Below are 57297 nucleotides of genomic sequence, written 5' to 3'. Positions count from 1 at the left end.
GAGCTGGAGCGCCTGCTCGGCCTGACCGGCAGCGGGGAGCCGGTGCTCGGCGTCACCGCGATCGGGCACGCCTCCGCGCCGGAGGACGCCGGACCATGACCCCGGACCGCGCCCCCGCCCCGGCCCCCGGCCGTGCCTCCGCACCGGACCTCCGGCCCGCCGCCCCGGATCCCGGCCCCGCCGGACCGGCCCGCGGACGCGCGCCCGCCTCGCGGGCCGCCCGGTTCCTGGCCCTGGACCTGGGCCGTGACTTCGCGCTGCTGTGCGGCGGGCAGGCGGTCTCGCAGCTCGGCAGCCGGGGGTACGGCGTCGCCGTCATGTTGTGGATCCTGGCCTCCACCGGCTCCCCGGCCGTGGTGGGCCTGGTGGCCTCCTTCACCCTGGGCGTCGTGGCGGCGGCCAGCGTTCCCGCCGGGTGGGTCGCCGACCGGTTCGACCGGCGGCGCGTCATGGTGGTCTGCGACGGGTTGTCGGCCGTGGCCGTCGGTTCGCTGGCCGTGGCGCCCTTCCGGCTCGCGCACGTGCTGCCGGCCGTCGCGGTGCTCGCCGTCGGGTGGGTCGTGCGGGGCACCGCGGAGAGCGCGGCGATCCCCAACGTCGTGGAGGACGGGCAGCTGCCGCGCGCGATCGCGCTGGCGCACGGCCGGGGGTACGCGGCGGGGGTGGCGGGGCCCGCGCTGGCCGGAGTGCTGTTCGCCGTCGACCCCGTCCTGCCGTTCGTGGTGGACGCCTGCTCCTACCTCGTGGCGGGCGTGTGCGCGGCCCTGGTGCGGCGCCCGCTGCGGTCGGCCGGGCCGCCCCGGGGCGTGCCGGCCCCGGCAGAAGGGCTGCGCACGGTCTGGCGGCATCCGTTCCTGCGCGGGTCCACCCTGGTGGCGGCGCTGGCGGACTTCGTGGTCAACAGCGGCGGGCTGGTGCTGGTCGTCGTGCTGGAACGGCACGGCCTGCCGCCGCAGGCCACCGGTTCGGCCCTGGCCCTGGCCTACGCCGCCGGGTTGCTGGGCACCGTCGCCGCCCAGCGGGCGGGACGGCGGCTGCCGTCGCGGCGGCTGGTCGTGACCGGGCTGGCCGCCGGGACCGCCGCCACGGCGGTGCTGGCCGCGAGCCTGCCGGTGGCGGCCTGCGCCGGGTACGCGTGCCTGATGCTGGCCCGTCCCGTCTGGCAGATCCCCCTGCAGACGGACTGGACGCGGATGGTCGGCGACGAGATGCGCGGCCGGGTGAACGGCACGATCAGCCTGGTCATGACCGTGCCCGCGGCCACCGCCCCGGCCACCGTCGGCCTGCTCACGGCGGCCCTGGGCACCGGCCCGACCGGCCTGCTCCTGGCGGCGGTCATCGGCGCCGCCGGGCTGGCGTTCGCCGCCCGCGACCGGCGGACGCCCGTCCGGGCGAGCACGTGACCGCCCTCCGCCAGGCGGAATGACCGGCCCGCCGGATCGGGTCAGAACGCGGCGGCGACCTCGCGGGCGCGGGCCAGGGCCTTCTTGCGCTCCAGCTCGGCGTCGCCGGTCACCGTCGGGTGGTAGCGGATGTCGGTGATGTCGGTGATCCCGGCCCAGCGCAGCCAGCCGTCGAAGAACGGCGCCTGGAAGTCGGCGCCGAAGCCGGGCGGCAGGCCGGGCGCCCAGACCGCGCTGGTGTAGACGACGGCGGCCTTCTTACCCTTCAGCAGCGGGATGTAGCCGGTCTCCGCGTCGAAGCCGAAGACCATGCCGGGCTGGCTGACGACGTCGATGAACTGCTTCAGGACGTACGGCACGCCCGAGTTCCACATCGGGACGCCGAACAGGTAGGCGTCGTGGGAGTCGAAGCGCTCGAACGTCCTGACCGCCGCCTCCCAGGCGTCCCCCTCGGGGGTCTGCCCGGCGAACAGGGCCATCTTGGCGGCCGCGGCCTCGGGGCCGAAGGCGGGCAGCGTGCCGTCCCACAGGTCGAAGTGGTCGATCTCGGCGCCGGGGTGGGTGCGCCGGTAGGCGGCGAGGAACTCCTCGGCGATCGCCAGCGACTCCGACCGGGGGCCCCGCGGCGAGGCGGAGATGTGCAGCAGTCTCATGGGTCCGTCCTCCTGAACGATAAATCGGACTATAGTCCGCTTCTTCTCGAGAAGATACGGACCGCAGTCCGTTTCGTCAAGAGGGGGCCGGGAAACGTCGGTGCGATCTTCTAGGCTGAGCCCATGGCGAGAGCGAATGACGATGTGGCCGCGGCCCTGGAGGAATACGCCGAGCTGTTCGCGATGACGGGCGGCGACGCGTTCCGGGTGCGCAGCTACCAGAAGGCGGCCAAGGCCATCGCGGGCTTCCCCGAGGACATCGCGGCCGTGCCCGTGCGCAGCGTGCCGGGGGTCGGCGAGGCGATCGCCAAGAAGGTCGAGGAATACCTCCAACGGGGCAGCTTCCGGCAGCTCGACGACCTGCGCGGCAAGGTCCCCGAGGGGGTGCGGAGGCTGACCCGGGTGCCCTCCCTGGGCCCGAAGAAGGCGGTCTTCCTCCACCAGGAGCTCGGCATCGACTCCCCCGAGGCCCTCACCGAGGCGATCAAGCAGGGCCGGCTCAAGGGGGTCAAGGGCTTCGGCGCCAAGACGGAGGAGAACCTGCTGCGCGGCGTCGAGCAGCTCGAACAGGCCAACACCCGGGTGCACACCGGCGTGGCGATGGACCTGGCCGAGCGGATCATTGCCTCGCTGGAGGGCGGGGCCGAGCGCATCGCCTACGCCGGGTCCCTGCGCCGGATGAAGGACACCGTCGGCGACATCGACATCCTCGCGGTCGGCCCCGAGAGCCTGATGGACGACTTCAAGGCGCAGCCGTACGTCGCGGAGGTCATCGCCTCGGGCGAGAAGAAGACCTCGATCCGCACCCCGCAGGGCCTGCAGGTGGACCTGCGGCTGGTCCCGGCCGAGTCGTGGGGCGCCGGCCTGCAGTACTTCACCGGGTCCCAGGCGCACAACGTGCACCTGCGCGAGATCGTCGTCAAGAAGGGCTGGAAGCTCTCCGAGTACGGCCTGTTCGACGGCGACCGGCTGATCGCCGCCGAGTCGGAGGAGGACATCTACCAGGCCCTGGGCATGGAGTGGATCCCCCCGACCCTGCGCGAGGACGGCGGGGAGATCCCCGCCGCGCTGAAGGGCGCGCTGCCCGAGCTGGTCACCCTGCAGGACCTCAAGGGCGACCTGCACACCCACACCAACCTGACCGACGGCATCGCCTCGCTGGAGGAGATGGTCGCCGCCGCCCACGCGCTGGGCCACTCCTACTACGCGGTGACCGACCACGCCCCCGATCTGGCCATGCACCGCATGACGCTGGAGAAAATGCTGGAGCAGCGCGAGCGGATCCGCGAGCTGCAGGGTAGATATCCGGACATGCGGATCCTGCACGGAGCCGAGCTCAACATCGGGCCCGACGGCTCGGTCGACTGGCCCGCCGAGGTCCTGGCGGGCTTCGACGTCTGCGTGGCCAGCGTGCACTCGCACTTCACCCAGTCCCGCGAGGAGATGACCCGGCGTTTCGTCACCGCGTGCGAGAACCCGCACGTCCACGTCATCGGCCACCCCACGACCCGGCTGATCGGCCGGCGCCCGCCGGTGGACGCCGACTGGGACGAGGTCTTCCGCGCCGCCGCCCGCACCGGCACCGCGATGGAGATCGACTCCTTCCCCGACCGCTCCGACCTGCCCGCCGACCTCGTACGGCTGGCGCGCCATCACGGCGTGAAGTTCTCCATCGACAGCGACGCCCACGCGGTCCCCCATCTGGAGAACCGGCGCTTCGGCGTCGGCGTCGCCCAGCGCGCCTGGCTGACCGCGGACGACGTGATCAACGCCTGGCCGCTCGACCGGCTGCTGGACTTCCTGGGCGGTTAGGAGACGGTTCCCTCCCCCTCCCTCCGGATTACATGGTTTCCTGGTAGGAAATAGATGACAGTGGAAGGGGAGGTGCCACATGGCGTACGACGACCTGATCGGCCGGACCGCCCGGGCAGGCACGACGACCCCGGAGCGGGCGGCCGCCACAAGCGTGCCCGTCGATCCGGCCCGGACACCCCCGTCGGACGGGACGGCTCCCGGCGGGGAGGCGCCCGTCCACGGGATCGTCAAGCCGCTGCCGCCGGAGCTGTTCGTCGTGCACGACACCAACGCCGAGATGCGCTGGGAGGCCATGCGCGGCGCCGGCTACCACGTGCCGGCCGACCGCTTCTTCGTGCGCAACCACACCGTCACGCCGATCATCGACGTGACGGCCTGGCGGCTGCTCCTGCACGGCTCCGGACTTCGGAGGCCGCGCGCCTTCGACTACCGCGAGCTGCTCTCGATGCCGGCGGTGACACGTGATGTGGCCATCGAGTGCGCGGGCAACGGCCGCAGCCTCTTCACCGGCCAGCAGCACCAAGAGGTCCACGGCACCCCGTGGCGGCTGGGCGCCGTCGGGGTGGCCCGCTGGCGCGGGGTGCCGCTGGCCGCGGTGCTGGAGCGGGCCGGGCTCCACCCCGGCGCCGTCGACGTGATGGCCACCGGGCTCGACCCCGCCTACGTCGCCGACGGCGTCGACCACGGCCGGGTACGGCGGGCGATCCCGGTCGCCAAGGCGCTCGACGACGTGATCCTCGCCTACGAGATGAACGGCCACCCGCTCCCGCCCGACCACGGGTACCCGGTCCGGCTGGTCGTCCCGTCGTGGATCGGCCTGGCCTCGATCAAGTGGGTGGGCGACATCGAGGTCTCCACCTCGCCGCTGACCTCCCCGTGGAGCACGGAGTTCTACCGGATGTTCGGCGGCGGGCACCCGCCGCGGGGCAGCGAGCCGCTGACCGTCCGGGACCTGCGCAGCGCCTTCGAGCTCCCCTGGGGAGCCGTGCTGGCCGCCGGTCGCCCGCACGTGCTGCACGGCCGGTCCTGGTCGGGCGGGGGCCGGATCACGGGGGTCGAGGTGAGCCTCGACGGCGGCCTCACCTGGCAGCGGGCCGTGCTGCACGGGGCGGACGTCGCCGCGGCCTGGAGGCGCTGGCACATCACCTGGAAACCGCGGGCGACCGGCCCGCACACCCTGCTGGCCCGGGCCGCCGACGCGACCGGAACGGTCCAGGGCGAAAGCACGCCGTATAACGCACTGGGTTATCTCTTCGGTGCGGTCGCACACCATCCCGTGACGGTGATAAACGCCTGACTGATAGGTCAGTCACACACAAATATTACCTTCCCGTACCGCCGATAATGTTTTCGCTGTACGGCGCGCGTGTCCACTGATCAGGCAAGACGTGTTACCACTATCGGCGTTCCGATCCACTGATTTCATCTGAAATACTCCTGCGGTCGCACCGGTGAAACGTAGGGGAAACGAACCGGCGCGATGATTACCCCCATCCGTCGCCGCCTTATTAACCCCGGAGGTCCGAGACGATGCGCCAGCTGACCTCGCTCGACGCGCAGTTCCTGCACACGGAATCGGCCACCACCTCCGCTCATGTCGCCGGCGTCGCGGTCCTGGATCCGGCCGGCTCCCCGGCGGGCACGGTCACGCGGGAGGCGCTAGTCACGCTGCTGCGCGACCGGCTGCACCTGATCCCGGCGCTGGGCATGCGCCTGGCCGACGTGCCCTTCGGCCTCGACCGCCCGTACTGGACCGAGGACGACTCCTTCGACGTCGCCGACCACGTGCACGAGACCATCCTGCCGATGCCGGGTGACGAGTCCCAGCTCGCCGACGCGGTCGCCAGGCTCCACGAACGGCGCCTGGACCGCGACCGCCCGCTGTGGGAGATGCACCTGATCCACGGCCTCACCGGCGGCAGGATCGCCATGTACGCCAAGGTCCACCACTGCGCCGTCGACGGGGTCTCCGGCGCGGAGACCCTGGCCGCGCTGCTGGACCTCACCCCCGAGATCCGCACGGTCGACCCGCCCGCCGAGCGCGCGCCGGCCTCCGCTCCCGGGACGGTCATGATGCTCGCCGGGGCGCTCGCCCGGACGGTGACCCACCCGGTGCGCGTGCTGCGCTCCCTGGGCCGGGCTGCGGCCGATCTCGACGTGATCCCGATCGTCGCCACCCTGCCCGGCGCCAAACTGGTAGCCGCCGCGACCCGCAGGCTCACGGGGGGCGCCGGGGACCTGCCCGAGCCGCCCTCGCTGTCGGCCCCCCGCACCCCGTTCAACGGCCCGATCACCGCCGAGCGGCGCTTCTCCTACGGCTCGGTCCCGCTGGCCGACGTCAAGCGGGTGGCCAGGACCTTCGAGATCAGCGTCAACGACGTGGTCATGGCCCTGTGCGCCTCGGCCCTGCGCTCCTGGCTGCGCGAGCACGACGCGCTGCCGGACCGGCCGCTGATCGCCGCGGTCCCGGTGGCGGTCCGTACGGCCAGCGCCCGGGAGACGGTGGGCAACCAGCTGTCGGCCATGCTCGCCCCGATGCCCACCGACCTCGACTGCCCGCGCGAGCGCCTGCTGGCCGCGGGCGCGGCGATGCGCGCCGCCAAGCGCCGTTTCGCCCGCTCCCCGACGAACTGGCCGGACGAGCTGTCCTCGATGGTGCCGGCGACGGTGACCGCGCTGGCCACGCCCGCGATCTTCCGGCTGGCCTCGATGGCGGCGCCCCCGGTCAACCTGATCGTCTCCAACGTGCCGGGGCCGCAGTTCCCGCTGTACCTGTGCGGGGCCCGGATGACGGCCTACTACCCGATGTCGGTGCTCACCGACGTGAGCGGCGGGGTCAACATCACCTGCTTCTCCTACGACGGCTCGCTCGACTTCGGTGTCGTCACCTGCCCGGAGCGGGTGGAGGACGCCTGGCGGCTGATGGGGCACATCCAGGAGGCGATGGACGAGCTCGTGGAGCTGGCCGACGCGCGGGGCGTCTCCGGCGGGATCCGCCCCGCGCCTGCCTCCCGTCCGGCCAGTGAGCCGGTCCCGGCCTGAACCGCGGACAGCCCGGTCCCGGCCCGGGGGCGAGGGGCGGGCCGGGGCCGGGCCGAGCGCGCGGGCACCCGTTTCGCGGGGGCGTGCCCGCGCGGCTCACGCCCCCGGCCGTGGCGGCCGGGAGACCGGCGCGACCGGGCGGTCCCCGTCTCAGCCGGCCTTCGCGCCGACGGACTCCAGGAGCATCGGCAGCGTCCGGCGCAGCTCCCTGTTCCAGTAGGTCATGTTGTGGCGGCCGCGGTAGAAGTGCGTCTCCACGGGGATGCCGAGCTCCCGCAGCCGCCCGGCGAAGGCGCTGCCCGCCTTGTGGGCGAGTTCCTCGGTGATGTCGCCGAAGAGCTCGCCCTCCCGCTTGCGCCCGTCGCCCGCGGCCACGTAGAGGCGGACCCCGCGCAGCTCGGCCGCCCGGTGGTAGGGGTTGTGCTCCTCCCAGACCTCGCGGTCGCCGCGCGGGTCGCCCCAGATGCGCTTCCAGTCGGTGCCGAAGCACCCCGCGGTGGTGCCGAGCATCACGGCGATGTCCACCCCGGGCAGCAGGGTGTGCACGGCCCCGCTGAAGGAGGCGGCGGCCTTGAAGTTCCCGCTCGCGGCGTACAGCATCGCGCCCTGGCCGCCCATGGAGTACCCGGCGACCGCCCGCTCCCCGTTCGCCGCGTAGCGGCTCTCCAGCAGTGGCAGCAGCTCCTTGAGGTGGTAGGTCGCCCAGCGGGGCGGGCCGCCGTCGCCGCCGTTGTACCAGTCGGAGTAGCTGCCGCACCTGCCCCCGTCCGGCATCACCACGATGACCTGCGCGTCCTCGGTGAGCCGCTCGACGTCCGACCTCGACCACGCCTGATAGTCGTCCAGGCCGCCGTGGAGCAGCCACAGCGACGGCCAGGTCCGCCCGGCGTCGCGGGACCAGCCCCGGGGCAGCAGCAGCCGTACCCTGGTGACGTCGGCGAGGGCGGTGGAGCGCAGGGTCAGCTCCATGCGGCGCTCGCCCAGCCTCCGCTCTCCCACCACCTCGATGCCCTCGGGGTCCTTGGGAGCCTCGGGGGCCGGGCTCCCGGCCGGCCGGCCGGACGTGGCGGAGGCGGAGGGGGTGCCGGGCTCGGCGATCGGCCGGCGCTGGTTGGTGATCAGTGCGATCGTGGCGGCCACCACCAGGACGAACAGCCCGACCACGACCACGGCGCCGACGAGGAATCCGCGCAGTCGCGAACCGGGTGCCATGCGAGCCTCCGACCGTCTTATTGACGCGGAAAATAATAACGTCCCGCCGATCTCGGAGGCTGCCCCGAAAGTGAGTGACTACTCGGCAATAGAGTGGCGACCATGAGCTTTTCTGAGCTGAACCTCTTCCCGCTCTGCCTCGGCGGCAACGTCTTCGGCTGGACCGCCGACCGGGAGGCCTCCTTCGCCGTCCTGGACGCGTACGTCGAGGCTGGCGGTAACTTCATCGACACCGCCGACGTCTACTCCCGCTGGGTCTCCGGGCACGCGGGCGGCGAGTCGGAGACGATCATCGGTGAGTGGATGACCTCCCGCCGCAACCGCGACCGGATCGTGCTCGCGACCAAGGTCGGCATGCTGGACAGCCGCCCGGGCCTGTCGGAGGCGAACATCCGGGCGGCCGTGGAGGACTCGCTCCGCCGCCTGCAGACCGACTCCATCGACCTGTACTGGGCGCACATCGACGACGAGGAGACTCCGCTGGAGGAGACCCTCGCCACCTTCGACGCGCTGATCCGCGAGGGCAAGATCCGCAACATCGGCGCCTCCAACTACGAGGCCGACCGGCTGGCCGAGGCGCTGGCCGTCTCCGAGCGGGAGGGCCTGGCCCGCTACGGAGTGGTGCAGCAGCAGTACAACCTGGTCGAGCGCGGCTACGAGGGCGCGCTGCGCGAGGTGGTGGCCGGCGCCGGGCTGACCAGCACGCCGTACTACGGGCTGGCCCGCGGCTTCCTGACCGGCAAGTACCGGTCAGGGGTGCAGGTCGACAGCCCGCGCGCCGGCAAGGCCTCGGAGTACCTCGCCACCGAGCGCGGGCCCCGCGTCCTGGAGGCCCTGGACAAGGTGGCCGTCGCCCACGACACCGTCCCGGCGGCCATCGCGCTGGCCTGGCTGGCCGCCCAGCCCACCGTGGCCGCGCCGATCGCCAGCGCCCGCAACGTCGAGCAGCTCCGCCCGCTGCTGGCGGCCACCGAGGTGACCCTGGACGAGGACGAGCTCGCGCTGCTGGACGACGCCTCCCGCTGACCGCGCCCGCGTGAGGGGTCCGGCGGCGAGGACCCGGCGAAGGGCCTCGATGCGAGGCTCCGGCGAAAGGTCCCGGCCACACCGTGGCCGGGACCGGGGACCGGGAACCGGGAGGGAGACACTGGCCCGTCGCGACTCCAGCGGCTGTCTGATGCCGTCAGCCGCTGCCGCGCCCCAGCGGCCCGAACGCGACGTCCTTCTCCTGCTGCAGCACCTTCCCGTCGGCCCCGTACGCCGTCACCGTGACGGGCGGCGAATCCAGGGTCGCGGCCTCCTCATTCGCAGAGTCTCCGGAACTCCCAAGGTCTCCGGAACTCCCAGGGTCTCCGGAACTCCCAGGGTCTCCGGAGTCGCGCACCGGCCTGCCGATGATCCGTACGATGAAGAACCCGTTGGCGATCCGCGCCGCCGTACGCCGCCCGTCCGCCCAGTCGACCTCGACCCGCCGCACGGCGTCGCTGACCCGCCCGGCGACGACCCGGTACACGTCGTCCTTCTGTGACCGCTGCTCGCCGGCGGTGTACGAATGCGTGTGGCCGGTGTACGCGTCCAGCTGCAGATCACCGGAGAGCCCGGCCAGGTTCCCGGGCGGCTCGAACCCCCAGTAGGTGAAGACCGCACGCTCGGCCATGTCCTTCTGATCGGTCGGCGTGCAGAGCACGAAACCGGCCTCACTGCCCACCAGGGCAGTGCTCCCGCCCTTGTCCCGGTACTCCACCAGCACCCGGAAGTCCTCAGCCGCCCCGTGCTCGGCGATCCGCCGGTCGCCGTCCATGTCGTGCACCGGCCCGCCCCGGGGCATGCACTCGCGTACGAGCCGCAGCTGCTCGGAGGTGTTGTCCGGCAGGGCGGCCACACCGGCCGTGGTGTCCGGGCCGGTGGTGCCCGGGGAGGACAGGATCACCGTCGCGACCACCGTGGCGGTGACCGCGGCGGCCACGCTCACCGCCGTGAGACCGGCGACCGACCACGCCCGGCGCCGGTGCCGGTGCCGGGTGAGAGTCCGCCTGGCATAAACCCGCGGGTCTACGGGGGCGGCTTCACCGGCCATCAGGCGCAGCTCTTCGGCGATCCGCCGTTCGTCGATGGTCACTGCAGTCCCTCCAACAGGACGGTCTCGCCGACCAGCTCGCGCAGGCGGCCGACGGCTTGATGGGTTTGGCTGCGTACGGTGCCCACCGAGCAGCCCATGATCTTGGCGACCTCGGACTCCGGGAGATCTTCGTAGTAGCGCAGCACCAGCACCGCTCGTTTGCGCGCGGGCAGGATCCGTAACGCCTCGGCCAGCGTGATGCGGGTCTCCACCTCGCCGGTGCGGTCGGCCACGCCGTGATCGGGAGGTGCTTCGAGCACGCGTTCGCGGCCCCAGCGCGGGCTGCGCCACCGCCCGACCTGTTCGTGGTACATGACGCGGCGCACGTATGCCTCCGGGTTGTCCCGGATACGCCGCCAGTGGGCGACCGTCTTGGCCAGTGCCGTCTGAAGCAGGTCCTCGGCGGCGTGCTGGTCGTTGGTCAGGACGTAGGCGAGCCTGATCAAGCTGTCGGATCGCCTGACGACGAACTCGGTGAAGTCGCGCTGATGGTCAGGGTGCAAGGGCTCTCCTCGTATCTCGCACCATTAGACGCAGGGGAGCCGACGGATCTATGGTGCGCGGCGACACGTCCGGTTCGTACACGGGCGCTTAGGGAAATCCCTAGGTCCCCCACGGAAGCGGTGACGGCACCGCCGTTCCTAGGGTGAGAAGCCACTGCCGACTCTCCTTCTCCGTCGCATCGGTCTTCGACCCATCAGGGAGCGCGTGCCATGGCGAGCAACCAGCAACCGAGTGACGGCGCCGCGGATCCCCTGCGCGTCGCGCCCGACGTCGGAGACACGGTCCACGACGACGTCCTGCGCCGGTACGACGATCCGGCCGGGACGCGGCGGCGGGCCTCCTCGGCCCGCGCCGCCATCGAGGAGTTCATGTCGGGACGGGCCGGCGAGATGAAGACCGCCGGCCTGGACCTTCGCGAGGCCGACTCCGCCGAGGGCGTCAACACGCTGCGCATCAGGTACCAGCAGTTCCACAACGGCCTGCCGGTCTTCGGCTCGGGGGTGCACGCCGTCGCCGACATCCGGCTCGCGAGCGTCACGAACGTGGACAACTCCACCGACGAGCAGCTCGCCTCGGCGCCCGACCCCGGACAGGCCAGACCCTTCGACGAGGTCGGCGCGGCGGCCGTGGCCCCGTTCGCGGGGTACGCGGCCACCGCCGAGGTGACCGGGCGGACCCTGGGCTACACACGGGACGACCACAGGCCGCCGCTGCCCGAGCACGACTATCCGACCGCGCCGCTCTCGCTGCTGCGCACGGGCACCGAGGCCGACGGCCTCGTCCACCTGGTCTACGACTGCCGGGTGCGGACCGGCGAGCCCTACGAGCAGTTCAGCGTGGTCGTGGACGCCCTGTCCGCCGAGGTGCTGTGGGTGGCCCTGCTCGGCAAGTACGTCACCGCCAACCTCCGGGTCTTCATGCCCGATCCGGTGACCGAGTCCGACGACGCCACGCTGAGCTCGGCCTCCCCGGCGGACGCGCTGGACGCCTTCCGGCACACGGCGCAGGCCGAGGTCAACCCGGCCTCCGGCGGCGCGTTCACGCTGGAGGGCGAGTGGTTCCGCTGCGTCGACTGGGACGCGCCCGCCTTCCCCCAGCCCGGGGAGGCCACCCCCGACTTCGCCTACCAGACCCATCCCGCCGACCGGCGCTTCCTCAGCGCCAACGCGTACTACTGGCTCGACACCTTCGCCCGCTACCTCCGCGGGCTCGGTCACCCCGCGCTCAACGCGAACATGCGGCGCGTCGACGTGGATCCGCAGGGGCTCAACGGGCACGACAACAGCCAGTGGGTGCCGGGGGACCCGCCGCGGATCCGCTTCGGCGAGGGCGGCACGCCGGACGCCGCGGACGCGGGGGTGATCCTCCACGAGTACCTCCACGGCGTGTTCGACTTCCTCGACAGCAACCACGGCGGCTCGGGGTCCTACGAGCACAGCTTCTGCGACGCCATCGCGGCGGTCTTCCGGGACAGCGTCAGCATGGCCCGGCACCGGCGCGCCGAGACCTTCCCCTTCGACAACAACGCCATCGACCGCTGGAGCACCGAGCGCACTCTCGACCGCGCCGAGCGCTTCGACGACGCCGCGTTCTTCCGGTACGGCGCCAACCTGCGCAACTCGATGCTCGGCACGGCCGTCTGGCAGGCGTATCTCGGGCTCGGCGGCGACTCGGACGACCGGGACCGGCGGCAGCGCGCCGCCGACACCGTCATCAGGACGTTCGTGGAGATGCTGACCCTGGTCCCCGACAACACCTCCACCGGCGCCGCCCACGCCGTCCAGCTCGCCCAGGGCATGATCAGCGCCGACCACCGGCTGACCGGCGGCCTGCACGGCAAAGTGCTCGACGCGGTCTTCACGGCGCGCGGGCTGTGGGCGCCCCGGGCGGTGGACGTCTACATCACCGACAGCGAGGAGGACACCGGTGTCGTCCCCGGCCCGGTGTCGCACCGGACCTCGCCGGACATCTGGGTGCGCACCACCGCCCCCGAGGACGGAGACGACCCCGAGCTCGGACACCAGCCCCCGGTCGGCGGTCAGCCGAACCACCTGTATGTGCGCCTGCGCAACCGCGGCAGCCAGGAGGCCGCGGCGGGCTCCTTCACCGTCGAGGCCTTCCGGTGCGATACGGGCACGGAGATGATCTGGCCGACGCACTTCCAGCCGCTCGGCACCCTCACCGTCACCGGTCCCATCCCGCCGGGCGGCGCCGCCCGGGTCGGCCCGTTCATCTGGACACCGCAGGCCGCCGGGCCCGAACTCCTGCTCGCCGTGGCCCACGGCGCCGCGGATCCGGCGATCCCCGCGACCCTCACCACGCCGGTCCCGCACGACCGGATCGTCCGCTACGACAACAACGTCGGACGGCGCAGCGTGTAGCCGCGGCCGCCGGTTCCCGAGCGGGGACGCTCCGGTCCGCGGCGGCGACGGCCGCGCGCTCCACCCGCCCGCCATCACCACCGACCGAGGCGGAGACATGACGGCATCCGTACCACCATCCAGGCGATCGGCGGCGGCGCCATGACGCGGCCGGACGACTCACCCGCCTCCGACGGCTATCCCGTCCCCGACAAGCGCCGCCCGCCCTCGCCGAGCGCGCTCATGCCGGCGCCCGCCGCCAAGCGGGCGGACACTCCGGCGGGCGAGCGCATCGCCGCGCTCGTGCGGCTCGTCTCCGCCGACCGGCTGCGCGAGCACGTGACGGCGTTGACGGCCTTCCACACCAGGCACACGTTCTCGCCGAACCTCGCGGCGGCCGCGGAGTGGCTCGTCGGCCGGTTCACGACCGCCGGGTACGGCGACGCGGCCAAGGTGCCGTGGACCCGCTCGGGACACACGGCCGACAACGTCGTCTGCGTCAAGCCGGGCACGGGCGGGAGCGGTCCCGTGGTGGTGCTGTGCGCCCACTACGACTGCCGGATGGCCGATCTGTCCGACAGCTCGTCGAGGGCGCCCGGCGCCGACGACAACGCCAGCGGTGTGGCGGCGGTCCTGGAGATCGCCGGGATCCTGCGTGACGTCCCCCTGCGGCACACCGTCCAGTTCGTCGCCTTCTCCGGCGAGGAGCAGGGATTGTGGGGCTCCTCCGCGTACGCCGCGCAGCTCGGGCTCGCCGGTACGCGCGTACATCGCCTGATAAATCTGGACATGATTGGGTTCCGTCCTCCGGACGGCTCGATCACGGTGGAACGCGATCTGGGCAACGCCGTCCCCGGGAACGACGCCGACTCACAGGCGTTCGGCGAGATCATGGCACGGGCGGCCGCCGACCACACGACCCTGCCCGTACGGCTCGGCCCGATCTTCGCCAGCGACTACATGCCCTTCGAAGCCCGCGGTCACGTCACCATCGGCGCCTACGAGGGCGAGGGCAACCCGCACTATCACGAGACCTCCGACGACGCGCACACGCTCGACTACGGCTACCTGGCCGCGGTGACCCGCCTCACCCTCGCCACGCTTCTCATGCTCAGCCTGGACGAGGACGGGCCCGGCACGCAGAAGGGCCCGGCCGCGTGACGCGACCGGGCCCCGCCGTCGAGCGGCCGGAGGGGGTGGCCCCCGGTCCGTCCCCGCCGCGGCGGGGACGGACCGGATTCAGTGCTCGACGGCCTTCTCTGCGCCGACGCCGGTGAGGGAGCGGACCTCGATCTCGGCGTACTTGGCCGCGTTGTACTCCTTGCTGAGCTTGGTGCCGAGCCATCCGGCCAGGAAGCCGATCGGGATCGAGAGCAGGCCAGGGTTGCTCAGCGGGAACCAGGCGAAGTTCGCATCCGGGAAGAGCGAGGTGGGCTTGCCCGACACGACCGGCGAGAAGATCACCAGGACGAGTGCGGAGACCAGGCCGCCGTAGATGGCCGAGACCGCGCCCGCGGTGTTGAAGTTCTTCCAGAACAGGCTGTAGAGGATCGCCGGCAGGTTGCCCGAGGCGGCCACCGCGAAGGCCAGCGCGACCAGGAAGGCCACGTTCTGGCCCTGGGCGAGGATGCCGAGGCCGATGGAGACCGCGCCGATGACGAAGGCGGAGATCCGGGCGACCAGGACCTCCTCCTTCTCGGTGGCGTTGCCGCGCTTGAACACGTGCGCGTACAGGTCGTGGGAGAAGGAGGAGCTGGAGGCCAGCGTCAGACCGGCGACGACCGCCAGGATCGTGGCGAAGGCCACCGCGGCGATGATGGCCAGCAGGATCGTGCCGCCCACCTCACCGAAGATCGCCTCGCCGACCGCCTGGGCGAGCTGCGGGGCCGCGGTGTTGCCCGCCGCGTCCTGCGCCGCGATCGTCTTGCTCCCCACCAGCGCCGCCGCGCCGAAGCCCAGCACGAGGGTGAGCAGGTAGAAGGTGCCGATGATGCCGATGCCCCACAGCACCGACTTGCGGGCGTCCTTGGCGGTGGGCACGGTGTAGAAGCGGATCAGGATGTGCGGCAGTCCCGCGGTGCCCAGGACCAGGGCCAGGCCCAGGCTGATCAGGTCGAGCTTGCCCGCCAGGCCCTGCGCCTCGGTGGCGTACCTGCCGCCGCCGGCCGTGTAGGTCGTGGGGTTGCTGCTCTGCGCGGCGGCCTCTCCCATCAGGCCCGAGAGGTTGAAGCCGTACTTGCCGAGCACCAGCAGGGTGATCAGGGTGGCGCCGCCCATGAGCAGCACGGCCTTGACGATCTGCACCCAGGTGGTGCCCTTCATGCCGCCGACGACCACGTAGACGATCATCAGGACGCCGACGCCGACGATCGTCCACGCCTTGGCCGCCGGATCGGTCACCCCCAGCAGCAGGCCGACCAGCGCACCCGCGCCGACCATCTGGGCCAGCAGGTAGAAGATCGACACGGTGATGGTGGAGACGCCCGCCGCGGTGCGGACCGGGCGCGGGCTCATCCGGAAGGCCAGCACGTCGGCCATGGTGAACTTGCCGGAGTTTCGCATCAGCTCCGCGACCAGCAGCAGCGCCACCAGCCAGGCGACCAGGAAGCCGATGGAGTACAGGAACCCGTCGTAGCCGTAGAGCGCGATGAGCCCGGCGATGCCCAGGAAGCTCGCCGCCGACATGTAGTCGCCGCCGATCGCCAGGCCGTTCTGCACGCCGCTGAAGGAGCGCCCGCCGGCGTAGTAGTCGGCGGCCGTCTTGGTCTGGCGGCTCGCCCAGAACGTGATGCCCAGCGTCGCGGCGACGAAGAGCAGGAACAGGACGGTGGACAGAGCCTGGGAGCTCATTCGGGCCTTCCCTCGATCTCGTGGCGGATCTCGTCGGCGATGGGGTCGAGCTTCTTCTCCGCATGCCGGGAGTAGGCCCAGGCGATCCAGAACGTGGAGACGAACTGGAGCAGACCGAGGATCAGGCCGACGTTGATGTTGCCCAGCACCTTGATGCCCATGAAGTCACGCGCCCAGCCGGACAACACCACGTAGAGCAGGTACCACGCGAGGAAGGCCGCGGTCATCGGGAACGTCCACGATCGGAAGTGGCGCTTCAGCTCCTGGAAACGTTCACTGGCCTGCACCTGTTCGTAGACAGATGCGTCATGTTGTCTGGTGGTCACGAGGAGACCTCCCGCAAATGTGATGTGGATCACGAACAACGTAGGAGCGGACGGTACCCCGCGAGGAGACCTTGGGGCGCACTCTTCGCCCAGCCGCCGCCGACCGGCGGTCAGTTGGGGCCGGCGTGCGGTGAAAGGTCCTTCTGGCGCGACGAACGGTCCTCCGCCGGCTATCCCGGCTCCCCGGGCGGCGGGAGCGGGCAGGCCGGGCGGGGCGGCCCCGTCACGCGGAAGAACTCCAGGCGGAGGCTCTTGTCGTCCGGGAGCCCGATCACCCGTGACCGGCCGTCGCCCCGCCAGCAGACGGGCAGCAGGAAGTACTGCTGGCCGGCGTGGATGAGCAGCCGCAGGCCGTCGTAGCGGTAGCGGTGCCGCGGCCTGTCGCCCGGCGGCACCGGCAGCGCGCTCTCCCCCACCCCCGGCCCTTCGATGGGCAGGCGCTCGGGCGCGTACACCACGACGCCCGGCAGCCGCCTGGCGTCCGCCACCAGATCGCGGGCCACGTCGACGCCGCGGTTCTGCGCGTAGACGGCCGCGGACCACAGCGCGGTCAGGATGAGAAGCCCCATGAAGGCCACCCGTCGCGCCGTCCGCAGCGGCGGGGACTCGCCGCCGGGCCAGAGCCTGCGGTCGGAGGTCAGGGAGTGCAGGTGGGCGGCGTAGCCGATCAGCATCACGCCCAGCCCCAGACTCATCGGGACGATCGGCCACTCGGAGCGGTATCTCCCCAGCCCGGTGATCCCCGCGAGCCCGGTCAGGCACACCGCGAGCCCGGCCGCGGCCACCGCCGGAACGGCCCACCGCGCCACCTTCCGGAAGCGCGACAGCAGCCGGGTGAGCAGCAGGTGGGCCGGGATCGCGATCATGACCGCCAGCAGCAGGCCCGCGAGCGGCTCGATGGTCGCGTCGATGCTGCGGAACAGGTAGTCCTGCAGCGACAGGCCCAGGACGCTCTGGTCGAGGCCGAAGACGCGGTAGGTGACGCTCGCCCGTGCCCAGCCGAAATAGACCATGAGCGCGGTGACCAGCGTCGTCGGGGCCACGACCCTGGCCAGGACCTGCCAGAGGTGCGCGAAGTCCGACACGGAGTCATCCGCCGTACCCGCCGTGTTCTCGGCGTCCGCCATGCCTGCCGTATCCGCTGCGCCCGCAGCGGGGCGCGTCCTCCTCCCCCGCCGCGCCACCGTCAGTCGCCGCCCTCGCCGGAGCCCGGCCCGGTCCCGGCTCCGTCCGGGCTCGCCGGGCTCGGGCCCGGCTCGGTGGGACCGGTCGCGCTCCCGTCCGGGCTCGGCTCCGGCTCGGTGGAGCCGGTCGGGGACTCCGCCGGGTCCGGCGTCCCGGAGGTGGCCGAGGGATCCGGCGTCCCGGGGGTGCCGGCCGGCTCCGGCGTCCCGGACAGCTCGCACCGCACCTGCGAGCCGGGCCGCTTCGCCGCCTCGCACTCCCCCGCGTACTGCTCGGCCCGCTCCGGTTCGAGCCGGACCAGGTCGCCGAGGGCCGCGCTCACCTCGGCCTCCTGGCCTGTCGCGGCGTATCCGACGACCTGGGCGCGGTACAGCAGCGCCAGCAGCTGCCCGCGGACGGCTTCGGGCAGGTCCGCGCTCATCGCCTCGGCCTCGCGCAGGTCCGCCAGCCCCTCCTCGACCTGCCCGCCGTTGATCCTGGCGGTCCCCCCGCACACCCGGCGCACGGCCGCGGCCTGCGGACCCTGCCCGGTGCTCCGGTCCGCCGAGGCGGCCAGTTCCGCGTACTCGCCGGCGCGCAGCCGCCGGTCGCACTCCTCCACCGCCGCCAGCGCGGCCGCGGGAATGTCCTCCCCGCCTCTGACCGGCACGAGGCCGTCGTCGGGCGTCACGACGACCTCGGGACCCAGCCCGGCCCCGTCGTCTCCGGCCCCGCACGCCGTCGCCATCGTCAGCGCGGCCACGGCGGCGCACACCCCCGAGCCCTTCATGGAGTACCCCCGAACCCCGTTCCCGGACGCTCTGACGAATACCCGTTACGCGGGATCGGAAGCCTCAGCTGTGGCGGGGCCGCCAGTCGCCCCGGTCCACGTTCAGCGTCTCGGGCGTGTGCAGGCGCACCATCGTGCGGGCGACGCCCGCCGGGATGCGCTCCGGGGTCAGCAGGGAGACGATCACCATGACCGCGAAGGCGACGGGCACCGTCAGGGCGGCGGGCTGGGCCAGCAGGGCGCCCGCCAGGCCCGTGTACGGGCCTCCGGCGATCGTGACCAGGACCGCGCCGCAGGCCAGCCCGCCGCCGGCGAGCAGCCCGGCCAGCGCCCCGGCGGAGGTCAGCCGCCGCCACCAGATGCCCAGGACCAGCAGCGGGCAGAACGACGAGGCGGCCACCGCGAAGGCCAGGCCCACCACGTCGGCGACCGGCAGTGCGCGGGCCGAGGTGGCCAGGGCCAGCGGCACGGTCACCGCCAGCACCGCGGCGGTCCGGAACGAGCGCACCCCGCCCTTGAGGATGTCCTGCCCGATCACGCCCGCCACCGAGACGGTCAGCCCCGAGGAGGTGGACAGGAAGGCCGCGAAGGCCCCGGCCGTCACCAGCGCGGTCAGCAGGTCCCCCGCCATCCCCCCGATCAGGTGCCCGGGCAGGGTCAGCACCACCGTGTCGCGTCCCTCCAGGTCGGGCACGTAGATCCGGCCCAGCGCGCCGTACACCGCCGGCAGCAGGTAGAAGGCGCCCAGCAGCGACAGCACGACCAGTGTCGTACGGCGGGCGGCCCGGCCGTCGGGGTTGGTGTAGAAGCGGACGAGCACGTGCGGCAGGCCCATGGTGCCCAGGAACGTCGCCAGGATCAGCGAGTACGTCGAGTAGAGGCCGTACTCCCGGTCGCCCGACAGGGGCAGCGCCCAGCCGGCCGCGTCCTGCGCGCTCAGCCCCGGGGATCCGTCGGCCCGCCATGCCATCAGCAGGAACACCAGCGGCAGGGCGAGGGCGGTGAGCTTGAGCCAGTACTGGAAGGCCTGCACGAAAGTGATCGAGCGCATGCCCCCGGACATCACGTTGACCGCGACCACCGCCGCCACCAGCACCCCGCCGACCCACACCGGCGCACCGGTGACGGTCCGGAGCACCAGGCCGGCGCTCTGGAACTGCGGCATCAGGTACAGCCAGCCGATCAGCACGACCAGCACGCTGGCCACCCGCCGTACCGCCATCGACTCCAGCCGCGCCTCGGCGAAGTCCGGCAGCGTGTAGGCGCCCGAGCGGCGCAGCGGCGCCGAGACCAGGACCAGCAGCACCAGATAACCGCCGGTCCAGCCGACCGGCAGCCACAGCATGTCGGCGCCGTAGGCCAGGATCAGCCCGGCGATGCCCAGGAAGCTCGCGGCCGACAGGTACTCCCCGCCGATGGCCGAGGCGTTCCACAGCGGGGAGACCGTCCGGGAGGCGACGTAGAAGTCGGAGGTGGTCCGCGACAGCCGGAGGCCGAAGGCCCCGATCAGCACCGCGGCCACCACCACCAGCACGACCGCCGTCACACCGTAGGCGGTGCTCATCCGGTCTTCCCTCCCCGCGAACCCCGCATCCGCCGTTCCCGCGCCGCCCGCGCCCGCCGTACCCGCGGCGTGGCGGTCACTGGCCGTCCACCAGTTCGGCGAAGTGGCGTTCGTTGCGCTCGGCCTGCCGTACGTAGAGCCAGGCGCCCAGCACGAAGGCCGGATAGATCAGGCCCGCCAGCACCACCCACGGCAGCGGGATGCCCAGCAGCTGGACCTCGCGCAGCTGCGGCACCAGCAGGAACAGCAGCGGCAGCCCGCCCACCACGCAGCCGAGCACCGTGCAGACGAACATGGCCAGCCGGAACTGGGTGCGGACCAGCGAGCGCATGTAGACCTCGCCCAGCCGGGTCTGCTCGTCGATCTCCCTGCTGGCGGTGTAGCGGAGGTGACGGGCGGCCATCGTGCGGGGGCTGGTCACGACCTCCCTGCGCGGCTTGTCGTTCTCCTTGCGCGCGCGGTCGCCGTCGCGGCGGAACCGGTCGATCTCCTTGCGCACCCGCTCGCGTTCCCTGCTCACTTCACCGCTCCTCGCCGGCCCGCTCGCGTTCCCTGCTCACTCCGCACGCCCCTTGCGCGCCCGCCGGACCAGCAGGTCCCGCAGTTCCCTGGTGTGGCGGCGGCTGACGGGGATCTCGGTCTCGCCGATGCGGACCACGCAGCGGCCGGAGTCGATGTGCAGCTCGTCGATGTGCTTGACCGCCACCAGGTGGCTGCGGTGCACCCGGACGAAGCCGGCCGAGGCCCAGCGCTCCTCCAGCGTCGCCAGCGAGATGCGGACCAGGTGGCTGCCCCCCGCGGTGTGCAGGCGGGCGTAGTCGCCCTGCGCCTCGACGTAGCGGACCTCGGTGCTGGCCACGAAGCGGGTCACCCCGCCCAGCTCGACCGGGATGGTGCCGGGGTCGGTCCGGCCCGGGGCGTCGCCGTCCGGCAGCTCGGCCGAGACGAACACCCGGCGGATGGCCTCGGCCAGCCGTTCCGGCCGGACCGGCTTGAGCAGGTAGTCCTCGGCCTTCAGCTCGAAGGCGTCCACCGCGTGCTCCTCGTAGGCGGTCACGAAGACCACCCGCGGGGGGTTGGCGAACTGCGACAGCAGCCTGCCCAGCACCACCCCGTCCAGCCCGCGCATGCGGATGTCCAGGAAGACCGCGTCGATCGGCCTGCCGTCGGCGATGGCCCGGTCCAGAGCGCGCAGCGCCGCCGCGCCGTCTCTGGCCAGGGACACCTCGGCGATGCGCGGGTCGGCCCGCAGCAGGTACGCCAGGTCCTCAAGGGCGGGAAGCTCGTCGTCCACCGCCAGGACACGCAGGCCGGCCACGCTCGCTCCTCCGGGTCGTTCACTACGGAATTCCCTAGAGGGTGATGAATCAGACATCAGGTGTCAACTGCATCCGCGCTGTTCAGCGTGTCCAGCTCCCTGCGGTGCCGGTGGAGCGTCAGCGCGAGCGGGACCAGGAGCGCCAGCATCAGGCTCCCTCCGATCACCGCCAGGGTCCGCAGCCCGAACAGGTCGGCCAGCAGGCCGCCCGCCAGCGCGCCGAGCGGGATCAGGCTCCACAGGAGCGTGCGGATCACCCCGAGCACCCGGCCGAACAGGTGCGGCGGGATCAGTGCCTGGCGGATCGACATGACCACGACGTTCGACACCACGGTGCCCATGCTGCCTATTACACATGAGGCCACCAGCGTCACCGTCGAAGGCGCGGCGCCGATGAGCACGAAGAAGACCGCCGGGGCTCCCATCCCCGCGGCCATGACCGCTCCCCTGGGCAGCCTGGCGGCCAGCGGCGCCGCGACCAGCCCGCCGACCAGCCCGCCCGCCGCCGAGGCCAGCAGGAACCAGCCGAACGCGGCGGGGGGCAGTTCGAGCACGTCCACCACGAACAGCACCAGCACCGCCATGACGGAGCTGAACGCCCCGGCCGACAGCGCGCCGACCAGGGTGAGGTTGCGCAGGAACGTGTGGTTCCAGAGCCAGCGCACGCCCTCGGCCATCTCCGCGCGCATGCTCGCGGGCCGCTCTCCGGCGGCGCGCTCGGCCCGGTAGTGGCCCGGCAGCAGGAACAGCAGCGCCCCGGCGAGCAGGAAGCCCAGCGAGTTCGCCAGGAACGGGAGTGCGGCGGCGACCATGAACAGCGCGCTGCCCAGCGGGGCGCCGAGGAAGCTGTCGGTGACGGCGGTGGCCGCCTCGGTGCGGCCGTTGGCCTTCTCCAGCTGGTCGCGCCGTACCACCGCCGGCATGATCGCGCGGATCGCGTTGTCGTAGAGCGTCTCGACGGCGCCGAGGGCGAGGGCCGCCGCGTAGAGCATCCACAGGGCCGCCTGCCCCGTCGCCACCGCCAGCGTCAGCAGGCCCACGACCACGACCCTGACCAGCTGGGAGATGATCATCGCCCAGCGCCGGTCGATCCGGTCCACCAGGACCCCGCTGGGGATCGCGAACAGCAGCCACGGCAGGAAGGTCAGCGACGACAGGGCCGCGACGGGCACCGGGTCGCGGGTGAGGGTCACCGCCAGCAGGGGCAGGGCGACCCGGCCGACGCCGTCGGCGAGGTTGGAGACGGAACCGGAGGAGAACAGCACCCAGAAGCGCCGCCCCAGCCCCCGCGCGGGCGCGTCACCGGAGACGGCCGCTTCCCCTGCCGGGTCGGGCGCGTCCGTGCGACTGCTGCTCATGAGTCCTCCGGATGGGGGGCGGCTCCGTCAGAATGCTCAAGAAGATAGGTGATCTTGACATATGGTTGTGCGATAACTCAACAGTTGTTGTGATATCTCCATCACCATGTGACATACCAAACAGAGCGGCGGACGGCCCGCGGCATCCCTCAGTGGGCCGGTCCTCAGTGCGCGGAGACGCCCGGGTGATACTTGGGCAGACGCACGTTGACCTTGGTCCCCGCACCCTTCCCGGTCTCCACCACCAGGCCGTACTCGTCGCCGTAGACCTGGCGCAGCCGCTCGTCCACGTTGGCCAGGCCCACTCCCCCGGCCCCCGACCTCTCGTCGGCGTCCCCGGCCAGGATGCGGCGCAGCCGGTCGGGCTCCATGCCGACCCCGTCGTCCTCCACGCTGATCCGGCACTCCGCCCCGGCGTCCTCGGCGGCGATCGAGATGCGGCCGACCCCGGGTTTGCTCTCCAGGCCGTGCCGTACCGCGTTCTCGACCAGGGGCTGCAGGCACAGGAACGGCACCGCCACCGGGAGCACCTCGGGGGCGATGCGCAGCGTCACCTGGAGCTGGTCGCCGAAGCGGGCGCGCTCCAGGGTCAGGTAACGGTCGATGGAGCGCAACTCCTCGGCGAGCGTGGTGAACTCGCCGTGCCGCCGGAAGGAGTAGCGGGTGAAGTCGGCGAAGTCCAGCAGCAACTCGCGTGACCGGTCGGGGTCGGACCTGACGAAGCTCGCGATCGTGGTCAGCGAGTTGTAGATGAAGTGCGGGGAGATCTGCGCCCGCAGCGCCCGGACCTCCGCCTCCATCAGGCGGGTCCGGGAGCGGTCGAGCTCGGCCAGCTCCAGCTGGGAGTCCACCCAGTTGGCCACCTCGTGGGCGGCCCGCACCAGACCGGCCGAGGCGCTTCCGCCGTAGGCGGCCAGCGAGCCGACCACCCGGCCGTCGGTGGTGAGCGGCACCACGACCGCGAACCGGATCGGGCACTCGGGCAGGTCGCAGGAGACGACCTCCGGCCCGAGGACCTGGGTACGGCCGTCGGCCAGGGTCTTGGCCGCGTTGTCGAAGACCTCCTGGGCGTGGTGGTCGCCCTCGCCGTCGTAGACCAGCAGCCGGTGCTCGTCGGTGATCGCCAGCGCCGGGGAGCCGAGCAGTTCCCGCAGGTGGCGGGAGGCCTTCTGGGCGCCCGCCTCGGTCAGCCCGGCCCGCAGCGGCGGGGCGGCCAGCGAGGCGGTGTGCAGGGTCTCGAAGGTGGCCCGCTCCGCCGGGCTGCTGCCCAGGTCCCGCCGTCCGCGCAGCACCTGCCACAGCACCAGGGCGGGTACGCCCACGAGGGCGACGACCAGCAGGACGGCGACGACGGGTTCCACGCTCCGGACCTTATCCGTCCCCGCCCGGCGCCGGGGACGTCATCGGGTTCCGGAGCGCGGCGGTCAGCGGGTCACCAGCCGACCTTGGCCTCGCCCGCGATGAGGGACCTGGCGATGACCATCCGCTGGACGTCGTTGGTGCCCTCCCCGATGGCCATGAGCGGCGCGTCCCGGTAGAGGCGCTCGACCACGAACTCCTGGGAGTAGCCGTAGCCGCCGTGGATGCGCATGGCCTCCATGGTGGTGCGCAGCGCGACCTCGGAGGCGAAGTACTTGGCCATGGCGGCCTCGGCGTTCACCGCGCCCGCCTCCGAGCCGACGGCCGCCCAGTAGGTGAGCAGCCGGGCGGCCTGGATCTCGGTGGCCATGTCGGCGAGCTTGAGCTGGATCGCCTGGAATCCGGAGATGGGCTTGCCGAAGGCGTGCCGCTCGCGGGAGTAGTTCAGCGCGGCGTCGTAGGCGCACTGGGAGACCCCGACGGCGCGGGCGGCGATGTTGATTCGGCCGAGCTCCAGGGCGGACAGCGCCTGCTGCATGCCCCGGCCCTCGACCCCGCCCAGCAGCCGCGAGGCCGGGACGCGCACGTCCTCCAGCACGATCTCGCAGGTCTCGGTGCCCTTGTAGCCGAGCTTGGGCAGGTCGCGGCTCACGGTGTAGCCGGGGGTGCCGGCGTCCACGAGGATCAGCGACATGCCCCGGTGGGCCGGCTCGGTGATCGAGGTCTTGACCAGGACGGGCATCGGGTCGGCGTGCCGGGCGTTGGTGATCCACGTCTTGGTGCCGTTGATCACGTAGTGGTCGCCGTCGCGGACCGCCCGGGTCTGGATGCCCTGCAGGTCCGTGCCCGCGCCCGGCTCGGTCAGCGCGATCCCGGTACGGCGGGCGCCGGTGGCCAGGTCGGGCAGGAAGGTCTTCTTCTGCTCCTCGGTGCCGTACCGGGCGATCATCCACGCGGCCAGCGAGTGCGAGCCGAGCACCCCGGCCACGCCCATCCAGCCGCGCGCGATCTCCTCGAAGACCAGGGCGAAGGAGACCCGGTCCAGGTCCAGCCCGCCGTACTCCTCGGGGATCGTGATCCCGAACAGGCCCATGCGCTTGAACTCTTCGACGATCTCGGTCGGGTAGCGGCCGGTGCGCTCCCACTCCGGGGCCACGGGCACGATCTCCCGGTCGACGAACTCCCGCAGGGTCCTGCGGAACATCCGCTGCTCGTCGTTCAGCTCGAAATCCACACTGGGTCCTTTCCGGAGCGGGCGTCGGCGGCCGTCAAGACCGGGGGACCGGGCGTCCCGGCTGGTCGCCGCGTTCCTTCAGGTAGGTCTCCGTCGGAACCATGACCTTGCGGCGGAAGACGCAGACCAGGGTGCCGTCCTGCTTGTATCCCCTGGTCTCCACCTCGACGATGCCCCGGTCCTCCTTCGACGCCGACCGCCGCTTGTCCAGCACGGTCGTCTCGCCGTAGATCGTGTCCCCGTGGAAGGTCGGGGCGACGTGCCTGAGCGACTCGACCTCGAGGTTCGCGATCGCCCGCCCGGAGACGTCCGGAACGGACATGCCGATCAGCAGGGAGTAGACGTAGTTGCCGACGACGAGGTTGCGGCCGTGGTCCGTGGTCGCCGAGTAGTTGTCGTCCATGTGCACCGGATGGTGGTTCATGGTCAGCAGACAGAACAGGTGGTTGTCGTACTCCGTCACCGTCTTGCCGGGCCAGTGCTTGTAGACGGCGCCGACCTCGAACTCCTCATAGGTGCGCCCGAACTGCATGCCTTCCCCTCTGCCACGGGTCCACGCGCCGTCCGGCGGGCACTTCGGCCGCGCCGGACCGGAACATTGTTCCAACGGGAAGGACGTTACCCTGTGCTATCCCACGTGGTCTACAACGGAGCCGCCCCGCGCTCAGCTCTTCCCCAGCGCACCGGTCCCGGCCAGCGCCAGCGTCGCCTCGGGGGTGAGCGGGTGGAACGGACCTCCCCGGACGTCGCGGTAGGCCCGCTCCAGCGGAGAGCTCCGGAAGAAGGCCGGCCCGCCCACGGTGTCGAGGGCGAGATCGACGATCGCCTTCGCCTCGCACACGGCGTGCCGCTTGGCCACCATCAACGTGATCAGGGTCTGCTCGTCCGCCGGCGGGTCCTCGCCCACCTCCTCCACCGCGGCCAGCAGCGCCCAGCGGGCCACCCGCAGCCGGGCGGCCATCTCCCCGATCTGCCGTACCGCCGTGGGACCCGGGTCCTGCGGGCGCGCGCCCAGGACCCGCAGCGCCTCGTCGCAGGCGCCCTGGGCGATGCCCAGGTAGACCGCGCTCACCACGGGCGCGAAGTGGATCACCGCGACCAGCAGCGGCCCGCTGAGACTGCCGTACGGCCGCCGCCCCACGACCTTCTCCGCCGGGACGAACACGTCCTCGAACACCAGGTCGTGGCTGGCGGTGCCGCGCATGCCCAGCGTGTCCCAGGTCTCGACCAGTGACACGCCCGGGCTGGACAGCGGCACCGTCGCGTGCAGCACCTCGGCGTCCGGGCCGGGCTCGCCGAGCACGGCGGAGGTCGACAGGACCGTGGCGACCGGCGCCTGCGAGCAGAACTTCTTGCGTCCGGTGAACCGGAAGCCCCCGTCGACCTGGACGGCCGTCGTGGTCGGGGACACCCAGTCCGATCCGCCGCTGGTGGCCATGATCAGCTCGTCCGCGGCGACGCGGCGCAGCGCTCCCTCGGCGTCGGGCGCACCCCTGCGGTGCCGCCAGCACTGCACGAGGGTGAGATAGAGGTGCATGGCCGCGGCGAGCGCGGCGGAGCCCGCGCGGCGGGCCAGCTCGCCCTCGGCCAGTACGACCTGGCGCAGGCCGGCGCCCAGGCCGCCGAACTCGTTGGGGACCGCCAGCCGAAGGTATCCGCATTCGCGCATCGCCTTGTAGGCCTCGGTCACGAAGGTCGCCTCGCGGTCGTGCTCGGCCTCGCTCGGCGCGCAGCGCAGGCCGAGCTCGGCGGCCAGCGCGACGATGTCGTCATCGGTCGGGATGGAGTTGACTGTGATGGTCATGGGGCAACGGTAGGAACGCCAGGTCACCGGCTCCTAGTACGAGATGTGTATCTGCCCGGAGCGCGGAAGCGAAGCTAGCCTGACGGCATGGGATCGTCCTACGGACAGTTCTGCCCTGTCGCCAAGGCGATGGAGCTGCTCGACGAGCGCTGGACGCTGCTCATCGTCCGCGAGCTGGTCACCGGGAGCCGCCACTTCAACGAGCTGCGCCGCGGGGTGCCGAAGATGTCCCCGTCCCTGCTGTCCAAGCGGTTGAACCGGCTGGTGCGGGCGGGCGTCCTGGAGCGCCGCCCCGACGGCGGCCGGGTGAGCTACACCCTCACCCCCGCCGGACGCGAGCTGCAACCGGTGGTCGAGGCCCTGGGCGCCTGGGGCATCCGCTGGATCCCCGAGATCGGCGACGAGGACCTCGACCCGCAGTTGCTGATGTGGGACATACACCGCAACATCGATCACGACGCCGTCCCGCCGGGCCGCACGGTGGTGCAGTTCAGCTTCCCCGACGTCGCCCCCCAGACCCGCGACTGGTGGCTGGTCATCGCCTCCGGCGACGCCGACGTCTGCGACCAGGACCCCGGCCATCCCCCGTCGGTGAGGATCACCGCCCGCCTGCGCCGGATGACCGAGATATGGCGCGGCGACCTCGCCTGGCCCGAGGCCCTGCGCTCAAGCGCGGTGGAGGTGTACGGCCCCCAGCAACTGCGCCGGGCCGTACCCGCATGGTTCAAGTTGTCGTCCTTCGCCCGGACGCCCCGGCCGTAGCCGCGCGAGGATGCGCGGCGCAGCCCGCCCGTGAAGCACGTCCGCGGCCGGCCGGGTGCCGCCCGGAGCCTCCGGCGCCTGGGGCCGCTTCGGCCCTTACGCCCTCTGACCGCCTACGCCGAACCGGGAATCGACGCCCGTCCCCGCAAAGGCGATGCCGGAACGCCGACGGCCCCGCCGGGAGGAGTCTCCCGGCGGGGCCGTCGACGATGCGTGTGTACCGGTGTGCGTGTCGCCTCTCGGCGAAAGGCACAACGCGGCTCCAGCCGAACGGTAGTCCGCGAAGGCAGTTATAGGTGAGGCCCGGGGACACTGGGCACACCGGCCACGATGTATGTAACCAGCCGACGGCGTCAGATGTTCCCGCGGTCGGTCCGGAATCCTTTCAACCTGCCGGCTCCGGCCTCGACACCCTTTCAATCCGCCGACTCCGATGGGCGGCACCCGGCCGGGGACGTGCTCCGCGGGGGGCTCACCCGCCCGGCACGCACCGCTCCAGAGCTGGTAAAGGCTCCTCGCGGCGGGCCGTCGTGGCGGGTTTGCCACGGAGATGATCCGGATAGCACGGAGAGGATCCGGACAAGGGGGTGCCGGGATGCGTCCGGCGGGGGCGGCCTCTCGAAGGAACACCCGTAGGAGAGATCACACGGAAGGCGGGAGCGGCGAGCGGTGACGACGACACGGGTCCCTGGGACACGGGCCCCCGCCGCGCGCCGGGTGCTCGGCGCGGCGGGGACGCTGCTGCTGGCCGCGATGGTCGCCGCGCAGGTGGCGACCGGGCTGCATCCGCGGCCGATCCTGCTCACCAGCGTGGTGGTGCTCCTGCTGGCGGCGAGCGCGGTCGCCTTCGCCGCGGCGGCCCACACCCTCCCCAGGGCCGTCGCGGCCTTCGCCGCCGCGGTGGCGGCCGGGTACGCGGCGGAGTGGGTGGGCGTCAGGACCGGGTTCCCGTTCGGGGACTACCACTACACCGAACTGCTGCAGCCGCAACTCGGCGACGTCCCGGTCATCGTGGCGCTGGCCTGGGGCGGCATGGGACTGGCGGCCCACGCGGTGGCGGCGGCCGCGGTGCCGGGCTCGCGCGCGGCCCGGATCGTCGTGGGCGCGGTGGCCCTGACGGCCTGGGACCTGTTCCTCGACCCGCAGATGATCCGGCTGGGGCTGTGGGTCTGGCACGAGCCGGGCCCGTACCGGGGCGTCCCCCTGGAGAACTTCGCCGGCTGGCTGGCGGTCTCGCTGGTGATGATGGCGCTGGTGGACCGCGTCGTGGCCCGGCCGCAGGAGCCGGGCACCGGGCTGGTCACGCTCTACACCGTGATGGCGGTCATGGAGACCGTCGGCTTCGCGGCGGTCTTCGACCCGCCGGACCCGCTGGTCGCCGCCGCCGGGGGGATCTGCATGGGCCTGTTCGCACTGCTCGCCTGGAGGCGTCGATGGCGGAAGTGATCGTGGTCGGGGGCGGCGTCGGCGGGATGGTCTCCGCGCTGCTGCTGGCCCGTGAGGGACATCTGGTGCGCCTGCACGAGCGCCTGCCCCGGCTGGGCGGCAAGCTCGCCGAGCACCGGCGTGACGGGTTCACCTTCTCCGTCGGTCCCTCCCTGCTGACGCTGCCCGGCGTCTTCGCCGATCTCGGCCTGGAACTCGACCTGGTGGAGCTGCGGGAGCTGTGCCGCTACCGCTTCGCCGACGGCTCGGCGTTCACCGCCTACCGCGACCCCGGCCGGACTGCCGACGAGGTGGACCGGCTGGCGCCGGGCGAGGGCCGCAACTGGCTGGCCTTCCACGACTGGGCCCGCACCTGTTTCGAGGCCTCGCGCCGCACCTTCTTCGCCGGGCCGCTGACCCGTCCCCCGGCCGAGGCCCGCCCGGCCGACCTGCTGGCGGTCGCGCCCGGCCGGACCCTGCACGGCCTGGCCCGGCGCTTCTTCACCGACCGGCGCCTGCACCAGTACGCCGGGCGGTACGCCACCTACGCGGGCTCCAGCCCGTACCGGGCCCCGGCCGCGCTCGGCTGCATCCCGGCGATCGAGCACGGCGAGGGCGGCTGGTACGTGCCGGGCGGGCTGCCGCGCATCGCCGACGCCCTGGCGGTGCTGCTGGAGAAGGCGGGCGTGGAGGTGGTGACCGGCTCCGAGGTCACCGAGGTGCTCGCCGACGGTGAACGGGTCCTGGGGGTACGGCTGGCCTCTGGCGAGCGCGAGCACGCCGACGTCGTGGTCGCCAACACCGACGCCGCGGCGCTGTACGGACGGTTGCTGCCCGACCGGCGCAGGCTGCGGCGCATCGCCGGCCTCGGCCTGTCCTCCTCGGCGTTCCTGCTGCTGGCCGGGGTGGAGGGGCGGACCGAGGGCCTGCCCCACCACTCGATCGTCTTCTCCGCCGACTACGAGCGGGAGTTCGCCGACATCTTCGACCGGCGCCGCCCGCCCGGGGACCCGACCGTCTACATCGGCTGCTCGGCGGTCGACGACCCCTCTCAGGCCCCCGGGGGCGCCGAGAACTGGACGATGCTGGTCAACGTCCCGTCCCGGGACCCCGAACGCTGGCCGATCTCCCCCGAGGCCTACCGGGACCTCGTCCTGGAGCGCCTGGCCTCCCGCGGCCACGACCTGTCGGGACGGCTCCGCTTCGTCGACCTGTTCACCCCCGCCGACCTGCGCGACCGCTACGGCGCCTGGGGCGGGTCGATCTACGGCGGCGCCTACGACGGCGTGCTGGCCCCCTTCCGCCGGCCCGGCAACCGGGGCCCGCGGCGGGGGCTGTACCTGGTGGGCGGCTCGGTGCACCCGGGCGGCGGGCTCCCCCTGGTGGCGATGGGCGGGCGCATCGTCGCCTCCCTGGTCGCCGAGGACTTCCCCCGCCGGTCCCGGCCCGCCGGAGGACACGCATGAGCCGCCAGCCACGATCCGCCGACGCCAGGGAGCACACATGAGCCGCCGGTTCCGGGGGATGCGCGTCAGGCCGCTCACCGCTTTGCAGGCCGCCGCGGCCGTCGCGGTGGCCGTACGGCTGGCCCGCGGGCGCACCCGGCTGCCGCCGCTGTCCGCGGCCCCCGAGACCCCGCTTTCCGAAACCAGGACCGAAGCAGCCGGGGCCGGGGAGATCTCGGTGGTGATCCCGGCGCGGGACGAGGAGCACCGGATCGGGGCCTGCCTGACGGCTGTCCTGGCCGATCCGGACGTCGCCGAGGTGATCGTCGTCGACGACGGCTCCTCGGACGGCACCGCGCGCCTGGCCGCCGAGCTGGGGGCGAAGGTCGTGACGGGGGCTCCCCTGCCCCCGGGCTGGGTCGGCAAGCAGTGGGCGCTGCGGCAGGGGGTCGAGGCGGCCCGCGGGGACGTGGTGGTCACCCTCGACGCCGACACGCGCCCGGCGCCCGGCCTGGCCGGGGCCGCGGCCCGCGCGCTGGAGCGCTACGACCTGCTCACCGTGGGCCCGCGCTTCGTCTGCGACGGGACCGCCGAGCAGGCGCTGCACGCCTCGTTCCTGGCCACCCTCGTCTACCGGTTCGGGCCGATCGGCCCGGCGGCGCCCCCCGCCCCACACCGGACCGTGGCCAACGGCCAGTGCACGGCCTTCCGCCGTACGGCGATGCTGGAGACCGACGGGTTCGCGCGGATCCGCGGGCACATGACCGACGACGTGGCCCTCGCCCGGTCCCTGGCCGCCGCCGGCTGGCGGGTGGGCTTCCTGGAGGCGGGCGGGCTGCTGGAGGTCGACATGCACGAGTCCGCGGCCGAGGTGTGGCGGGAGTGGGGGCGGTCGCTGCCGCTGCGCGACGTCACCTCCCCCGGCTGGCAGGCCGCCGACCTGGCGGTGGTCTGGCTGACCGCCGCCCTGCCGGTGATCCGGCTCGCGGCCGGGCGGCCCACCCGGCTCGACCTGGCCCTGCTGGCCGTACGGCTGCTGCTGACCGGGGCGCTGCGCGGCAGCTACGCCCGGCCCGGGCCCGGCGTGCTGCTGTCACCCCTGCTGGACCCGCTGACGGCGCTGCGGCTGACGCAGGCGACGCTGCGGCCGGTCCGCACCTGGCGGGGCCGTACCTACCCGGACGCCGCGACGGGCGCGGGAACGGCCTCCGCCACCGGAACGGGGACGGGCACGGACTCCGGCACCGCCACCGGCGCCCGCGAGACCACGACCGCCGGGGAGGTCACGACGGAGTCCGGGCCGCCCGCGCGGCCTGGCCGAAGCGCAGCCCGATGAGGCACATCAGCGCCCCGGTCGCGGCCACGTACCCGACCGGCGTGAACAGCAGCTGCAGGAGAGGGATGCCGAACACCCCGGCCCGCGCCCCGATCGCGAACGACCGGGTGACCAGGGCGGTCACCACCAGGACGGCCACGCCCAGCAGGAACGCGGGCGGGCAGATGACCGCGAAGCCGCCCACGAAGGTGAGGATGGACCGTCCGCCCCGGAAGCCGGCGAAGACCGGCCAGGCGTGCCCGATCATCGCCGCGGCCGTGGCGAGGTACACCGGAACGACGCTGTCACCGGTGACCACGCCGAAGCCTGTGGTGTGCGCGCCGCTGACCGTCAGGGCCGCCAGCGCGGCGAACGTGCCCTTGAGCATGTCACCCGCGAAGACGGGCACGGCGGCACGCCAGCCGAGCTGTTCCTTCATGTTCCAGAAGCCCGGGTTGCGGTCGCCGACCGCCCGGGGGTCGAAGCCGTACGCGCGGGCGACGAGCACCGCCACCGGCACGGATCCGAGAAGGTAGCCACCGATGACGGCCACGAGCACGGGGACCATAGCCTCGTTCCACCTCGTCAGGTATGCGGATCTGGGAGCCATGCGGTACATGGCGTTCGACCGGCCGGTGCTGGCGCGCACGCCGGGACTGCGGTTCTGGCGGCTGCTCGGCTCGGGCCGGGGCGCCTCGATGAGCCTGGACGCGGACCTGCGCCGCTGGGCCCTGTTCGCGGTGTGGGACGGCGAGCCGGCCCTGGACGGCTTCCTGTCCCGCTCCCCGATCGCGGCGCGCTGGAACCGGGAGGCGCAGGAGTCCTGGCACGTACGGCTGGCGCCGCTGGCCTCGCGCGGGCGCTGGGGCGGGGTGGACCCGTTCGCCACCGAGGAGGCCGGGGACATCGCGCAGACCGGGGCCGGAGCGCCCCGGCAGGCGGGGCCGGTGGCGGTGCTGACCAGGGCGTCGATCCGGCCCTCGCGGCTGGTCGCGTTCTACCGGTCGGTGCCGGAGGTGGACGCTTTGCTGCGGGAGCAGGAGGGCTGCCTGGCCTCGGTCGGCGTCGGGGAATGGCCGCTGGCGCGGCAGGCCACGTTCTCGCTCTGGCGCGACGCCGCGGCGGTGCGGGACTTTGCCCACCGCGGAGGGGCGCACCGGCGGGTGATCGGCCGGACCCGTTCCGGCCGCTGGTACTCCGAGGAGCTGTTCGCCAGGTTCGCCCCGTACGGCAGCGCGGGCACCTGGAACGGGACGGACCCCCTCGCCTGAACACCCTCCCCCGCCGGGACCGGCACGGCGGGTCAACCCACCGCCTCCACCTCGAGGTGGTCCCGTACCCGGGAGACGACCCCGCCGCCCGCCAGGTCGTGCGCCACCACGCAGGCCCGGGCGATCGTGCGGGCGCGGGAGGAGCCGTGCGCGACGACCACGGTCCCGCTCAGGCCCAGCAGCGCGGCGCCGCCGTGCGTCTCGGGGTCGTAGCGGCGCGCGACCTCGCGCAGGGCCTCCGGCCCGGCGATCCCGGCCTGCGCGATCATGGTCAGTACGGTGCGGACGGTGCCCTCGACGTTCTTGAGCACGACGTTGCCGGTGAACCCGTCGGTGACGATCACGTCGACCGTGCCCGCCAGCACGTCGTGCCCCTCGATGGGACCGTGGAAGCGGAACGGCGAGGACGCCAGCGGCCGCTCCGCCCGGCGGCTGAGCCGGTTGCCCTTGCCGGGCTCGGAGCCGATCGACAGCAGGCCCACCGCCGGCTCGGGCACGCCCAGGACCAGCTGGGCGTAGGAGGCGCCCAGCAGCGCGAACTGGGCGATCATCTCGGGTGTGGGGTCGGAGGTCGCCCCGGCGTCGATCAGGACGCTGGCCCCGCCGGTGATCTGGGGCAGCGCCACGGCCAGCGCGGGCCGCAGCACCCCATCGGCCCGGCCGACGCTCCGCACCGCGCACGAGACGACCGCGCCCGTGGACCCCGCCGACACGAACGCCCCGCCCGTGCGCTGGGCCAGCAGCTCGCAGCCCACCGCGATGCTGGAGTCGCCGGTGATCGCGCCGGACCCCCGCTCGGTCATCGGGACGACCTCCTCGGCGTGCACCACGTCGATCTCGCCGGCCGCGTCGTGACGCGCCAGTTCCCGGCGGACCTCTCCGGCCCGGCCGACCAGCAGCACCGGCACGCCGTGCTCCCGCAGGGCCGTCACGGCCCCCGCGACGACCTCCTGCGGTCCGTGGTCCCCGCCCATCGCGTCGACGACGACCGGTCCTGACATCGGGTCCTCCTTGAAGGGGTGGTGAAGGGGCGAAGGGGCGGCCTCAGGGGACATCGGCGGTCACCCGGCGTTCGGCGCGGTCGGCCGCGGTCGCCGCCAGCAGGTGCCGGGTGAAGATGGCAAGCCGCCGGGAGCGGGGGACGACGGCCCGGCCGCGCAGGACCTCGTACTCGCAGGCCTCGATCCTGTCGAGGATGCCTCCGTACAGCTCGTAGGCGGCGCGGATGCACGGCCGCGAGGAGGGGGTGAGCAGGCCGATCCCCTCCAGCGCCCGCCGGTAGTGCTCGCGGGCCCGCGCCGCCTCGAAGGCCAGCAGCTCCCGCAGCGCGGGGGTGCACGTGGGGCGGCGCAGGTCGGTCACGTCCACGCCGAACCGGTCCAGGTCTGCCAGCGGCAGGTAGACCCGGCCGCGTGCCAGGTCCTCGGCGACGTCGCGCAGGAAGTTGGTGAGCTGGAAGGCCAGTCCGAGCTGACGGGCCGGTTCGCGGGCCCGTTCGGCCATGCCGGGCAGGGGTTCGAGCACCGGCAGCATCATCGTGCCGATGACCGCGGCCGAGCCCTCCATGTAACCGAGCAGGTCGTCGTAGGTGGCGTAGCGGGTGACGGTCAGGTCGGACCGCATCGCGCGCAGGAACGCCTCGATGTCGGCGTGGTCGATGCCGAAGGAGCGCACGGTCTGCACGAACGCCGGGAGTACGGCGTCGCCGGGCGGCCCGCCGGCCAGCGCGGTCGCCAGCCGGTCCCGCAGCCCGTCCAGGGCCGCCGCCCGGTCCCCGGTCATCGTGAAGGAGTCCACGATCTCGTCGGCGTAGCGGGCGAAGCCGTACAGCGCGTGCACGTGCGGCCGCTTCCAGGCGGGCAGCAGCATGGTCGCCAGGTAGTAGGAGCGGCCGTGGCGGGCGTTGAAGCGCCGGCACAGCTCGTAGCTGCGGGTCAGGGAGACGGGTGCGTTCGTCATCGGCCGGCCTTCAGGATGCGCTCGGCGGCGAGCCTGCCCGAGATCAGCACCGGTGGCACGCCCACCCCCGGAGCGGTGTACATGCCCGCGAAGTGCAGGCCGGCGACGCGCCGGGCGGCGCCGGCCGGGCGGAACCAGGCCGTCTGGCGGAAGCGGTGATCCAGGGCGAACGGGGTGCCGGCCGAGTGCCCCAGCCGGGCCCAGGCCGGGGGGTCGAAGCCGAGCCGGGGGGCGGCCGACAGGTCGCCGTAGCCGAGGTCGGAGAGCCTGCCCAGCAGGCGCTCCTCCAGCCGGGGGGCGAGCCGCTCCCAGTCGCCGCCCTCCAGGTTGGGGGCGGGTTCCAGGGCGGTGAGCGTGGCGTGCCCGGCGGGCGCGGCGTCGGTGTCGGACTCCGGGTAGGTGACCAGGATGTTCGGGTCGGACTGCGGCCTGCCCGAGGTCAGCTCGGCGAAGCCGGAATGCCACCGGCCGCCGAAGTGCAGGGTGTGGTGGGCCTGATCGGCGAGCCTGCGGTCGAGGCCGAAGTGCAGCACCAGGCAGGACGGCGAGTAGCGGGGACGGCGCAGCCGCCAGTCGCCCGACCCCTCGGGCAGCAGGCCCGCGTGGGCCGCCGGGAGGTCGCAGGCGACCACGACGTCGCGGGCGGCCAGGCGCTCACCGGTGTCGAGCCGGACGGCGGCGACCCCGGAGGCGTCCCTTTCGATCTTCACCGCGCGCACGCCGTACCGCATCTGCGCCCCGGCCTTCTCCGCGACCGCGGCCATCGCCTGCGGGATGGCGTGCATGCCGCCGTGCCGGGGGAAGTAGACGCCGCCGACGGTGTCCATGTGGGCGATCACCGCGTAGATCCCGAGCGCCGTACGCGGGGAGAGCCCGACGTAGAGCGCCTGGAAGGTGTGCGCCTTGATCAGCCGGTGGTCGGTCAGGTGGCTGCCCACCAGGCGGTCCAACCGCCGGAAACCGCCCAGGGCCGCCAGCCGCGCCAGGGCGTGCGGCCGGGCCAGCTCGCGCAGGCGCGTCATGTCGCGGTCGATGAAGGAGTCCCACTCGGCGGCGAACAGCTCGCCGAGCCTGGCCCGGAACCGGCGGTAGCGTACGGCCTCCGCCGCCCCGCACAGCCGGCGCACCTGCTCGATCATGGCCTCCTCGCCGGGCACGACGTCCAGGTGCGAGCCGTCGTGGTAGCGCAGCCGGTAGTACGGGTCCAGCCGGCGCAGGGGCAGCCAGTGCTCCATCTCCTCGCCCGCCGCGGCGAAGGTGTCGGCCAGCACGTCCGGCATCGTGAGCACCGAGGGACCGGTGTCGAAGCGGTACTCCCCCATGCGCGCGGTCCCGCAGCAGCCGCCCGGGACATCCCGGGCCTCGACGACGGTGACCTCCCGTCCCGCCGCGGCCAGCCGCATCGCGGCGGCCAGACCTGCGAGCCCGGCTCCGACCACCACGGTCCGGCTCATGCGTTCCTCCTCCTCGCCCGGCGGGCGAGTCCGGTTCATCCACGGACGACTAGCGGCGATCATGCCCGTTTCCAGGGCTTTAACCGCCCGACGCGCCGAGCGGTGCGGCACCGGCCGTTCCCGCCGGCCCGCAGGCGCGACGGGCGGGCCGTCTGATCACTACATGGCTCTTCGAGGGGTGACGGCGTTCGGTTGCGGGCGGCGGAGAAGTCGCGGGCGGACGGCAGACGAAGGGCCCGTCCCCTGCGGGGACGGGCCCTTCACCCGTGATGTCTCGCCGGTCGCGGCCTACCTGCTCCGCCTGCGGCGCACGGCGCGGAACACCAGCAGCGCGAGCGCGGCCGTCACCGCCAGTGTCGCGGCGGGCCGCTTGGAGACCTCGGCCGAGACCTTCCCCGCGGTCTGCCTGACCTCGACCGGGGTGACGTCCCTGACCTTGTCCAGCGCGTGCGGGGCCGCCTCCTTGACCTTGTCCAGCGCGTGCGGGGCCGCTCCCTTGACGCGGTCCACCAGGCCGGTGGCGGTGTCGGCGGTCGCCGTGCCCATGCGCTTGACGTCGTCGCCGACGTTGGCGACGGTCTCGTGGACGCGCCCCTGGACGCGGCCCTTGATGTCGGTCTTGTGGATCAGCGCCTCCACGCTGTCCCCGAGCTCGCGGCGGGTCTCCTCGATGTCGCGCCGTACGGCCTGCTCCTCCGTCGTCCCGGCGGAGAAGGAGCCGGAGCCGCCGTCGTTCGGGGTGTCGCCGGTCGTCGCCCGCCCGGAGGCGGAGGTGCCGCTGGAGGAGGCGCTCTCGTCGGGGGGCGTGGAAGCGCCGATGTCCTCCCTGCGGGAACCGGTCGTCCCGGCGTCCGCGGTGTCGCGGCGCCGGCCCGGGTCGGTCTCGGTCATCGGTGTGCCCTTTCCTTCACGGCGTCGATGTCGTTCTTGACGCTGCGGATGGTTCGCTCGGGAGCCGGTGAGCCGACCTCCTGAACCTGGCGCTTGCCCATCAGCCCCAGGACCGCGGCCGTGGCCAGCAGCACCGCTCCGACGACCGCCGCGGCGGCCCAGGCGGGCATCACCAGGGCGAGCAGCAGGATCACCGCGGCCACCATCGCACCGGCTCCGAACAGGGCCACGACTCCGGCCCCGCCGAACAGCCCGGCGCCGCGTCCCGCGTGTCTGCCCTTCTCCGCGAGCTCGATCTTCGCCAGGCGGAGCTCGTCTCTGACCAGACGGGAGACCCCCTCGGAAACCTGCCGGACCAGCTCGGCGGTCGACAGGGAATCTTTCGTGCTGTGCGTCATGACATGCCTCCTCCCTATAGGAGTAGGCGTCTACCCGCTGTGGCCCCCGCAAACCATCGCGTGGCCGGGACCGGGTCTCCCCTCCGGTCCCGGCCACAGTTCGGGGCGCCGCCCGCCGTCCGTCCGCGACCTCGGAGATCGCCCCCGTACGGATCTCCGACGGTGTGCGCACGGCTCTCCGGCGGTGTGCGCACGGCGCCGCCACCCGCGGGGCGGCCGTCATCGATCACCGGTGACGGGTCAACGGTAGATCGTTCCCGCCGCCCCCGCATCGCTCGCGAGTCTGATCCGGCCGCGACCTGCGCGGTAGGCGCGGCCCCGCCGTACAACTCCCGCGGTATGCGCCCTCAACCGGACACCGGATGAGGGGATCCGGCCGGGCTGGCTAGCATGCGCGGATGCGGGCATGGACGGCGCTGGTGGACCGGGCGGGCAGGGTGGATCCCGGGCTCGTGGACGGGGTGTTCGCCGTCGCGCTCACCGCGATCACCCTGGTGTGGGCGGCCTCCGACCGCAGCGGCGCGTGGCGGCGGCCGGACGCGGTGGCGGTCCTGCTGACCTGCGCGGCGAACCTGCCGATCGCCGTGCGCAGGATCGTCCCGATGACCGCGCTGCTGGTCTGCGCGGCCGCCTCGATCTGCCACCACGCGCTGGGCTACCAGGCCGACGTGAACAACTTCTCCACCATGTTCGTCCTCTACAGCGTCGCGGCCCTGCGCCCGCTGCCGGTCATGACGGCCGGGGCGGCGGTCGCGACGGTGGTGTGGTGGTGGGCCGCGGCCACCGCGCAGGACGGCATGGCGCTGCTGAACGCCCTTCAGGGCCTGGCCGTCGTCGGCATCACCTGCGCGCTCGGCCTGGGCACCCGCAGGCTGGCCGAGCGCAACCGGCGCCTGGCCGAGCTCACCGAGCGGCTGCGGCGCGAGCAGGAGGACCGGGCCAGGCGGGCGGTCACCGAGGAGCGGGTGCGCGTGGCCGGGGAGCTGCACGACATCGTCGCCCACCACATGTCGGTGATCTCGGTGCAGGCCGGGCTGGCCCGCTACGTGTTCGCCAGCGACCCGGGGACGGCCCGCGCCGCGCTGGCCACGGTCGCCGACACCAGCCACGAGGCGCTGGAGGAGATGCGCCGGCTGCTGGCGGTGCTCCGGCTGGACCACGGGCGCGGCGGTGACGCCGTCTACGACCCCACTCCCGGCCTGAGCCAGCTCGGCCAGCTCGTCGACCGCGTGCGCACCGCCGGGGTGCCGGTCGAGCTGGAGGTGACCGGCAGCCCCCGGGCGCTCAATCCCGGGGTGGAGCTGTGCGCCTACCGGGTGGTCCAGGAGAGCCTGACCAATGTGATCAAGCACGCGCTCGGCGCCAGGGCGACGGTCCGGCTGCACTACGGCGGCGAGGAGCTGCGCGTGACGGTGACCGACGACGGATCCTGCCAGGAGGCGCCGGGCGAGGACGGGCACGGGTTGATCGGGATGCGCGAACGCGTCAGGCTCTACCGCGGCACGGTGATCTCCGGGCGGCGGCCGGAGGGCGGGTTCGAGGTGGCGGCCACGCTGCCGCTGTCACCCCCCAAGGGCGAGCCCGGCGAACCGGGGCCGCTGGACGGATCCGACGGGCGGGGAAGAGAATGATCAAGGTGCTGGTCGTGGACGACCAGATCCTGGTGCGGGCCGGTTTCGCCGCGCTGATCCGGGCGACGCCGGACCTGGAGGTGGTGGGCGAGGCCTCCGGCGGCGAGGAGGCCGTCAGGATGGCCGCCGCCGCGCGACCCGACGTGATCCTGATGGACGTGCGGATGCCGGGCCTGAACGGCATCGCCGCGACCGAGCGCATCCTGGCCGCCGCCGGGAATCCGCCGCCGAAGGTGCTGATCCTGACCACCTTCGATCTGGACGAGTACGTCTACGACGCGCTGCGCGCCGGGGCCTCGGGGTTCCTGCTCAAGGACACCCCGCCGGAGCGGCTGATCGCCGCGGTGCGCACGATCGCCGCGGGCGACATGCTGTTCGCCCCGACCGTGACCCGCCGCCTCGTCGAGGCCTACACCAACGGCCGCGGCTCCTCTCTCGTCCAGGACCCCGGCCTGGACGCGCTCACCGCCCGCGAGGTGGAGGTCCTGCGCCTGGTGGGCCGCGCGCTGTCCAACGCCGAGGTCGCCGACGAATTGTGCGTCAGCGAGGCGACGGTCAAGACCCACCTCAACCGGGCGATGGCCAAGCTGGGGCTGTCCAGCCGCGCCCAGGCCGTCGCCCTGGCCTACGAGACCGGGCTCGTCAGCCCCCGCAGAGGAGCGCCCTGACCGCGTGGTCCGGGCTCGGCGCCCGGGTTCCGTCCGGGATCGGCACCCGGGTTCAGCGTCCGGACCGCAGGACGACCACGAGCACCCGCAGGCCCAGGATGGCGCTGACCGCCAGCAGGTTGTAGCCCAGGAGCTGCAGCAGGCTGACGGTGGAGGTGACGGCCGGGCCGCCGTCGGTGCCGAGCAGGAGCACGGCCATGATCCCCGTGGTGGCGGCCAGGATGGTGAGCAGCACCTGGTGGAGCAGGCCGGTGATGTGGCGGCGGTCGCGCTCGTCGGCGAACAGGCGCACGTTGACGCCGAAGCGGCCGTTCTCCGCGGCGCCGACGATCCGCTCCACCCGGCGGGGCAGGCGGCGCATCATGGGCAGCAGGCCCAGGGCCTCCTGCACCACCGTCTCGCGCAGCTGTTCCGGCGTGCTCCGCTCGGCGATGTGGCGGGCGGAGAAGGCCCGCGCCTCGGCCACCACGTCGAACCCGGGGGCGAGCCCGGCCAGTGTCCCCTCGACCGTCGCCAGCGCCCGGAACACCGCGGCCACCTCGGGCGGCACGGCCAGGCCGTGGGCGGAGACGATCCGGAACAGGTGGCCGAACATCTGGACGTCGGGGGCGGTGCCGGCGGTCAGGTACCGGGCCATGAACCGGCCGAGTTCGCGCTCCAGCCCGCGTTCGTCGACCTCGTCGGGCCGCTCCACGACCTCCAGCAGGGCGTCGCCCACCCCCGGCGCGTCGCCCCGGTCCATCGCGAGCAGCAGGCGCTGCAGCGCGGCGCGCAGCGAGGCGTCCAGCCGTCCCACCGAGCCGAAGTCGAGCAACGCCAGCCGCCCGTCGGCCAGCAGCATGATGTTGCCCGGGTGCGGGTCGGCGTGGAAGATCCCGTGCAGCATGATCTGGCGCAGCAGCGTCTCGAACAGGGTCCTGGCCAGCTCCCGCCCGTCCGCCCCGTCCGGTACGGCGCCGCCGAACGGCACGCCGTCCAGCCGTTCCATCACCAGGACCCGCCGGCCGGACAGCTCGGGACGGGGCGCCGGCACGCGGACCGGCTCGCCGGCCGAGGCCGCGGCCACGGCGGCCATGTTGGCGGCCTCGACCCGGAAGTCGAGCTCCTCGCGCAGCGCCTCGGCGAACCCCCTGGACAGCTCGGCCACGCCGAAGGCCCGGCCCCACCGGGTGCGCCGCTCCAGCGACCGGGCCAGGCGGGCCACGATGTCGAGGTCCTGCTCCACCACGGCGGCGATCCCGGGCCTCTGGACCTTGACCACGACCTCCTCACCGCCGATCAGCCGTGCCCGGTAGACCTGCGCGATCGAGGCCGCCGCCAGGGGCTCGCGGTCGAAGGTCTCGAACGTCTCCGACACCGGCCCGCCCAGCTCGGCGACGAGCACCGGTTCGATCTCCGCCCACGGGGCGGCGGCCACCCGGTCCTGCAACAGCCGGAGCTCCTCGACGAACTCCGGGGCCAGCAGGTCGCTGCGGGTGGACAGGATCTGGCCGAGCTTGACGAAGGTGACGCCGCCGTCGTCGAGGGCCTGGCGCAGCGACCTGGCCAGACGCGCCCGGCCGGAGGGGCCGCCGAGGCCGGGGTCGCGGCCGCGCAGGTAGGGGCCCAGGCCGTGCCGTACGAGGATCCGGGTGATCGCCACGTAGCGCCGGGAGCGGGTCACCCGGCGGCGGATCCCCCTGACGACCTCCAGCGGCCCCGGGAACGTCCCCGGCGGCACCAGCACCTCGGCCACCACCAGGAAGACGAGCCCGGCCAGCAGCGCGCACACCACGCCCAGCAGCAGGAACCACAGCGGGGTGAGGCCGGGGTCGTCAGGGTCCACTCCGCCCGCGAACGCCTGCATGAGCGGCCCGCCGATCAGGAGCGCGAGCCCCCAGGCCAGCAACGTGCGGACCACTCCGAATCTCAGGTCCAGCAACCGGCGCGCGATCACGGTGAACCCGGCCAGCGTCACCGCCACCGTTACCGCGAAGCCCACCGTCAAGCCGAAGTCCATGAGTCCGCCCCTCCCGTCAGCCGCGACGGCGGACACACTAGATCAACCGCGGGGCGGATGCGGTGGTACGGGAATGCCGGTGACAATGGGAACCTTGTTCCGTTGGGGTTCCGTTGGGATCATGGTGAGAAAGGCGGCGCGCTCGGATGGCACAGATCGTCGGTGGCGGACGTCCGGTCAACGACGCCGAACGACGGGTCATCGCGCACCTGCGGGACAACGCGCCGCACGACTGGCTGCTGCTGCACAACATCGAGGTGCCGCGCGACGACGACGTCTTCGAGGTGGACCTGATCGTGCTGACCGGTCACGCGCTCTGCGTGATCGACGTCAAGGGGACGCGCGGCCGGATCGAGGTGTCGGGCACGCGCTGGTTCCCGGCCCGGCGCAGCGCGTTCGGATCCCCGGTGACCAAGCTGCGGGGCAACGGCCGGGCGCTCAAGGGCCTGCTCATGCGCGAGCGCCGCGAGCTGGAGCGGGTGTACGTCGACAGCGTCGTCGTGCTGACCGGCCCGGACGCCCAGCTGGTCGACCCGGCCGGCCGCGACTCGCGGCACGTCACCGACCTGGCGGGCCTGATCGGCACGCTCGGCGACGTCTCCAGGGTCCGGCGCGGCTACAGCACCGACGTCGCGCCGTACCGGACGGCGATCATCGAGGCGCTCAACGGCAGCGTGCGCCGCTCCACCGCGCCGCCCAGGTTCGGCAACTGGGAGGTCGAGGAGGAGCTCGGCGGCGACAACCGGGTCACCGAGTACCGGGCGATCAACGCGACCGTGCCGGGCAGCGAGACGGTCCTGCTGCGGGTCTACCGGGCCGACCCGCTGGCCGAGCCGGAGCCCAGGGCGGCCGAGCGGCGGCTGATCGCCAACGCCTACCAGTCCCTGACCCGCATCCCGCCGCACCCGTGCGTCGTGCGCTCCCGCGACTTCTTCGCGATCGACGACGAGAGCAGGTTCGTCCTGGTCCTGGACGACGTGCACGGCCGGGCGCTGCACCTGTATCTCGGCGGCTCCGGGCGCAACGCGCTCTCGACCGCGGCCAGGCTCGACGTCGTGGCGGACATGCTGCGCGGGCTGGCGCACGTCCACGCCAACAACGTCGTGCACCGGGCGCTCAGCCCCGCGTGCGTGCTGGTGGCCGAGGGCGGCCACGCGATGCTGACCGGCTTCGACTACGCCAAGCCCGGCCCGCGGGCGCACACCGTGGCCAACGAGCTGCCCAACGTGCTGGACACCCACTACGTGGCCCCGGAGTGCCAGGCCAGGCCGGAGCTGATGACGGCGTCCTCCGACGTCTACGCGGCCGGGGTGATCGCCTTCCAGCTGCTGACGGGCGCGCTGCCGCCGGTGAGCCCGGACGCGGGGGCCGCGACGGACGGCGTCGTCCCCGAGGTCATGGACCTGCTGCGCCGCATGCGCGACCACGCGCCGGCCAAGCGGCCCTCGGCCGCCGAGGCGCTGGCCGCCCTGGTGCGGGCCAGGGGCGGGCCCGTGGGTGGACCCGGGAGCGGGCTCATGAGCGGGCCCATGAGTGGGCAGGGCAGTGAGCCGCAGGGCTGGCCGCCGGCCGCCCCGCCGCAGGAGCCGCCCGCCCGGCTGAGCGGGTTCCGGCGGACTCTGCGCCGCATCACCGGCAAGGGAGATTGAAGGGGCCGTCCCGCCGTGTCCGCAGTCGGCTGGACGGCCCCGTCGTGCCCGCGGTCGGCCGGACGATCCCGGCGTGTCCGCGACCCTTCAGCACCGCGGTCGGCCGGGCTGTCCCGTCCTGCCCGCGGTCGGCTGATCCGGCGGCCGGCTGATCCGGCGGCGGTCAGTACGGCCTGCGGTTGACCGAACGGTTCTGGCCGCCGCGGAAGCGGCTGATGAGCTGGCGCACCTTCTGCTGGTTGCGCGGGTCGCGCGCCATCGTCTTGGCCTTCTCGAGGTTCCTGCGCCCCTGCGGGGTGCTCAGGTAGCTGCGGATACGGGATATCAGGGATGCCATTGTCTCCTCCTCGACTGTGAGGGACGGCTACCCGGATGAAGGCGCTCCAACCACCCGGGCCGCCTATCAGGAGTCGACGAAGCTCTCCGGGACCATCACGCGCAGGCCGTTCGGAACTGTCCTGACCGTGATCGGGGTCAGCAGGCGCACCTCGCCGTCGACGTCGGCGGCCATCGGGGGGTCGGTCTCCAGGTATATCTCGGTGCCGACGACGAAGGGCCCGCCCGCGAGGCTGCGCCAGCGGCCGGTGCTGGCCCGCACCAGGGTCTCCAGCAGCAGCCGCAGGCGCTTGCCCGAACCGAGCTGGTAGGCGACCAGCATGCCGTCGTCGATGCTGATGTCCCTGGCGACCTGCCAGCCGCCGTGGAAGCGGCCGTTGGCGATGTTGAGCTGGTGGGTGAGCAGCTCGTGGCGCTTGCCGTTCACCGTGAGGAAGGCCCGGAACGGCCGGTGCCCGGGCAGGATGGTCAGGGCGGTGAGCGGGTAGGCGGCCCGCCCCAGGAGGCGCTTGAGCCAGGGCTTGACCTTCCCGGCCACCTCGACCGAGACGCCGAAGCTGGTCAGGTTGGCGAACTCCCGGTCGCCGGCGATGCCGAGGTCGATGTCGGCGACCTTGCCGGTGCGCAGCACCCGGATCGCCCCGGCCAGATCCAGCGGCAGACCCAGGCTGCGGGCGAAGTTGTTGGTCGTGCCCAGCGGCAGCACCCCGAGGGCGACGTCGCGGTGGGCGACGTGCTTGACGGCGGCGCTGAGCGTGCCGTCGCCGCCGCCGACGACGAGCACGTCGGGCTTGGCGTCCAGGGCCGCGTCCAGGGTGGCGCGCAGGCGCTTGGGGTCGTCCACCGGGAAGACGCCCAGCAGGTCGAAGCCCTCGGAGCGCAGGATGCTCAGCACCCGGGGATAGCGGTGACGCCCACGCCGGGAGCGCGTGTTGACCACCACGCACACCCTCCGCCCGGCCCGGACGGCCTCGGTGTGCTCGGCCTTACTGCGAAGCTCGCCCACGCTGCTCCTTTTCCCTGAGATGCTCCGGGTAAATGGTAGGGGCCCCGCCGTCCTCAGACGGCAGGGCCCCATGATCCGGAACGGTTACTTCTTCGGCGGAGTCACCTGGACGATCACGCCGAGGTTGGCCGGGAGCGGGGCGATCAGCTTGAGCTGCACGCCCAGCGCCTTGCCCTCGTCACCGGGGTTGCCGCTGCCCAGCACGTGGCCGCCGCCGATGTCGGTGCCGTACAGCTCGGTGGCCGGGCTGCCGTCGGCGTTGACGACGCGGGTGCTGTACGGCTGGTCGCCCTTGGACGGCACGACCGCCGAGGCGTCGCGCAGGCGGTAGTACAGGCTGCCGTCGCGGGTCTCCAGACCCGGGTACCAGGTCTTGGCGTCGGTGAAGGTCTTCACCGCCGGGAGCGCCGGGAACTTGGTGCAGTACTGGGTGAAGGGCTCACCCTCGATGCACTCGGTGAAGGGGTAGGTCTTGCCGAAGGTGAACGCCGCGTTGGAGGACTGCGGACGCGAGGGGAGGTTCTTCAGCAGCGACGGGTCCTTCGCGGCCGCCTCGCCGCTGCGGCGCAGCGGGTCGTAGTGCGAGTCGACGACGAGGATCTCGCCCTTGGGGCCGACCGAGGGCAGCTCGAAGGTGTGGGCGTCGCCGTCGTTGGCCGGGTAGGCCGCGTCGCGGTACCAGACCAGCAGACCGGGCGCGTTGTACTTGAGCTTCTCCACCTTCCAGGCGTTGGGGTGCGACCAGGTGGTGTCGTAGGCGTACTGCAGGCCCTTGTCGAAGCCGTCGAAGTTACGCCACTCGGCCAGGTAGTACTGGACGCTCTGCAGGCTGCCGCTGTGGGTCTTCCAGCCCGCGCCGGTGGTGTCGGTGAAGGTGCCCTTGACGTTGGTCCAGCCGTTGTCGCCGCCCTCGACGTCGTCGCTCCACACCGTGGTGTCGCCGACGGTGACGGAGAAGTCGTCGGAGAACCAGCCGGTGTCCTCGAACCCGGCGTCGGTGGCGTAGCGCAGGCGCAGCTGGATCGTCTGGCCGGCGAACGGCGACAGGTCGACGTAGTCGTGCCGCCAGCCCTGCGTGGCGCCGGTCAGGCCGTACTTCTTGTCGCCGTAGTCGTGCATCCGCTTGTTCGGGTCGGCGTAGTCGTCGCCGGTGGAGACCAGCGCGCCGGACTCGTCGTAGATCTTCTGCTCGGCCCAGGTGGTGCCGCCGTCGGTGGAGACCTCGACGAAGCCGTAGTCCCAGTCGGCCTCGATGGCGTACTGGTTCCACATCCAGAACTTCTGGCCGGTGCCGGCCGGGACCTGGACGGTACGGCTCAGCTTGACGTCGGCCCAGCTCTGGTCGTTGCCGGACCACCACAGCTTGGAGCCGCTGTGCGGGACGGCCATCACGGTGGTCTTGTCGGGCAGGTTCACGCGGACGCCGTCGGCGGTGTACTTCGGCGTGCGCGAGGCCTGGCCGACGGTCACCGTCTGCGTGCGGTCACCGGGGTTGACGATCTTCGGGTCCGCCCAGCCGAGCACCCACTTGGCGTACAGGCCCATGTGGGTCGGCATCGACTGGATGAGCGGGCCGGCGTGCGAGCCGGAGGACATCAGGTCCCAGAAGTCGACGCTGGTGTCGCCGCCGCCGGTGGCGTCGTAGAAGTCCGGCAGGCCCAGGTCGTGGCCGTACTCGTGCGCGACGACGCCGACGCCGGAGTCCTCGGGCTGCACGATGTAGTTGGAGATCTTCTTGTCGGTGCCCGGGATCGTGTAGCCGCCGGGGATGGCGCTGGAGTGCGCCCAGATGGCGTAGGGGCCCTCGGCTCCGCCGCCGCCGGACTTGTCGGCGCCGGCGTGGATGAGAACGAGGTGGTCGATCACGCCGTCCGGCTCGAGGACGTTGCCGTCGCCGTCGGCGTCGGAGGTGTCCTCGACGTCGTAGTCGGCCCAGGGGAAGTTCGGGTTCTGCGCGGCCAGCACGTTGACCGCGTCCACGCCGAGCGCGGCGGGACCCGCCGGGTTGTCGGGGTGACCGGACATGTCCTGCGGGCGGGTGCCGCAGGCGCCGGCGCCGTACCAGGCCTCCGAGTGCGGGACCTTGAGCCAGCCGATGGCCTCGCCGGTGACGGTGTAGGCGCCCTTGGACATCTCCTCGTATATCTTCTTGACCGTGTAGCCGGAGATGTCGATGCCCTTGCGCCCGTCCCGGGGGTCGGTCAGGTCCATGCGCACGCGCTTGGTGATGCCCTTGTCGGAGTAGAGCATCGCGTTGTAGTGCTCCGGGCTGAAGTCCGGAACCCACATGGTGTTGTTGTCCTTGCCCGCGCCGGAGTCCGCCGGGTTGGGGATCCTGTTGTGCAGCGGGCCGTTGAGCTTGGTGCCCGGCGGCTCGGTGACGCAGTCGTTGACGTCGTCGATCGTCTTCGGACGGCTGAAGCCGGAGAAGTCGTCGTTGGCGTTCTCGTTGAACTCCACCAGGAGGGTCAGCAGCTTGGCCTGCTGGGTCTGGCCCGCCTTCTTGAAGATGAAGTCGTAGGGGTTCTTGCCCGACCTGATCGCCCGGGTCTCCCGCGAGGCGAGCATCTTGGCGGCGACCGGGTTGCCCTCGGCGAACTTGCGGTCGTACTCCCGCGCCTGCGCCATTCCCGAGCGCTTGGCGGAGCCGGGCTGGAACCGCTCGTCGATGGTGCTGCTGTCACCCTGGACGAGCGGGGGCGCGTAGTTGATGTAGTAGTCGCTCGCCTTGGGGACGTAGCGGGCGACCGAGTCATCGGTCTGCGCCGATGCACCGCTCACGGACAACCCCGCGGCCGCCAGCCCGAGCACGGGCACGATCGCGAGCAGGCGCCTGCGCGCGCCTCTCCCTCTGATGGACAACGGATACCCTCCCTGCCCGGGTTCGCCGGGCGCGGACGTTCCCGGCACGCCCGATATTGCGTGCCGACCGGGACGTTAGAGGAGAGAGTAAAGGAGATGTAAAGTCTCCGACTTATGTTGTCAAAGTGTGATCAATCGTTTATGTCTAGAAGTTGTGACATAACTGCGTTTCCTCAGGTGGGGGCGGCAGGCCGTACAGTCCCCATGTGACCGCTATCGCCGAACTCGCCGCCGTTCTTACGCCCGCGAAGGTGCTGACCGATCCCGATGTGACCGACTCCTATGCCCGGGACCGCACGTTCCTGGAGCCGGGCAGGCCGCTGGCCGTCGTGCTCGCCGAGAGCCGGGACGACGTCGTCGCCGTCATGCGGTGGGCGACCGAGCACCGGGTGCCGGTCGTGCCGAGGGGGGCCGGCACGGGACTGGCCGGCGGGGCGACGGCGGCCGAGGGATGCGTCGTGCTGGCCCTGCACCGGATGGCGGCGATCAGGGAGCTGTCGCCCGCCGACGAGATCGCCGTGGTGGAGCCCGGCGTCATCACCGCCGACCTGGACCGGGCCGCCCGCGAGTTCGGGCTGATGTACGCCCCGGACCCCTCCTCCTACGAGATCTCAACGATCGGCGGCAACCTGGCCACCAACGCCGGCGGACTGCGCTGCGTGAAGTACGGCGTGACCCGCGACTCGGCGCTCGGGCTGGAGGTCGTGCTGGCCGACGGGCGGATCCTGAACACCGGCAGGCGGACCGTCAAGGGCGTCACCGGCTACGACCTGACCGGGCTGTTCGTCGGCTCGGAGGGCACGCTCGGAGTGATCACCGCGGCCACCGTACGGCTGCGCCGCGCGCCGCTGGCCTACCCGGCGACGATCGCGGCGGAGTTCGGCTCGCCGCGCGACGCCGCGTCGGCGGTGGCGGCGATCATCGCCGACGGGTGCCAGCCGTCGCTGCTGGAGATGCTCGACCGGGCCACCCTGAAGGCCATCGACGACTGGAAGAACATCGGCCTGGAGCCGTCGGTCCAGGCGATGCTGATCGCCCAGTCGGACGCGGTGGACGGGCAGGCGGTGGCCGAGCGGATGAGCGCGCTGTGCGCGGAGAACGGCGCCTCATTCGTCGCGGTCTCGGCCGACCGGGCGGAGGCCGAGGAGCTGATCGGCCTGCGGCGCCTGGCCTACCAGGCCAAGGAGCGGCTCGGCGCCTGCCTGGTGGAGGACGTGTGCGTGCCGCGCTCGGAACTGCCCGGCATGATCACCGCCATCGAGGAGATCGGCGCCCGGCACGGGGTGCTGATCTGCACCGTGGCCCACGCGGGCGACGGCAACCTGCATCCGGTCTTCGTCTTCGAGCACGGGCTGGCCGAGCCGCCGCCGCACGTCTGGGCCGCGGCCGACGAGGTCTTCCGCGAGGCGCTGCGCCGGGGCGGCACGCTCACCGGGGAGCACGGGGTGGGCCTGCTGAAGCGGCGCTGGCTGGCGCTGGAGACGGGGCCGGTGGCCGGGGAGATCCACCAGGGGATCAAGCAGGTCTTCGACCCCCTGGGCATCCTCAACCCGGGCAAGGCGATCTGACCCCGCCCGCTCCCGCCCGGCCCGCTCCGGCGCCGTACGGCTCCGCATCCGCTTGCGCTCCTCCCACCTGGGCTCCCGTCCGGGATCTCGCCGTCGCACCGATCGCACCACCGTTCACACTGGTAGCGTTCTGCCGCACATTGCCTAATTTGCAGGTTTTTGCCGGGGGGTCATCGTGATACAGCCGCTCACGGCGGAGGATCCCGGGCGGCTGGGGCCCTTCGAACTGACCGGGCGGCTCGGGGAGGGCGGCCAGGGGGTCGTCTACCTCGGACGGGGACCGGAGGGCGAGCAGGTCGCCGTCAAGCTCCTCCACCACGGGCTGACGGCCGACGCCGAGGCCCGCGCCCGCTTCCTGCGGGAGGTCTCGGTCGCCCGGCGCGTGGCGCGCTTCTGCACCGCCCCGGTCCTCCACGCCGATCTGGAGGGCAGCCGGCCGTACATCGTCAGCGAGTACGTGCCGGGCCCGTCCCTGCGCCAGCTCGTCGACCGGGAGGGCCCCCGGCGCGGGGCCGCGCTGGAGCGGCTGGCCGTCAGCACCGCCACCGCCCTGGCGGCGATCCACCGCGCGGGGATCCTGCACCGCGACTTCAAGCCGGCCAACGTGCTGATGGGCCCCGAGGGCCCGGTGGTGATCGACTTCGGCATCGCCAGGGCGCTGGACTCCCCCGGCATGACGGCGACCGGCATGGCCATGGGGACGCCGTCCTATCTCGCGCCCGAGCAGCTCAACGGCGGCGAGGTCACACCCGCCGCCGACGTGTTCGCCTGGGGCGTCACGATGGTCTTCGCCGCCAGCGGGACACCGGCGTTCGGCCAGGACTCCATCGCCACGGTGATGAACCGCATCCTGACCGTGGAGCCGGACCTGAGAGGGCTGAACGGCCCGCTGCGCGACCTGGTCGCGGCCTGCCTGTCCAAGAACCCGGCGGCCCGGCCGACCGCGGAACAGCTCGTCGCCCACCTGATGAGCGGCACGGCCCCCACCCCGGCCCCCGGCTTCGCCCCCGCCTCGGCTCCGGGCTCAGCGCCCTTCCCCGCCGCCGGATCCGTCCCCGCCCCCTCCCCCGGCCCGTCCGCCGCGGACACCCGGCCGCCCTCCCCCGCCGCGCCGCGCCCGGGGGCCGCGCGGCGGCGCCCGTCCGGGCTGCTGCTGGCCGCGGTCGCGGGCGCGGCGGCGCTCGGCGTGGCCGCCGGGACCGTGGTCGTCGTCCGGAACATCGAGAACGCCTCGGCGGTGCGGATCGCCGCGTCGGCGGACCCGGTCGCGGACCGGCGGCAGGGCGGGGAGGCAGCCGCGGAAGCGACCCCGGACGACCTCTCCCCGGCGGGCGAGTCGCCCGTCCCGGAGGCGGAGGAGGACGTCCTCGAACCCCCGGACGAGGAGCCCGCGTCCGTCGGCGAGCTCAGCGACGATCCGGGAAGCGAGCGGGAGACCGAGCCGGGCGGGCGGCCGACGGGGAAGCCGACCTCCGGCGCCGGGGACGGCACCCGGGACGACACCGGGAACGACACCGGGAACGACACGGAGGACGACTCCGGAAGCGAGACCGGGGACGGCACGGGGGACGACACCGGCGGCACGCAGGGCCCGACCGCGAAGCCCAGCGCCACGCCCACCTCCAAGCCGACGCCCAAACCGACGCCCAAACCGACACCGAAGCCCACCGCGACCGCCAAGCCCACCACCAAGCCCACGGCTACCGTCAAACCGACGACGAAGCCCACGGCTACCGTCAAGCCGACGGCCACGGCCAAGCCGAACCCGTACACGGCGGCGGGGGTGTGCGGCGCGGGATTCAAGCAGGTCAACTCCCACGCCCTCGGCGGCGCGACCGTCTACCTGCTCTACAACGCCACGAGCAAGCAGAACTGCGTCGTCACCATGTCCAGGTACGTGGTCCCCGGCAAGATCAAGATGAACGCCACCCTCCAGGTGCAGGGCGGCGCCTCGGCGGGCAACCCCGGCAACTTCACCGCCTACGCGGGCCCGGTACGGCTCACCGCGGCCAAGAAGTGCGTCATCTGGGGCGGCGTGTACGGCTCGCTGTCATGGAAGAGCGGCTGGAGCCACTGCGGCTGACCGGATCCTCACGGCCGGATCCTCGCGGCCGTGAGGATCCGGCCGGAAACACCGTGCCCCGCCCTCCCTTACCGGCGGGTAGCTCCATGTGGCACGCTCTGGACCTGGGCGCAGCCGGTCCGAGGAGATCACCGGCTACGGCGGAGGGAGACGTTTCGTGAGCCGGTTGGACACCTCCTCGGGCGACTATCTCGCCCGGCGCGAGGCGATGCTCGCCAAACTGGCCGATCTGGAGGCCGAGCACGCCAAGGCCGTGGCGGGCGGCGGCGAGAAGTACGTCGAGCGGCACCGCCGCCGCGGCAAGCTGCTGGCCCGCGAGCGGATCGAGCTGCTCGTCGACCCGGACTCGGCGTTCCTGGAGCTGTCGCCGCTGGCCGGATGGGGCAGCGACTTCCCGGTCGGGGCGAGCGTGGTCACCGGCATCGGGGTGGTCGAGGGCGTCGAGTGCATGATCGTCGCCAACGACCCGACCGTGCGGGGCGGGGCCTCCAACCCGTGGACGCTGCGCAAGACGCTCCGCGCCGCCGACATCGCGCTGGAGAACCGGCTGCCGCTGGTCAACCTGGTCGAGTCCGGCGGCGCCGACCTGCCGACCCAGAAGGAGATCTTCATCCCGGGCGGGCGGATCTTCCGCGACCTGACCCGGCTGAGCGCCGCCGGGATCCCGACGATCGCCCTGGTGTTCGGCAACTCCACCGCCGGGGGCGCCTACGTGCCCGGGATGAGCGACCACGTGGTCATGGTGCGCGAGCGCGCGAAGGTCTTCCTGGGCGGCCCGCCGCTGGTGAGGATGGCCACCGGCGAGGAGGCCGACGACGAGTCCCTGGGCGGCGCCGAGATGCACGCCCGCGTCTCCGGCCTGGCCGACCACCTGGCGGCCGACGAGCACGACGCCCTGCGGATCGGGCGGCGGATCGTGCGCGGCCTCAACTGGGTCAAGCGCGGCCGCGCCGCGCAGGCCGTACGCGATCCGCTCTACGACGAGGACGAGCTGCTCGGGATCGTGCCGGAGGACCTGCGCGTCCCGTTCGACCCGCGCGAGGTCATCGTGCGGATCGTGGACGGCAGCGAGTTCGACGAGTTCAAGCCGCTGTACGGCGCCAGCCTGGTGACGGGCTGGGCGCGGCTGCACGGCTATCCGATCGGGATCCTGGCCAACGCGCGGGGAGTGCTGTTCAGCGAGGAGGCGCAGAAGGCCGCGCAGTTCATCCAGCTGGCCAACCAGACGCGCACGCCGCTGCTCTTCCTGCAGAACACGACCGGTTACATGGTCGGCCGGGAGTACGAGCAGGGCGGCATCATCAAGCACGGCGCCATGATGATCAACGCGGTCTCCAACTCGGCCGTCCCGCACCTCACCGTCGTCATGGGCGCCTCCTACGGCGCGGGCAACTACGGGATGTGCGGCCGGGCCTACGACCCCCGCTTCCTGTTCACCTGGCCGAGCGCGAAGTCGGCCGTCATGGGCCCGGCCCAGCTGGCCGGGGTGCTGTCCATCGTCGGCCGGGCCGCGGCCCAGGCCCGCGGGCAGGTCTACGACGAGGAGGCGGACGCGGCGATGCGGGCGATGGTCGAGACGCAGATCGAGACCGAGTCCCTGCCGTTCTTCCTGTCCGGCCGGCTCTACGACGACGGCGTCATCGACCCCCGCGACACCCGCACCGTCCTGGGCCTGTGCCTGTCGGCCGTCAACAACGCCCCCGTCCCCGAGCCCGCCGGCTTCGGCGTCTTCCGGATGTGACCGTCATGATCACACGTTTGCTCGTCGCGAACCGGGGCGAGATCGCCCGCCGCGTCTTCCGCAGCTGCCGCGACCTCGGCATCGAGACCGTCGCGGTCTTCTCCGACGCCGACGCCGACGCCGGCGCGCCGCACGCCGCCGAGGCCGACCACGCCGTACGGCTCCCCGGCGCCCGGCCCGCCGACACCTACCTGTCGATCGAGAAGATCGTCGAGGCCGCCCGGCGCAGCGGCGCGGACGCCGTCCACCCCGGCTACGGCTTCCTGTCGGAGAACGCCGGCTTCGCCCGCGCCGTCCTGGACGCCGGCCTGACCTGGGTGGGCCCGAGCCCGGAGTCCATCGCCGCCATGGGCTCCAAAATCGAGGCCAAGGCCCTGATGTCCGCCGCCGGCGTCCCCATCCTCCCCAGCCTCACCGTCCCCTCCGCCCCGGCCGCGGACTCCCCCGCCGACACCGGGCGATTGGCCTACCCGCTGCTGGTCAAGGCCTCGGCGGGCGGCGGGGGCCGGGGGATGCGGGTCGTCCGCGCACCCGGTGACCTCGACGGGGAGATCGAGGCGGCTCAGCGGGAGGCGGAGTCGGCCTTCGGGGACGGGACGGTCTTCGTCGAGCCGCTGCTGGAGGACGCCCGGCACATCGAGGTGCAGATCCTGGCCGACGGGCACGGGACGGTCTGGGCGCTGGGCGAGCGGGAGTGCTCGATCCAGCGGCGGCACCAGAAGGTGATCGAGGAGGCGCCCTCCCCGGCGGTCTCCCCCGAGCTGCGGGCGCGCCTGTGCGAGGCGGCGGTCAGGGCGGCGCGGGCCATCGGCTACGTCGGCGCGGGCACCGTCGAGTTCCTCGTCAAGGCCGACACCGTCGCGTTCCTGGAGATGAACACCCGCCTGCAGGTCGAGCACCCGGTCACCGAGTGCGTCCACGGCGTCGACCTGGTCGAGCTCCAGATCCGGATCGCCGAGGGGGCCGCGCTCCCGCAGGCTCCCCCGGAGCCCCGCGGCCACGCCGTCGAGGTGCGCCTGTACGCCGAGGACCCCGCCCACGGCTGGCGCCCGCAGAGCGGTGTCCTGCACCGCTTCGACGTCCCCGGGGCGGACGTCCGCTTCTCCCCCGTCTCCCGCGGCCTGCGCCTGGACTCCGGCGTCGGGGACGGCTCCGAGATCGGCGTGCACTACGACCCGATGCTCGCCAAGGTCATCGCCCACGGCGAGACCCGCGCCGAGGCCGTGCGCAGGCTGTCCGGCGCCCTGGCCAGGGCGAGGATCCACGGTCCCGTCACCAACCGGGACCTGCTGGTGCGCGTCCTGCGCCACGAGGCGTTCCTGGCCGGGGAGACCGACACCGGCTTCCTGGACCGGCACGCCGCCGCCCTCGGCCTCCCCGGACCGCTGCCCGCCGGACCGCTGCCCGCCGGACCGCTGTCCGCCGTACCGCTGTCCGCTCTGGCCGCCGCGCTGGCCCAGGCCGCCGCGAACCGGGCGGCGGCCGCCGTACAGGCCGGGCTGCCCGGCGGCTGGCGCAACGTGCCGTCCCAGCCGCAGCGCGTGTCCTTCGCCGTCGGCGGGGAGCGGGCGGGCGACGGGACGGACCCGGCCGTGCGCACGGTGTCCTACCGGCTCACCAGGGACGGCCTGCGCGCCGAGGACTTCCCGGACACCGTCCTCATCGGGGCCGCTCCGGACGAGGTCGTCCTGGAGACCTCCGGCGTACGGCACCGCTTCGAGATCGCCCGCTACGACGGCGTGACATATGTGGACTCCTCCCTGGGCGCCGTACGGCTCACGCCCCTGCCCCGCCTGCCCGAGCCCGTCGAGCACCTGGCACCGGGCTCCCTGATCGCGCCCATGCCCGGTACGGTGCTGCGCGTCGGGGTCGAGCCCGGCGAGCCGGTCACCGCGGGCCAGGTGGTCGTGGTGCTGGAGGCGATGAAGATGGAACATCGGATCACCGCGCCCGCCGAGGGCACGGTGAAGGAACTGAACGTGACGCCCGGCCGCCAGGTCGAGGCGGGGGCCGTACTGGCCGTCATCGAGGAACGGACGTGAGCGCCGCGCGGCGCCGGAAGGTGGAGCGAGCCAGGTGAACAGGGACGGGGGCTGGCCGGTGGAACGGCTGGTGCACAAGGAGGTGTCCGGCGGGGTCGCCACGATCACGCTCGACTCCCCGCGCAACCGCAACGCGCTGTCGGTGCGCCTGCTCGGGGATCTGGAGGACCGGCTCGACTGGGCGCTGGCCGAGGAGAGCGTGCGGGTGATCGTGCTCACCGGGACCGGGCCGGTGTTCTGCGCCGGGGCCGACCTGAAGGAGCAGCGCGTCGAGCCGGGCAACGCGCACGAGGCGCCGGTGACCGCCTCGTTCCCGGAGATCATGAGCATGATCTGGAACAGCCCCAAGCCGGTCATCTGCCGCCTGAACGGCACGGCGCGGGCCGGCGGGCTCGGCCTGGTGGCCGCGTGCGACTTCGCCATCGCGCCGGACTCGGCGTCGTTCGCGTTCACCGAGGTCCGGCTGGGCGTGGTGCCCGCGATGATCTCGGTGACCGTGCTGCGGCGGCTCGACCCCCGCGCCGCGGCCGAGTACCTGCTGACCGGCGAGACCTTCGACGCCGCCCGCGCCCAGGAGATCGGCCTGCTGACCCGGGCCGTCCCCGCCGAGGAGCTGGACGCCACGGTCGCCCGCTACGCGGACATGCTGCTGCGCGGCGGTCCCGAGGCGCTGGCGATCACCAAGCAGCTGGTCCGGCAGGTGCCGGCGCTCTCCGTCGAGGAGGGCATGCGGCAGATGGCCGAGCTGTCGGCCCAGCGGTTCACCTCCGCCGAGGGCCAGGAGGGCATCGCCGCCTTCATGGAGAAGCGCCCCGCCGCCTGGATCCCGGTTCCCGACGAGAAGGACGACGGCGGGGAAGAAGCCGGATCCGCGTGAGCCTCCGGTGAGCGGAGCCGCGCCCGGAACCCGCCGAGCCGGTCGGGTCCGCCGGCCGCCCGCGATCCCCGTCGGCCCCTCCCGCGCAACCGCGCCGCGGATGACGCACGAAGCACTGGTATGGGGATGATCCTGGTGACGGGGGCCACCGGCTACGTCGGCGGGCGGCTGGTGCCGCAGCTGCTGGAGGCCGGGCACCGGGTCAGGTGCGTGGCCCGCAGTCCGCAGCGGCTGCGGGACCTGCCGTGGGCCGGGCGGGTGGAGGTCGTGGCGGGCGACGTCGGCGACCCCGACGCGATGCGGCGCGCGCTGGAGGGCGCCGACGTGGCGTACTACCTGGTCCACTCGATGGCCGGCGGGCCCGCCTTCGCCGAGCGCGACCGCCGGGCGGCCGAGACCTTCGCCGGGGCCGCGGCGCAGGCGGGCGTGGGCAGGATCGTCTACCTGGGCGGGCTGACCCACGCCTCCGGAGAGCTGTCGGCGCACATGCGCTCCCGTGCGGAGGTGGGAGAGATCTTCCTGCGGGCTCCGGTGCCCGCCGTGGTGCTGCGGGCCGCGACGGTCATCGGGTCCGGGTCGGCCTCGTTCGAGATGCTGCGCTATCTGACCGAGCGCCTGCCGGTGATGACGACGCCCCGGTGGGTGCGCACCCGCACCCAGCCCATCGCCATCCGCGACATGCTGCGCTATCTGACCGCCTGGGCGGAGGTCCCCGGAGAGGTCAACCGGGCCTTCGACATCGGCGGGCCGGACGTGCTGACCTACGCGGAGATGATGCAGGGGTACGCCGCGGTCGCGCAGCTGCCCGCCCGGGTGATCGTCCCGGTGCCGGTCCTGTCACCGAGCCTGTCCAGCCACTGGGTCGGCCTGGTCACGCCGGTGCCGGCGAGCATCGCCCGTCCCCTGGTGGAGTCGCTGCGCCACGAGGCCGTGTGCGCCGAGCACGACGTCGCCCGCTTCGTCCCCGACCCGCCGGGCGGGCTGATCGGCTTCCGGGAGTCCGTACGGCTGGCGCTGCGCAAGATCAAGGACGCCGACGT

General features: G+C 73.0%; 48 protein-coding genes (2 of these 48 running past the window's edge). 22 read left to right on the top strand and 26 right to left on the bottom strand.

Translation table 11 applies throughout. The annotated features are described in order from the left end of the window. Both Psi01_RS16755 and Psi01_RS16750 read left to right on the top strand, forming a co-directional pair. Window positions 1-99: the final stretch of a SagB/ThcOx family dehydrogenase gene (locus tag Psi01_RS16755; RefSeq protein ID WP_204064954.1), read on the top strand. Its footprint begins 984 nt before the window's first position; only the last 99 of its 1083 coding nucleotides appear in the window; its start codon lies off the left edge, out of view; the stop codon is at window positions 97-99. Continuing rightward, window positions 96-1403, top strand: a complete 1308-nt coding sequence (locus Psi01_RS16750) for an MFS transporter (RefSeq protein WP_204064953.1) — start codon at window positions 96-98, stop codon at window positions 1401-1403. The genes Psi01_RS16755 and Psi01_RS16750 overlap by 4 nt, the downstream gene beginning before the upstream one ends. Before the next feature lie 41 nt (window positions 1404-1444). Here Psi01_RS16750 and Psi01_RS16745 read toward each other — a convergent pair whose 3' ends face one another. Further along, window positions 1445-2056, bottom strand: a complete 612-nt coding sequence (locus tag Psi01_RS16745; protein WP_204064952.1) for an FMN-dependent NADH-azoreductase — start codon at window positions 2054-2056, stop codon at window positions 1445-1447. A gap of 123 nt (window positions 2057-2179) precedes the next feature. Here Psi01_RS16745 and polX point away from each other — a divergent pair, with 123 nt between their 5' ends. From polX to Psi01_RS16730, 3 genes are all read left to right on the top strand, one after another. Beyond that, window positions 2180-3868, top strand: coding sequence for a DNA polymerase/3'-5' exonuclease PolX (gene polX, locus Psi01_RS16740; protein ID WP_204064951.1), 1689 nt, complete (start codon window positions 2180-2182; stop codon window positions 3866-3868). A gap of 79 nt (window positions 3869-3947) precedes the next feature. Next, the gene (locus Psi01_RS16735; protein ID WP_204064950.1) at window positions 3948-5168 is read left to right on the top strand and encodes a sulfite oxidase; all 1221 of its coding nucleotides are present in this window, start codon (window positions 3948-3950) and stop codon (window positions 5166-5168) included. Window positions 5169-5401: 233 nt separating this feature from the next. Then, complete coding sequence (locus tag Psi01_RS16730; RefSeq protein WP_204064949.1) at window positions 5402-6913, top strand: WS/DGAT/MGAT family O-acyltransferase; 1512 nt, start codon at window positions 5402-5404, stop codon at window positions 6911-6913. Between the two features lie 150 nt (window positions 6914-7063). Here the strand turns inward: Psi01_RS16730 and Psi01_RS16725 are convergent, their stop codons facing one another. After that, entirely contained in the window at window positions 7064-8125 is a 1062-nt protein-coding gene (locus Psi01_RS16725) for an alpha/beta hydrolase (RefSeq protein ID WP_204064948.1), read from the bottom strand. Between the two features lie 102 nt (window positions 8126-8227). Here Psi01_RS16725 and Psi01_RS16720 point away from each other — a divergent pair, with 102 nt between their 5' ends. After that, window positions 8228-9151 carry an aldo/keto reductase gene (locus tag Psi01_RS16720; RefSeq protein WP_204064947.1) on the top strand — a complete coding sequence of 308 codons (924 nt, stop codon included), beginning with the start codon at window positions 8228-8230 and terminating at the stop codon, window positions 9149-9151. Window positions 9152-9308: 157 nt separating this feature from the next. On the opposite strand, the gene Psi01_RS16715 is transcribed toward Psi01_RS16720, so the two are convergent. After that, entirely contained in the window at window positions 9309-10244 is a 936-nt protein-coding gene (locus Psi01_RS16715; RefSeq protein WP_204064946.1) for a hypothetical protein, read from the bottom strand. Then, a complete protein-coding gene (locus Psi01_RS16710; protein ID WP_204064945.1) occupies window positions 10241-10747 on the bottom strand; it encodes a SigE family RNA polymerase sigma factor in 507 nt (168 codons plus the stop codon). Before Psi01_RS16710 ends, Psi01_RS16715 begins: the two co-directional genes overlap by 4 nt. Window positions 10748-10957: 210 nt before the next feature. Here Psi01_RS16710 and Psi01_RS16705 point away from each other — a divergent pair, with 210 nt between their 5' ends. Together Psi01_RS16705 and Psi01_RS16700 are read left to right on the top strand one after the other, a co-directional pair. Further along, entirely contained in the window at window positions 10958-13129 is a 2172-nt protein-coding gene (locus tag Psi01_RS16705; protein WP_204064944.1) for a hypothetical protein, read from the top strand. A 141-nt stretch (window positions 13130-13270) separates the two neighbouring features. Then, window positions 13271-14269 (top strand): M28 family metallopeptidase, encoded by a 999-nt coding sequence (locus Psi01_RS16700; protein WP_204064943.1) that lies wholly within the window; start codon window positions 13271-13273, stop codon window positions 14267-14269. A 78-nt stretch (window positions 14270-14347) separates the two neighbouring features. Here the strand turns inward: Psi01_RS16700 and Psi01_RS16695 are convergent, their stop codons facing one another. The 12 genes from Psi01_RS16695 to Psi01_RS16640 all read right to left on the bottom strand — a co-directional run bounded on the left by Psi01_RS16695 (window position 14348) and on the right by Psi01_RS16640 (window position 26875). Then, window positions 14348-15958: a monocarboxylic acid transporter gene (locus Psi01_RS16695; protein WP_204064942.1), complete on the bottom strand. Its 1611-nt coding sequence runs from the start codon at window positions 15956-15958 to the stop codon at window positions 14348-14350. Continuing rightward, on the bottom strand, window positions 15955-16284 hold the full coding sequence (locus Psi01_RS16690) for a DUF485 domain-containing protein (protein ID WP_204064941.1): 330 nt from the start codon (window positions 16282-16284) through the stop codon (window positions 15955-15957). The genes Psi01_RS16695 and Psi01_RS16690 overlap by 4 nt, the downstream gene beginning before the upstream one ends. 170 nt (window positions 16285-16454) lie before the next feature. Further along, window positions 16455-17411: a hypothetical protein gene (locus tag Psi01_RS16685; protein ID WP_204064940.1), complete on the bottom strand. Its 957-nt coding sequence runs from the start codon at window positions 17409-17411 to the stop codon at window positions 16455-16457. 59 nt (window positions 17412-17470) lie between these two features. Continuing rightward, window positions 17471-18238, bottom strand: coding sequence for a hypothetical protein (locus tag Psi01_RS16680; protein WP_204064939.1), 768 nt, complete (start codon window positions 18236-18238; stop codon window positions 17471-17473). Between the two features lie 64 nt (window positions 18239-18302). Next, window positions 18303-19802 (bottom strand): sodium/solute symporter, encoded by a 1500-nt coding sequence (locus Psi01_RS16675; protein WP_204064938.1) that lies wholly within the window; start codon window positions 19800-19802, stop codon window positions 18303-18305. 76 nt (window positions 19803-19878) lie between these two features. After that, the gene (locus tag Psi01_RS16670) at window positions 19879-20322 is read right to left on the bottom strand and encodes a hypothetical protein (protein WP_204064937.1); all 444 of its coding nucleotides are present in this window, start codon (window positions 20320-20322) and stop codon (window positions 19879-19881) included. Window positions 20323-20358: 36 nt separating this feature from the next. Then, a complete protein-coding gene (locus Psi01_RS16665; RefSeq protein ID WP_204064936.1) occupies window positions 20359-21120 on the bottom strand; it encodes a LytR/AlgR family response regulator transcription factor in 762 nt (253 codons plus the stop codon). A 56-nt stretch (window positions 21121-21176) separates the two neighbouring features. After that, entirely contained in the window at window positions 21177-22478 is a 1302-nt protein-coding gene (locus Psi01_RS16660) for an MFS transporter (RefSeq protein WP_204064935.1), read from the bottom strand. Window positions 22479-22642: 164 nt separating this feature from the next. Next, on the bottom strand, window positions 22643-23839 hold the full coding sequence (locus Psi01_RS16655) for a sensor histidine kinase (protein WP_204064934.1): 1197 nt from the start codon (window positions 23837-23839) through the stop codon (window positions 22643-22645). Between the two features lie 71 nt (window positions 23840-23910). Continuing rightward, window positions 23911-25071: an acyl-CoA dehydrogenase family protein gene (locus Psi01_RS16650; RefSeq protein WP_204064933.1), complete on the bottom strand. Its 1161-nt coding sequence runs from the start codon at window positions 25069-25071 to the stop codon at window positions 23911-23913. A 34-nt stretch (window positions 25072-25105) separates the two neighbouring features. Further along, window positions 25106-25603: a MaoC family dehydratase gene (locus Psi01_RS16645; RefSeq protein WP_204064932.1), complete on the bottom strand. Its 498-nt coding sequence runs from the start codon at window positions 25601-25603 to the stop codon at window positions 25106-25108. 132 nt (window positions 25604-25735) lie between these two features. Next, a complete protein-coding gene (locus Psi01_RS16640) occupies window positions 25736-26875 on the bottom strand; it encodes an acyl-CoA dehydrogenase family protein (RefSeq protein WP_204064931.1) in 1140 nt (379 codons plus the stop codon). 87 nt (window positions 26876-26962) lie between these two features. Here Psi01_RS16640 and Psi01_RS16635 point away from each other — a divergent pair, with 87 nt between their 5' ends. The 4 genes from Psi01_RS16635 (at window position 26963) to Psi01_RS16620 (ending at window position 31843) form a co-directional block, all read left to right on the top strand. Beyond that, window positions 26963-27637, top strand: a complete 675-nt coding sequence (locus tag Psi01_RS16635; RefSeq protein WP_204064930.1) for a winged helix-turn-helix transcriptional regulator — start codon at window positions 26963-26965, stop codon at window positions 27635-27637. Window positions 27638-28306: 669 nt separating this feature from the next. Further along, window positions 28307-29083, top strand: a complete 777-nt coding sequence (locus Psi01_RS16630) for a carotenoid biosynthesis protein (protein ID WP_239127771.1) — start codon at window positions 28307-28309, stop codon at window positions 29081-29083. Next, window positions 29071-30528 carry a phytoene desaturase family protein gene (locus Psi01_RS16625; protein WP_239127770.1) on the top strand — a complete coding sequence of 486 codons (1458 nt, stop codon included), beginning with the start codon at window positions 29071-29073 and terminating at the stop codon, window positions 30526-30528. The genes Psi01_RS16630 and Psi01_RS16625 overlap by 13 nt, the downstream gene beginning before the upstream one ends. Window positions 30529-30565: 37 nt before the next feature. Next, the gene (locus Psi01_RS16620) at window positions 30566-31843 is read left to right on the top strand and encodes a glycosyltransferase family 2 protein (RefSeq protein WP_204064929.1); all 1278 of its coding nucleotides are present in this window, start codon (window positions 30566-30568) and stop codon (window positions 31841-31843) included. On the opposite strand, the gene Psi01_RS16615 is transcribed toward Psi01_RS16620, so the two are convergent. After that, on the bottom strand, window positions 31791-32390 hold the full coding sequence (locus Psi01_RS16615) for a glycerol-3-phosphate acyltransferase (RefSeq protein WP_204064928.1): 600 nt from the start codon (window positions 32388-32390) through the stop codon (window positions 31791-31793). The genes Psi01_RS16620 and Psi01_RS16615 overlap by 53 nt on opposite strands. 40 nt (window positions 32391-32430) lie before the next feature. On the opposite strand from Psi01_RS16615, the gene Psi01_RS16610 reads away from it, so the two are divergent. Further along, window positions 32431-33093: a spheroidene monooxygenase gene (locus Psi01_RS16610; protein ID WP_239127769.1), complete on the top strand. Its 663-nt coding sequence runs from the start codon at window positions 32431-32433 to the stop codon at window positions 33091-33093. 32 nt (window positions 33094-33125) lie between these two features. Here Psi01_RS16610 and plsX read toward each other — a convergent pair whose 3' ends face one another. The 5 genes from plsX to Psi01_RS16585 form a co-directional block, all read right to left on the bottom strand. Continuing rightward, window positions 33126-34094 carry a phosphate acyltransferase PlsX gene (plsX, locus tag Psi01_RS16605; protein ID WP_204064926.1) on the bottom strand — a complete coding sequence of 323 codons (969 nt, stop codon included), beginning with the start codon at window positions 34092-34094 and terminating at the stop codon, window positions 33126-33128. A 43-nt stretch (window positions 34095-34137) separates the two neighbouring features. Further along, window positions 34138-35052, bottom strand: coding sequence for a phytoene/squalene synthase family protein (locus tag Psi01_RS16600; protein ID WP_204064925.1), 915 nt, complete (start codon window positions 35050-35052; stop codon window positions 34138-34140). Further along, window positions 35049-36506, bottom strand: coding sequence for a phytoene desaturase family protein (gene crtI, locus Psi01_RS16595; RefSeq protein ID WP_204064924.1), 1458 nt, complete (start codon window positions 36504-36506; stop codon window positions 35049-35051). The genes Psi01_RS16600 and crtI overlap by 4 nt, the downstream gene beginning before the upstream one ends. Window positions 36507-36794: 288 nt before the next feature. Then, the gene (locus Psi01_RS16590; protein ID WP_204064923.1) at window positions 36795-37397 is read right to left on the bottom strand and encodes a DUF3618 domain-containing protein; all 603 of its coding nucleotides are present in this window, start codon (window positions 37395-37397) and stop codon (window positions 36795-36797) included. Continuing rightward, window positions 37394-37795: a phage holin family protein gene (locus tag Psi01_RS16585; RefSeq protein WP_204064922.1), complete on the bottom strand. Its 402-nt coding sequence runs from the start codon at window positions 37793-37795 to the stop codon at window positions 37394-37396. Before Psi01_RS16585 ends, Psi01_RS16590 begins: the two co-directional genes overlap by 4 nt. 398 nt (window positions 37796-38193) lie before the next feature. Between Psi01_RS16585 and Psi01_RS16580 the strand changes: the two genes are divergently transcribed. Together Psi01_RS16580 and Psi01_RS16575 are read left to right on the top strand one after the other, a co-directional pair. Continuing rightward, the gene (locus tag Psi01_RS16580; protein ID WP_204064921.1) at window positions 38194-39426 is read left to right on the top strand and encodes a sensor histidine kinase; all 1233 of its coding nucleotides are present in this window, start codon (window positions 38194-38196) and stop codon (window positions 39424-39426) included. Next, window positions 39423-40094, top strand: a complete 672-nt coding sequence (locus Psi01_RS16575) for a response regulator (RefSeq protein ID WP_204064920.1) — start codon at window positions 39423-39425, stop codon at window positions 40092-40094. The genes Psi01_RS16580 and Psi01_RS16575 overlap by 4 nt, the downstream gene beginning before the upstream one ends. 52 nt (window positions 40095-40146) lie before the next feature. On the opposite strand, the gene Psi01_RS16570 is transcribed toward Psi01_RS16575, so the two are convergent. Further along, window positions 40147-42093 carry an ABC1 kinase family protein gene (locus Psi01_RS16570; protein WP_204064919.1) on the bottom strand — a complete coding sequence of 649 codons (1947 nt, stop codon included), beginning with the start codon at window positions 42091-42093 and terminating at the stop codon, window positions 40147-40149. Window positions 42094-42239: 146 nt separating this feature from the next. Here Psi01_RS16570 and mads6 point away from each other — a divergent pair, with 146 nt between their 5' ends. After that, window positions 42240-43742, top strand: coding sequence for a methylation-associated defense system protein kinase MAD6 (gene mads6 / locus Psi01_RS16565; RefSeq protein ID WP_204064918.1), 1503 nt, complete (start codon window positions 42240-42242; stop codon window positions 43740-43742). A gap of 163 nt (window positions 43743-43905) precedes the next feature. On the opposite strand, the gene Psi01_RS16560 is transcribed toward mads6, so the two are convergent. The 3 genes from Psi01_RS16560 to Psi01_RS16550 all read right to left on the bottom strand — a co-directional run bounded on the left by Psi01_RS16560 (window position 43906) and on the right by Psi01_RS16550 (window position 47946). Then, the gene (locus Psi01_RS16560) at window positions 43906-44079 is read right to left on the bottom strand and encodes a hypothetical protein (RefSeq protein ID WP_204064917.1); all 174 of its coding nucleotides are present in this window, start codon (window positions 44077-44079) and stop codon (window positions 43906-43908) included. Window positions 44080-44145: 66 nt separating this feature from the next. Beyond that, window positions 44146-45084, bottom strand: a complete 939-nt coding sequence (locus tag Psi01_RS16555; RefSeq protein ID WP_239127768.1) for a diacylglycerol/lipid kinase family protein — start codon at window positions 45082-45084, stop codon at window positions 44146-44148. Between the two features lie 84 nt (window positions 45085-45168). Next, window positions 45169-47946 carry an immune inhibitor A domain-containing protein gene (locus Psi01_RS16550; RefSeq protein WP_204064915.1) on the bottom strand — a complete coding sequence of 926 codons (2778 nt, stop codon included), beginning with the start codon at window positions 47944-47946 and terminating at the stop codon, window positions 45169-45171. 206 nt (window positions 47947-48152) lie between these two features. Between Psi01_RS16550 and Psi01_RS16545 the strand changes: the two genes are divergently transcribed. The 6 genes from Psi01_RS16545 to Psi01_RS16520 form a co-directional block, all read left to right on the top strand. Continuing rightward, window positions 48153-49514, top strand: coding sequence for an FAD-binding oxidoreductase (locus tag Psi01_RS16545; RefSeq protein WP_204064914.1), 1362 nt, complete (start codon window positions 48153-48155; stop codon window positions 49512-49514). A gap of 175 nt (window positions 49515-49689) precedes the next feature. Further along, the gene (locus Psi01_RS43360; RefSeq protein ID WP_239127767.1) at window positions 49690-51597 is read left to right on the top strand and encodes a serine/threonine protein kinase; all 1908 of its coding nucleotides are present in this window, start codon (window positions 49690-49692) and stop codon (window positions 51595-51597) included. A 208-nt stretch (window positions 51598-51805) separates the two neighbouring features. After that, window positions 51806-53338 (top strand): acyl-CoA carboxylase subunit beta, encoded by a 1533-nt coding sequence (locus Psi01_RS16535; RefSeq protein WP_239127794.1) that lies wholly within the window; start codon window positions 51806-51808, stop codon window positions 53336-53338. 5 nt (window positions 53339-53343) lie between these two features. Continuing rightward, window positions 53344-55380 (top strand): acetyl/propionyl/methylcrotonyl-CoA carboxylase subunit alpha, encoded by a 2037-nt coding sequence (locus tag Psi01_RS16530; protein ID WP_204064912.1) that lies wholly within the window; start codon window positions 53344-53346, stop codon window positions 55378-55380. A gap of 34 nt (window positions 55381-55414) precedes the next feature. Next, on the top strand, window positions 55415-56257 hold the full coding sequence (locus Psi01_RS16525) for an enoyl-CoA hydratase-related protein (RefSeq protein ID WP_204064911.1): 843 nt from the start codon (window positions 55415-55417) through the stop codon (window positions 56255-56257). Window positions 56258-56377: 120 nt separating this feature from the next. Beyond that, window positions 56378-57297: the 5' portion of an SDR family oxidoreductase gene (locus tag Psi01_RS16520; RefSeq protein WP_204064910.1), read on the top strand. It continues 577 nt past the right edge of the window; the window shows 920 of its 1497 coding nt (coding positions 1-920); it begins with the start codon at window positions 56378-56380; its stop codon lies off the right edge, out of view.

Origin of the sequence: Paraplanobispora siamensis (genome assembly GCF_016863175.1) — a bacterium.
Classification (GTDB): domain Bacteria; phylum Actinomycetota; class Actinomycetes; order Streptosporangiales; family Streptosporangiaceae; genus Planobispora; species Planobispora siamensis.
This window is presented reverse-complemented; position numbering and strand designations above follow the sequence as displayed.

What these genes read in the sequence shown, in the direction of transcription:
- Psi01_RS16625 (WP_239127770.1), top strand. Translation starts at nt 29,071, where the DNA reads ATGGCGGAAGTGATCGTGGTCGGGGGCGGCGTCGGCGGGATGGTCTCC.
- Psi01_RS16700 (WP_204064943.1), top strand. Translation starts at nt 13,271, where the DNA reads ATGACGCGGCCGGACGACTCACCCGCCTCCGACGGCTATCCCGTCCCC.
- Psi01_RS16695 (WP_204064942.1), bottom strand. Translation starts at nt 15,958, where the DNA reads ATGAGCTCCCAGGCTCTGTCCACCGTCCTGTTCCTGCTCTTCGTCGCC.
- Psi01_RS16720 (WP_204064947.1), top strand. Translation starts at nt 8,228, where the DNA reads ATGAGCTTTTCTGAGCTGAACCTCTTCCCGCTCTGCCTCGGCGGCAAC.
- Psi01_RS16610 (WP_239127769.1), top strand. Translation starts at nt 32,431, where the DNA reads ATGCGGTACATGGCGTTCGACCGGCCGGTGCTGGCGCGCACGCCGGGA.
- Psi01_RS16570 (WP_204064919.1), bottom strand. Translation starts at nt 42,093, where the DNA reads ATGGACTTCGGCTTGACGGTGGGCTTCGCGGTAACGGTGGCGGTGACG.
- Psi01_RS16635 (WP_204064930.1), top strand. Translation starts at nt 26,963, where the DNA reads ATGGGATCGTCCTACGGACAGTTCTGCCCTGTCGCCAAGGCGATGGAG.
- Psi01_RS16680 (WP_204064939.1), bottom strand. Translation starts at nt 18,238, where the DNA reads ATGAAGGGCTCGGGGGTGTGCGCCGCCGTGGCCGCGCTGACGATGGCG.
- Psi01_RS16735 (WP_204064950.1), top strand. Translation starts at nt 3,948, where the DNA reads ATGGCGTACGACGACCTGATCGGCCGGACCGCCCGGGCAGGCACGACG.
- Psi01_RS16575 (WP_204064920.1), top strand. Translation starts at nt 39,423, where the DNA reads ATGATCAAGGTGCTGGTCGTGGACGACCAGATCCTGGTGCGGGCCGGT.
- Psi01_RS16640 (WP_204064931.1), bottom strand. Translation starts at nt 26,875, where the DNA reads ATGACCATCACAGTCAACTCCATCCCGACCGATGACGACATCGTCGCG.
- Psi01_RS16685 (WP_204064940.1), bottom strand. Translation starts at nt 17,411, where the DNA reads ATGGCGGACGCCGAGAACACGGCGGGTACGGCGGATGACTCCGTGTCG.
- Psi01_RS16745 (WP_204064952.1), bottom strand. Translation starts at nt 2,056, where the DNA reads ATGAGACTGCTGCACATCTCCGCCTCGCCGCGGGGCCCCCGGTCGGAG.
- Psi01_RS16590 (WP_204064923.1), bottom strand. Translation starts at nt 37,397, where the DNA reads ATGACCGAGACCGACCCGGGCCGGCGCCGCGACACCGCGGACGCCGGG.
- Psi01_RS16535 (WP_239127794.1), top strand. Translation starts at nt 51,806, where the DNA reads ATGCTCGCCAAACTGGCCGATCTGGAGGCCGAGCACGCCAAGGCCGTG.
- Psi01_RS16580 (WP_204064921.1), top strand. Translation starts at nt 38,194, where the DNA reads ATGCGGGCATGGACGGCGCTGGTGGACCGGGCGGGCAGGGTGGATCCC.
- Psi01_RS16660 (WP_204064935.1), bottom strand. Translation starts at nt 22,478, where the DNA reads ATGAGCAGCAGTCGCACGGACGCGCCCGACCCGGCAGGGGAAGCGGCC.
- Psi01_RS16600 (WP_204064925.1), bottom strand. Translation starts at nt 35,052, where the DNA reads ATGACGAACGCACCCGTCTCCCTGACCCGCAGCTACGAGCTGTGCCGG.
- Psi01_RS16725 (WP_204064948.1), bottom strand. Translation starts at nt 8,125, where the DNA reads ATGGCACCCGGTTCGCGACTGCGCGGATTCCTCGTCGGCGCCGTGGTC.
- crtI (WP_204064924.1), bottom strand. Translation starts at nt 36,506, where the DNA reads ATGAGCCGGACCGTGGTGGTCGGAGCCGGGCTCGCAGGTCTGGCCGCC.
- Psi01_RS16560 (WP_204064917.1), bottom strand. Translation starts at nt 44,079, where the DNA reads ATGGCATCCCTGATATCCCGTATCCGCAGCTACCTGAGCACCCCGCAG.
- Psi01_RS16615 (WP_204064928.1), bottom strand. Translation starts at nt 32,390, where the DNA reads ATGGTCCCCGTGCTCGTGGCCGTCATCGGTGGCTACCTTCTCGGATCC.
- Psi01_RS16705 (WP_204064944.1), top strand. Translation starts at nt 10,958, where the DNA reads ATGGCGAGCAACCAGCAACCGAGTGACGGCGCCGCGGATCCCCTGCGC.
- Psi01_RS16645 (WP_204064932.1), bottom strand. Translation starts at nt 25,603, where the DNA reads ATGCAGTTCGGGCGCACCTATGAGGAGTTCGAGGTCGGCGCCGTCTAC.
- Psi01_RS16730 (WP_204064949.1), top strand. Translation starts at nt 5,402, where the DNA reads ATGCGCCAGCTGACCTCGCTCGACGCGCAGTTCCTGCACACGGAATCG.
- polX (WP_204064951.1), top strand. Translation starts at nt 2,180, where the DNA reads ATGGCGAGAGCGAATGACGATGTGGCCGCGGCCCTGGAGGAATACGCC.
- Psi01_RS16675 (WP_204064938.1), bottom strand. Translation starts at nt 19,802, where the DNA reads ATGAGCACCGCCTACGGTGTGACGGCGGTCGTGCTGGTGGTGGTGGCC.
- Psi01_RS16620 (WP_204064929.1), top strand. Translation starts at nt 30,566, where the DNA reads ATGAGCCGCCGGTTCCGGGGGATGCGCGTCAGGCCGCTCACCGCTTTG.
- Psi01_RS16585 (WP_204064922.1), bottom strand. Translation starts at nt 37,795, where the DNA reads ATGACGCACAGCACGAAAGATTCCCTGTCGACCGCCGAGCTGGTCCGG.
- mads6 (WP_204064918.1), top strand. Translation starts at nt 42,240, where the DNA reads ATGGCACAGATCGTCGGTGGCGGACGTCCGGTCAACGACGCCGAACGA.
- plsX (WP_204064926.1), bottom strand. Translation starts at nt 34,094, where the DNA reads ATGTCAGGACCGGTCGTCGTCGACGCGATGGGCGGGGACCACGGACCG.
- Psi01_RS16750 (WP_204064953.1), top strand. Translation starts at nt 96, where the DNA reads ATGACCCCGGACCGCGCCCCCGCCCCGGCCCCCGGCCGTGCCTCCGCA.
- Psi01_RS16530 (WP_204064912.1), top strand. Translation starts at nt 53,344, where the DNA reads ATGATCACACGTTTGCTCGTCGCGAACCGGGGCGAGATCGCCCGCCGC.